We start from the raw sequence: 42,059 nt of genomic DNA, 5'->3' as shown, positions 1-42,059 counted from the left end.
GAGTTTGTCTACCAAGGGAAAACGGGTCTGATGTTGTTTCTCCCCTTCAACTTTCCCTCAATTCTGCTCGTCTACCGGCACCAGGCGGTAGATACGGGCCGGCTGCTCTACGGCTACATACACATAGCCATCCGGACCCATGCGCACATCCCGCAGGCGGCCCAGGTTTTTCAGCAGCTGCTCTTCACCCGCTACGGTGGCTCCCTGCAGGCGGCTGCGGTTCAGGTATTTGTAGCGCAGCGAGCCCGACAACAGGTTGCCCTCCCAGCCCTTGTAGCGGTTTCCGGTTACAAACGCCATGCCCGAGGGGGCAATGGAAGGGGTCCACTGCTTCAGGGGCTGCAGCATGCCCTCCTGCTCGGTTTTGTCGGTGAGGATGGTGCCATCATAGTTGATGCCATACGAGATGGCCGGCCAGCCATAGTTGGCGCCCGCCTGCACCCGGTTGATCTCATCGCCGCCCCGGGGGCCATGCTCATGCGACCAGAGCTCGCCCGTTTGCGGATGAAAAGCCAGGCCCTGCGGGTTGCGGTGCCCGTAGGAATAAATGGAGGCCTGCGCGCCGGAGCGGCCGGCAAAGGGATTGTCAGGGGGAATGCTGCCATCGTCTCGGATGCGGTGGATCTTGCCGGGATGCTTCGCCAGATCCTGCGGATAGCGCTCCTGATGCCTGCCCCGGTCGCCCACCGAAAAGTAGAGCAGCCCATCGGGCCCAAAGGCCATGCGGGAGCCGTAGTGATGGCGGGTGGTTTCCCAGGGCTGGGCTTCAAAAATGGTTTGAGGCTGTTTTAGGGCAGTGCCCTCCAGCCGGGCCCGCATGATGGCGGTGGTCGACTTGGTTTCGCCCCCTTCCCGCTTCTGGGCCGAGTACGAGAGGTACACCAGCTGGTTTTGGTTAAAGTTAGGGTGCAGCACCACATCCAGCAGACCGCCCTGCCCCTGCGCCAGCACCTGCGGAGCGCCGCTCACTTTTTCAAGACGTCCCTCGGGACTTAAGCGGTACAGCGCACCCCCTATTTCGGTGATCAGCATGCCGCCATCGGGCAAAAAGGCCATGCCCCAGGGTACCTGGCCAAAATCGGAAGCCACCTCTTCCAAGCGCAGCTTCAGGGTCTCGGTCTGGAGGGTGGTGCCTTCCAGGCTTTGAGGCGTTTCTGAAAAGGAATACTGGGCTACCTGCTGCATGCCATCTCGGATATACCCTACCAGCTGCTTGATCTCCTCATCGGAAAAGGTTTGGGCAAAACCTGGCATGCCTGCATCGGGATGTCCCTCTTTGATGGAGGCAAAAATTGCATCTGCGCTTTCGCCCCAGCGCCACTTACGGTCGGCAAAGGTGGTAGCATTATCACCATGGCAGCCCGAGCAATAGGTACCAAAGTTGGCAATGGCCTTTTTGCGGCCGAGATCCTGCAGGCGCTCCTCCTCTTCTGTGGAGACCGTGCTGGCCAGTTGGTCGTTGCCGGTATCGGGTGTGCCCGTGCCACCGGAATTGCAGCCGCTAAAAAACAGGGCCCCCAGCCATAGGGGCAGCAGAAAAAAAACGTTTGTCATAGCAGGATAAGCCAGTTTTGTGGGAGTAAGTTATAAAATTAGTCCAAATAGCGGCCAGCCCGGACCTTCCTTTTTCCCACTTTTATAGTACTGAGGAGCTCCCGGCGCCCCCCCTTATGCCTCCGGCAAATGATCAGGGTGAGCACTGAGCAGGACCCGGTACTCCCTGTTTGTAAAGTGTTAGACTGGAATTGAGCAGAATTCGCTGCACCCACCACCTCCTTCATATCCAATTTGCTACAGGAACCGTACAACTGATGGAGGATTAGAAACCCCCTCTGCTTTTTTATCATTCATGAACGATCATCTCCATGGCCGCACCAGCTAAGTCTGGCATAGGCCGGAAACTGTTAAAAGTTGCAGGTATTGCGGGTATGAGTCTGCTGGGCCTACTGCTGATCGGCACCCTGTTGCTGATGACCGTGCTGGAGCCGTATGCCGGGCGTTACCTGAAAGATCAGGTGGCCGAGGGTACGAAGGGCTCTACCAGCTTGAGTTTGAGGATATCAGCATCAACCTGCTCAGCACCACCCTGCAGCTTAGCAAGCTGCACCTCCGCCCGGATTCCAGCGTGCACCAAAGCCGGCTGAAAGCGGGCAGCGCCAGCGCTATGCTCGTTGAGATCAGGAGTCCGGAACTGGAAGTGGGGCAGATCAACCTGCTGGATCTGCTCTTTCGCAAGCGGCTGACAATCCGCACCCTGCAGCTCAACAGCCCCACCATCACCCTGCTGCAGGACAGCAGGGCGCAGCAGGAAGCATCTACCGACACCAAGCAGAGCAATCCCCTACCCTCCTTCCTGGAGAGTGTGCACATTGCAGACCTCCACATTCCCGATGCTACCATCCGGCACATTAGCCGTAACGAACGCCCGCTTCCCCAAAACCTGCTGCCCCAGCTCAGCCTACGGGTTCTGGAGCTGGAGCTGAAGGAGCTGGACCAGCCAGACTACACCCGCATGTTTGCCGCAGACGATGTGCACCTCAGCTTTTCCAACTACGCCTACCAGTCGCCCGATGGGGTATACAGCGGCCATATCGGGCAGTTCAGCTACTCCTCCAAACAGGGCGCGCTAGCCATAGACGATATCCTGCTTAGGGGCGATAACAGCGCCAATCTGGCCCGTGGCCCTGAAGAGGCTAGCCCCCTGATCGTGGACCTGAGCGCCCCCCGCCTGCGCATCAGCGGCATGGATCTGCTGGAAGCCTACACGAAAAAGGAGCTGCTGGTAGAGGAAATCAGCCTGGAGGGCCTGGCCCTGCAGCTGCTGGAAAATCCCCAGCTGTCCGCCACCTCAGCTGAAGCGCCAACACCGGACCGTCTGTGGGCGTCCGTATCCCCCTGGCTGCGGGTGCTGGATATTGGCGAGTTCCGGCTGCAACAGGCCAGCCTGAAGCTCAGTAGCCAGCTGGGAGGCGAGGCAGTACCCCTGCATACGCTCAGGCAGCTGGATATTGCCCTGCAGGGCATCCACCTTGATTCCGCCAGCCTTTTTGCCCCCAGGGAGAAGGTTCCGCTTGCCGGTTTTCGCCTGGCAGCCCGGGACTATGCCTACCAGCACCCCCTTAGCCCCTACCAGGTGTCGGCTGGCCGGCTGACCCTCTCCAGCCAGGAGCAGCAGCTTCAGCTAGACTCCCTGCGGGTGCTGGGCGATTGGCAAAAGAATAGGTCTCTAATACAGCAGCAGCAGGCCCGCTCCATGCTCCTTAGCCTTGATGTGCCCCACCTGCTTATGAGCGAGCTGGACCTGATCAGCGCCTTTCAGCAGTCCCGCCTGGCTATTGGCCGCCTTGCACTCACCAACCCCTCCCTTGACCTGATGGAGGACCCGTCAGTGCCGCCATCAGACCCCGCTACCAGCTCCGAGCAGCTATACAGAACCCTATCGCCCTACCTCACCGAGCTGCAGGTAGCCGAAATAGACCTGCAGAACCTTTTCTTTACCCAGCACCACAAAGCCGGCAGCGGAGCCGTTACGCAGGTGCAGCGGCTGGACCGGGGCAGTCTGCAGCTGCAGGGCCTCCGGCTTGATTCGTCCTTTCTGTTTTCAGACAGGCCTGGGCTCCCCCTGCAGGCGCTGCGCCTGGCGGCAGATGGCTACCGCTACCGCACGCCCGATAGTGTGCAGACCTTCCGGCTGGAGCAGTTGCGCTACGCCAGCAGCGAGCAGGTGTTACATGCCCGCAGCATCAGCATACGCAGCAACCAGCGCGCCAATGCCCGCCAACAAACCCAGGGCGATGCACAACCCACGCTTGTTGACCTAAGGGCCAGGCGCTTTCAGCTTACCGGCCTGGATGTGATCACCTCCCTGAACACCGGCCGGCTGGCCGTTGACCAGATCATTCTCAGCCAGCCGGACCTGGCCCTGCTGAAAGACCGGGATGCCGGCTCCGGCGAGCAGGACCAACGCCCGGATGAAAGCCTTGACTTGCTATTTTCCATCTTCAACACCATTAGTGTTAAGGCCATCCACCTGCAGGAGGGTTCCTTTGCTTTTCGGGAAAAGCGCAAGAATGTGGTGCGCACCCAGCGTCTTGAGGAGCTCTCGGCCACCCTCACCGGCCTGCAGCTGAGTCCGGAAATCCTCAACAGGCTGGATGAACAAGCCCCCCTGCAGGAGATCCGCTTTGCGGCCAGTGACTACACCTATCGCTCGCCCGACAGCCTCTACACCATCCGGCTGGATAGCCTGCAGTATTCCAGCCTGCAGCAGCAGCTTACAGCCCGCAGCTTTACGCTGGGCTTTGATCAGGAGATCCATGCGCAGCGCAAGGCCCGGTCCCTGGCCGATGCCCCCCGCAACCTGTTTGATGTAGAAGCCAGCAAGCTCCTCATCAGCGGGTTTGATATAGTACAGGCGTATAACAGCGGCCGCTACCAGATAGAGGACATGCTGCTGAGCGCCCCCCAGCTTCGCATAGTACAGGACCGCACTGTACTGCGCCGCCAGCAGGCAGTAGCGAATGCAGCTGCGGGTGGCGCGGATGCGAAAAATAAGCAGGAGCCCCCGGCCGGGCAGGCCTCGGAGCAAGACAGCACCGCCAGCGAAACCCTGGAACAGCTGGCGGAGTATGTAGAAACCTTTCGGGTAGGGCGGCTTCGGGTAGAGGACGGAAGCCTGGATTTTCAGATCCTGGAAGATACCTTGCAGCGCAGCCAGCAGATCGAGCATCTATCCCTGGTGCTGGACCAATTGCGGCTGGTATCCCTAAGCTCCTCTGATCCCCTTGAAATGTTTACCCTTGATGATCTGGGCCTGCTGATCCGGAACTATCGCCTGCTTACGGCCGACAGTCTGTACCAGCTTCACATTGGCGAGATCCGCAGCTCGCTGGGCAGCCAGTCGCTTACCCTTGATAGCCTGCAGGTAGTACCGCTCTATGGGGAGGATGAATTTCAGGAAAAGCTGGAGTATTCTACCGACCGCATCCAGCTGGCCATTCCATCCATTGGCCTGGCAGGCATTGACCTGGATGCGCTCTATAATGATCAGGAGCTCCTGGCCCGCAGGTTGCAGATCAATTCCCCAAAGGCGCGTTTGTACCGGGACAACCGTCTGGAGCGCGATCCCGAGCGCCGCCCCCCTACCCTGCAAAAAATGCTGCGGGATATTCCCTTTAGGGTAGTTATTGACAGTCTGCAGGTGCAGGATGCCCTTATTCGCTATGCAGAGGTAGCCCCCACAGGAGTAGAACCCGGTGTTCTTAGCCTGGAAAACACCCGGCTTGCCTTTCAGAATGTTACCAACGACTCGCTCCGGATCCGGCAAAACAACAGCATGGACGTACAGGGAGAAAGCCTGTTGATGGGTGAGAGCAGGCTTCAGGTAGATTTTGTGTTTTATCTGGACCATCCCCTGGACCGCTATACCTACCAGGGCAGCCTGGAGCCCATGCCCTTTAGGGCCTTTAACCCCCTGTTTAAAAACCTGATGTTTATAAAACTGGAGAGGGGTAACATTCGCCAGGCAAACTTTCGGGTGGATGCCAATGTGAATAGTGCCCAGGGCAACATGCGCTTTCTCTACCAGAATTTAAAGATGCAGCTGCTGGATAAGGAAGATCCGGACGATCCAGGCTTCAAACTGCAGGCTGCCAGCTGGTTGCTGAACAATCTGGTGATCAAATCCAACAATCCGGGCCATTTTGGCAACTTCAGGCCCGGCGAGATAGAAGCCGAGCGGGACCACCAGAAATCTGTTTTCAACCACATGAGCGGTGCCATGATCAGCGGCATGACCTCCAGCCTGATGCCCACCATTATCGAAAAACTGGTCAACAGCCTGGTAGGATTGCCCTGAGCACTGCCAAAACTGTTCCTCAACCAAAGCTGGGATAATGAGCCGAAGGCTGCTCAGTCTGCCACCGTTGGGTCATCCACATCCCGCACCATCAGGGTAAGCAAGCCGCCCACAATCATGGCGCAGCCCCCCAGCACCAGGGCCAGTACGGCTTCTCCGCCAAAGAAATTGTCGGTTACATAGTCCAGGATAGACCCGGCCACAATCTGCGGGATCACAATAAAGAAGTTGAACACCCCCATATAATAGCCCATGCGTTTGGCCGGCAGGGCGCCCGCCAATATGGAATAGGGAATGGACAGGATACTGGCCCAGGCAATACCCACCCCCACCATGGACACCAGCAGCATGTTGGGGTCCTGGATAAAGTAAATGGAAATAAGGCCCAATCCACCCAGGATCAGGCAGACCATATGGGTTACTTTGCGGCTCAGCGAGCGGGCAATAAAGGGAAGACTCAGCGCTACCAGGGCCGATACCCCGTTGTACACCGCAAAGCAGACCCCTACCCAGTCGGCGCCTTCATTATAGAGGGCGGAGGTAGGATCGGTAGTGCCATATACATGGCTGGTAAGGGCGCTGGTAGTGTAGATCCACATGGAGAAAAGCGCAAACCAGGAGAAAAAATTGCACCACGGCCAGCTGCAGCATGGTTTTGGGCATGGAAAAGATGCCCATAACGGTTTCCTTTACCCCATCCAGAAAGCCTTTGCTTCGATTTTCGGCCTCAAACTCCTCCAGATCTTCGGGCGGATACTCTTTGGTGCGCAGCACCGTCCAGAGCACTGCCGAGAAGAACACCACGCCGCCTACATAAAACGACCATTTTACCGAATCGGGGATCATGCCCTCCGGGGCGGTATTGGCGATGCCAAACCAGTTGGTGAAGATGTAGGGAAGCAGGGAGGCCACCACCGCTCCTACACCAATAAAAAACGTCTGTGTGGCAAAACCCATGGTACGCTGGCTGCTGGGCAGCAGATCGCCCACCAGTGCCCTGAAGGGCTCCATGGAAATATTAATGGAAGTATCCAGGATCCAGAGCATGCCCACAGCCATCCACAAGACCGAAGCATTGGGCATGATCAGCAGGGCAAGGGACGCCATAATGGCCCCAATCAGAAAAAAGGGCCTGCGCCTGCCCAGGGTAGGGTGCCAGGTGCGGTCGCTCATGTACCCGATGATGGGCTGTACCAGCAGGCCCGTAACAGGAGCAGCCAGCCAGTAGAGGGCTATTTCAGTACCGCCCAGGGTCTCAAAGATGCGGCTTACGTTGGCATTTTGCAGGGCAAAACCAAACTGGATGCCCAAAAAGCCAAAACTCATGTTCCAGACCTGCCAAAAGCTTAATCTGGGCTTGGGGGGTGCTATTACGGGCGCTATTGCCGGAGCTCCGCTTCCTTTTGTGGGCTGTGCCATATTGCTACGCTGCTAGAGTCGTTTACTATCTCCTAAATTACTTGCAATCCTTTGCATAGCAAGAAAAAAGGGGATATTGTTTATGGCAAGCCTGAAGAATTTACTCGCTGCATTAGTCCCTGGCTATCCCCTCTTGCTCCAGTGCGTGCGCTGGCTAAAACGGGAGCGGCTCGCTTAGCGCAGGGATCTTTTCCAGAAAGGCCCTGTGCAGCTGGTCTTTGATGCGGCTGCCGGAGCGGTTCTCGATCTTTCGCCCGTCAATCTCCACCACCGGCGTAAGCTCGCCCATGGTACCGCAGCAAAAGACCTCGTCGGCATTGTAAAATTCGGTCAGCGACAGGTTGCGCTCCACTACCTCCAGGCCCAGCTCCCGGCCCAGCGCAATCACCAGCCCGCGGGTAATGCCGTGCAGGCAGGCATCGGCATGGGGGGTGTAGAGCTGGCCTTTCTGTACCATAAAGAGGTTGGTATCATTCAGCTCCGCCACAAAGCCCCTGTCGTCCAGCATCAGGCCGGCATCGGCGCCGGCCACATTGGCCTGTATCTTGGCCAGAATGTTGTTGAGCAGGTTGTTGTGATGGATTTTGCTGTCCAGATAGCGGGGCGAATTGCGCTGTATGCCAGAGGTGATCACCCGGATGCCCCGTTCATTGTCATAGACCAGCGGTTTCCACTCGGCCAGCACAATCAGGGTGGTTCCCCTGGTATTCAGGCGGGGGTCCATGCCCGAGGTGACCTTTTCGCCCCGGGTCAGCGTCAGGCGAATGTGGGTCTCATCCCGCATGCCATTGGCCTGCAGGGTGGCAAAAATGGCCTGTTTGATCTCCTCCAGAGGGGGCACCTCGGCAAAAGCCAGCGCTTTGGCCGAATGCTGCAGGCGCTCCAGATGCTGGCTAAGGCAGAAAATACCCCCCTTGTAGACCCGCAGGCCTTCCCAGACGGCATCGCCCCCCTGTACCACGCTGTCAAAGACCGACACTCGGGCCTGCTGCCGGGGGCATAGCCCATTTACCCATACCTGAATCTCCGCATTTTTAGGATTGTACTGTTGTAGCATTGCTATCGGGGGTTAACGCAAATTGGGTAAGATGTTCATAAAAGGGCAGCACCTCCTCCAGCAGGGGTTGGTACCGGTCCGGAAAATCAGTAAGGGGTCCCGGGGGCGGGCCAAAGCCCCTGCTTTTGTGCACCCCGGCATACCAGTAGGGGGCCCATATCCCATCTTCGGGCCGGGGGCCCGGGGGCCACTGCAGCATGGCGGGCTCAAAGGGAATGGACAGGGCCGCACATAGCTTGCGCAGCACCTGTTGGGGATCCTCCAGCAGCAGATCGGAATTGAGCACCACCGGCGCATGCCCCTTCTGCCGCAGGTCATCAAACAGTTCGCAGGCCTGGCGGAGGCCAATTTCTGCTTCGTCCAGCTGCGGCACAACCCGGGCAAAAGACGCAATGAGCCGGGCGGGGTCTCGGATCAGAAACACATTCTGTAGCTGCGCATAAAAGGAAAAATCGAAGCCCTGCAGGTGCTTGGCCATATTTTTAAAAAACACCACCGGCCGGGGGTAGTCGCCAAAGATCACCTCCCGGATCACCTGCTGCGGATCGGCCGCCTGGCTGGCCAGCACGGCCTCCCGGCCCGGGTGCTCCAGACCGGTATGCAGAAGGTAATGGGCATAGAAAGGCTCATCTACCACTACCATATCTGGGCGTTGCGCAAAGGAGTACATCAGAGCGGTCGACAGGTTTCTGGGGCCGGAGATCAGGTGAATGCGCTTCATGACAAGAGACAGGTCAGCAAATGTAATAATTGTATAAAAAAAGAAATCTTTTCAGGCAAACAAATTAAACAAAAATATAACAAAACAAATCCATTGCATTTCAAATGCTGGCAAGACTGATTTGCTAACGGCTTACTATCAGATATTTACTTATTTTTTTTCAAAAAAAGTACTAACCGTCTATTTTATAGCAATAACAAATTATAATTAATTAAAGATTAATTAAAATACATACCCACGTAAGATCCTGCCAAATTTTTGATCTATATTCAGAATCATATCCAAATTTTAATCTACTAATTCCAATTGAATGAAGACACTTTTACGTGGCCTGGCACCGCTATGTCTTGTAGTGGCGCTACTTACAGGAGTTTGCCCTGTCTATGCTCAAAACGGACAACGGCCTGAAGGCCGGGGAGTACCCAAGGCTGTGCTGGATCAGCTCAAAACAAAAAAAAGGAGCTTGATGTAACTGACGCCGACCTGGCCGAACTCGAAATCAGCAGCCAAAGCGAATCGAAGAAGAGCGGGGTTACGCACTATTACCTGCAGCAGTACCACCAGGGCATCGAGATCAGGGGCGCCATTACCACGGTTAATACTACTAAAGAAGGTAAGGTCCTGAATGTTGGCAACCGTTTTCATAAGGAAATCGGCAAGAAAGCCAAAACCAGTAAGCCGGGACTAAGCGCAGCTGATGCGGTAGCTGCTACAGCCGCCCACCTGAATCTTTCCCTTTCAGAATCCCTCAGTCAGCGGGAAAAGAAAAACACCAAAAACCAGGAAGTGTTGTTCTCAACCGGCGGCATTTCGCTGGAGCCGATCCCCGCCAAACTGGTCTACCTGCCGATGCCCGATGGCAGCCTGGCGCTGGCCTGGGAGGTGGCGATCTATACCCTGGATGCGCAACATTACTGGGTAGTTCAGGTAGATGCTTCTACCGGCAAGGTACTGGGCGAAGAAAATCGTGTGGTGCACTGCCAGTTTGACAACCAGGGCCTTGACCTTGAAGGCAAGACCATGCATGCCCTCCACAAACACGCGGCAGCAGAACAGCTGCTGGTTGGGCAACTGGAACTGCCCATCCCCTTTGCGGCTGAAGCCGAAGCAATGAGCACCAACACCGGCAGCTATAGGGTATTTCCAATGCCAATCGAAAGCCCCAACCATGGCAGCCGCAGCCTGCTCAGTGGCGCAGCCGATGCATCGGCCTCCCCTCAGGGCTGGCACTATACCCCCTTTGGCGTAGACACCCGCACCCGCGGCAACAATGTGTTTGCTTACGAAGATCCCAACAACAATGGCAGCTTTGACAACCACAGCCCCGATGGCGGCGCCTCCCTGCTGTTTGATTATCCCCTGGACCTTACTCAGCAGCCTGTAGCCTACCGTGATGCGGCCATCACCAACCTTTTTTACTGGAACAATATTACCCATGACGTATGGTACCAGTATGGCTTTGATGAGGCCGGCGGCAACTTTCAGTACGACAACTTTGGCCGGGGTGGCAAACAGAACGACCCTGTACTGGCCGAAGCGCAGGATAGCCGAAACATATCTGCCACACGCAATAATGCCAACTTCCTGACCCGCGCCGATGGCCAAACCTCCCGCATGCAGATGTACCTCTGGAGCGGCCTGCCCGATCAGGATCTCTTTCGGGTAACTAGTCCGGGTGCTATCGCCGGCAGCTATCCTGCTATTGAAGCCGCCTTCAGCAAACCCCTTACCCCAGAAGCTGTAACAGGCAGTCTGGTACTGCTGAACGATGGTCTTCAAAATCCGGAAGGATGCACCGCGCCTACCAATGCTGCGGAACTGGCTGGCCAGATTGCCGTGGTATACCGCGGCACCTGCGGCTTTGCCGATAAAGTACAGCAGGCCCAGATAGCCGGCGCCATAGCCGTGGTGGTGATCAACAATGCCCCCGGAGCCCCCATCACCATGGGTGGTGCGCCCACCAACCCAAGTCCGGCCATTACAATACCAGCCGTCATGATCAGCCAGGAAAGCGGACAGCTTATCCGGGCACAGCTGGATGCGGGAGTAGCAGTAGAAATTGCCCTGAAAAATGATGGCTCCGGCCCCGAGGTGGACGGCGACTTTGATAATGGCATCATTGTGCATGAGTACGGCCATGGCATATCCATTCGTCTGACCGGCGGCCCCGATAATGTAGGCTGCCTGCCCAGCGCCTACCGTTATTCTGATGGGGTAGTTCGCCCAACTGAACAGATGGGCGAAGGCTGGAGCGACTGGTTTGCGCTGATGATGACCATGACTAAAGCCGATACCCGCGAAAAAGTACGCGGCATCGGCACCTATGCCAGCCTGCAGCCAACCGACGGCAGAGGCATCCGCCCGGCCCCCTACTCCACCGACTTTGCCGTAAATAACTTCACGTATGGGGCCACCAATAACGAAGCCCTATCGGCTCCCCATGGTGTAGGCTTTGTATGGGCTACCATGTTGTGGGACATGACCTGGGACCTGATCGATCAGTATGGCTTTGATCCCGACCTGTATAGGGGCAAAGGCGGCAATAACATGGCCATGCAGCTGGTAATTGACGGCCTGAAGCTGCAGCCCTGTGAGCCTGGCTTTGTAAACGGCCGGGATGCCATCCTGCTGGCCGACCGCATCAACTATGGCGGCGCCAACCAGGAACTGATCTGGAAAGCCTTTGCCCGCAGAGGCCTGGGTGCAAATGCCGATCAGGGGTTAAGCCGCCTGAGAATTGACCAAACTGAAAATTTTGACCTGCCAGCGGCCTATCTGTGCACCGAGCCACTTAGCATTACCGCAGTGCCCACATCAGAGGTCTATACCGGTGGTGTACCCACCACCCTTTACCTGGGCTATGGACCACAAAGCGTAACGCTGCAGGCCAATGGTGATGCTACCAACCAGTACAGCTGGTCGCCGGCTACCGGCCTGAGCGATGTAACCAGTGCCAACCCGGTATTTACACCCACTGCCGAGGGAAGCTATACCTTTACGGTACAGGCGGTAAATGCCGATCAGTGCACCAAATACGCCACCATTACCATTGAAGTGATTGATGTGCGCTGCGGTGCCAACAATGAGCGCATTTGGGTATGCCACAGTGGCAAAGGGATGTGTGTGGATACACCTACCGACGTAGCCCAGCACCTGGCCCATGGTGATCAGCTGGGGGCCTGCGGCACTGGCTCAGAGCCTGTGCAGGTACTTACGCTGGATGCCATGCCAAACCCCTTCAATACCCAGACGACCATTAAATTCAGCATGCAGCTGGCCAGTAACTACACGCTGGAACTGCGCAACTCCAATGGCACCCTGGTGGGCATTGTTGCCCAGGGCACAAGTGCGGCCGGTCAGGAACATACTGTTGTGCTCAGCAGGGGTTCCCTGAAAAATGGCATTTACCTGCTTCGCCTGATAACCGATCAGGAGGTAGCCACGCTCCGCATCATGGTTAGCAAATAAGCTATCCTGCATCCGGAGAAGAATCATTCCACTTTGTGAGGAATGCTTTCATCCCCTACAAAAGAGGCCTCAGGATTACTCTGAGGCCTCTTTCTGTTTTAAGTCATTTAGGTACCGGTTTTTCAAGAGCCTAGCCACAACTATGCCCACAACTATGAGAACTGCCCCTACAGTATATAATAGATGTAGCTGGCATAGATGAGTACAAAAACGGATATTCCTGCATAGGCCGGCGCAATCGCATCCGGCAGGGAAGCCACTGGCCTCAGCCCAGGGCCGGTCAATAGCCTGCCAGCTCGTATTCCCCCTTGTTTAGAAGGAGTAGCTGAGCGGAAGCGCTTACAGGCATCACCCTACCGGCCAGTCCCTTTCAGATAATCCATTTCCAGCAGTACATGTATGACCGGCGGATGGCCTCCTTACAGGAGTAATGCCGCACCAGCCTTGCTCCTTGGTGAAAGGAAGGGCTCGCTTTTTGCTGTTCCAAAAGAACATGCCCGCCCCATAACTTACATCCCCTGCCGCCTACCTGGTTTGTGAAATCCGGCTCCGCTTAGTACCTTCCTGAGCTTGATCCTGCACCTGCCGCAGGTGCTGCTCCTTTACTTCACGCCTTGGTTCACCCCTATGGTAACATATAAACGAAAACCCTGGACATCGCTCGGCCTTGTTGTGCTTGGCATCTTGTTTCTGCTGGATGTGGCCAGGGATACAGACCTTAGCCTGCTGTACGATGGTGTTAAGCTGTTGGTGGGAGTGGTCCAGATCGGCATTGGCAGCTGGGGGCTGCTAACCCCACTTGTATCCTTGCGTGGTAGCCAGCTCACCATTTACGAATCTGCCTTCAGTAGCCGAACGATTGACCTGTCAAGAACCGAACTGGTGGTGGAAGGGAACTACCTGCTGTTTTCTGGCGAAACGGAGCAGTATACATTTCCCTTCAGCCAGCTGCAGAAATCCAGGCGATCAGACTTTCTGCTCAGCATACGGCTACAGGCCCTGAAACTGGCCTAGCCCAGCCCCTCTCTCAGTATACCTGCAACTATAATCCCTCAGGGAGTAGCCATCTGAAGCATTGAGCACTCCTTTCAACACCAGCGTATCTTACACAGCCGGATCCGCTCCCGATATCCTGGCACAAAAAAAGACCCGATCATTTCTGAGCGGGTCTTTATAGTCATTTGCACCCTGGGGCTTCTCAATTTACTAATCTACTGGCCTTTTTTGGCCCACATATCCCGCAGGCCTACGGTGCGGTTAAAGATGATCTTATCCGCCGTAGAATCCTTATCCAGTGTAAAGTAGCCTTTGCGCAGAAACTGGTAGCGCTCGTCCAGCCCGGCAGTCTTCAGGGCCGGCTCGGCCCAGGCGGTAGGGATCACCTGCAGCGAATCGGGGTTGAGGTGCTCTTTAAAATCACCCTCAGCCTCGCTCACATCTTCCAGCGTAAACAGGCGGTCGTACAGCCGTACCTCTATGGGAAGCGCCTGGCCGGCACTTACCCAGTGCAGGGTGCCTTTTACATTGATGCCGGAGGTGTCTTCTCCGCTCTTGCTTTCTGGGATGTAGGTGCAATGTACCTCCAGAATAGTGCCTTGCGCATCCTTTACCACATCCTCGCATTTGATGATGTAGGCATGCTTGAGGCGCACCATCTGGCCCGGCGCCAGGCGGAAGTACTTCTTGGGCGCATTCTCCATAAAGTCTTCCTGCTCAATGTAGAGCTCCCGGCTAAAGGGAATCTCCCGGCTGCCGCTGTTGGGGTCTTCGGGATTTTCCTCACCCGTAAGCATTTCTACCTTGCCTTCGGGATAGTTGGTAATTACTACCTTAAGAGGGTCCAGCACCACCATGCGGCGCAGGGCGGTCTTGTTGAGGTCTTCCCGTACACAGAATTCCAGCAGGCCTACGTCGATGAGGTTCTCGCGCTTGGCCACCCCAATGCGGTCGCAGAAATCACGGATGCTCTCCGGCGTATAGCCGCGTCGGCGCAGGCCACTGATGGTAGGCATGCGCGGATCGTCCCAGCCGCTTACATGCTTTTCGTTGACCAGCTGCAGCAGCTTGCGCTTGCTCATAACAGTATACGTCATGTTCAGGCGGGCAAACTCATACTGGCGGGAGGGAAATAGTTCCAGCTTTTCGATAAACCAGTCGTACAGCTCCCGGTGGGGGATAAACTCCAGCGTACACACGCTGTGGGTGATGTGTTCGATGGCATCGCTCTGCCCGTGGGCAAAGTCATACATGGGGTAGATGCACCAGGCATCGCCGGTGCGGTGGTGGTGGGCATGCTTGATGCGGTACATCAGCGGATCGCGCATGTGCATATTTGGGTGCGCCATGTCAATCTTTGCCCGCAGCACCTTGGCGCCATCGGGGTATTTGCCTGTGCGCATCTCCTCGAAGATGCGCAGGTTTTCTTCCACACTTCTGCTGCGGTAGGGGCTGTTGGTGCCGGGGCGGGTGGGGGTGCCTTTCTGGGCGGCAATCTCCTCAGCTGTACTGTCATCTACATAGGCCAGCCCTTTTTCAATCAGTTTTATGGCAAAGGCATAGAGCTGATCAAAGTAATCAGAAGCGTACAGCTCGTTTTCCCACTGAAAGCCCAGCCAGCGCACATCCTGCTTGATGCTTTCCACATACTGTGTTTCTTCTGTTACGGGATTGGTATCATCAAAGCGCAGGTTGGTATAGCCGCCAAACTCCTGGGCAAGGCCAAAGTTCAGGCAGATGCTTTTGGCATGGCCAATGTGCAGGTAGCCGTTGGGCTCGGGCGGAAAGCGGGTTACCAGACTTTTGTACTTGCCGGCTTCAAGGTCTTTGGCTACAATCTCTTCGAGAAAGTTGGGCCCTTTGGTATCACTCATGGTTTGATAAGCTCTAGCGGTCATTTCGGCTGCGCAGGCATGGGTGCGCAGGCGCAGTTTTTTTAGGACAGCTGCAAATTTACTAATTTTACTGCGCTCCACTATAGGCTTGCTGCCAGATCTTTGGCTTTTTACAGGAAGTATGCCAGCCCACAGGCCCGCAGCAGGTGTAAAACAGTCCGGAGGCCCTGCCTGTTGGAGGTATGGGAATGGCCTGCTTCCCGATTCTGAATTTTAGCGCATCTTTGCAGGGCTTAACCCCCTTTGCTCATGGCCTACCCGCCGGAAATACGTACCGTACAGGTAACCCGCTATGTAACCCCCCTGCGGGAGGGCGGCTCGCTGCCGGCCATTGTAGAGGCCGACGATGCCTTTATGTATGTGCTGAAGTTCCGCGGGGCCGGACAGGGGGTAAAGGCCCTTATTGCCGAGCTGATTGCCGGCGAGCTGGCCCGGCTGCTGGGCTTTCGGGTGCCGGAGATTGTGTTTGCAGAGCTTGATGAGAGCTTTGGCCGCACCGAGCCCGATGAGGAGATCCAGGACCTGCTGCGCGCCAGCGAGGGCCTGAACCTGGCCCTGCACTACCTGAGCCGGGCCATTACCTTTGATGCCCTGGTAAATGTGCCCAGTGCCCGCCTGGCGTCGCAGATTGTCTGGTTCGATTGCCTGATCACCAATGTAGACCGCACCGCCCGCAATACCAACATGCTCATGTGGAACAGGGAGCTGTGGCTCATTGACCACGGGGCGGCTTTCTACTTTCATCATGCCTGGCAAAACCCTGCCGAGCAGGCCCGGCGCCCCTTTGTGCAGGTGAAAGACCATGTGCTGCTGCCCCTGGCCAGTGAGCTGGACGCGGTAGATGCCGAATTCCGCGCCCTGCTGACACCCGACAAGATCCGCACTGTAGTGGCCCTGATCCCGGACCAGTGGCTGCTGGGCGATGCCCCCTTTGCCAGCGTGGCGGAGCACCGCCAGGCCTATGCCGATTTTCTGGAAACCCGCATTGCTCATTCCCAGCTATTCATTACCGAAGCCCACCATGCAAGACAAGCACGTATTTGAGTATGCCGTTATTCGGGTAGTGCCCTGTGTAGAGCGGGAAGAATTCCTGAATGTGGGGGTGATCCTCTACTGTGCCGCCCGGGGTTTTCTGAAGACCAGCTACCAGCTGAACGAGCAGCGCCTGCTGGCCCTGTGCCCGGAGCTGGACCTGGATGAGCTGCAGCAGCGCCTGGAAACCTTTGGCAGGATCTGCAGAGGCAAAGCCGAAGGCGGCGCCATTGGCCAGCTACCCCCTGCCTCGCGCTTTCGCTGGCTTACCGCCACCCGCAGCACCATTGTGCAAACCTCGCCGGTACACCCCGGCCTGTGCCAGGATCCGCAGGAAACCCTCAACCGCCTGCATGCCCAGCTGGTACCGTAGCTTCTCTCTTCGCACTGCGCACCAGGCCATGACCAGAAAACTCGCCTATCTATCCATCCTGGCCGCTGCCGTCCTGTGGGGCATTATCGGCTTATTTATTACCCGCCTGTATGCCCTGGGCTTTAGCCCCACGCAGGTAGTGGCACTGCGCCTGCTTACGGCTGCTTTTTTGCTGGCGGGCTATACCCTTTGGCACAACCGGCAGCTCTTTCGCATTCGGCTCAGCGATCTCAGGTACTTTATTGGCACGGGCCTTTTTAGTGTGGTGCTGTTTAACTGGTGCATGTTTACCGCCATACGGGAAACCTCCATCTCAGTAGCGACCATTCTGCTCTATACCGCCCCGGCCTTTGTGACCGTACTGTCGCGCCTGCTGTTTGGGGAGCCCCTGACGGGCCGCAAGCTGCTGGCGCTGCTGGCTACCCTGCTCGGCTGTGCGCTGGTGGTGGGCTTTTTGCCCTGGGGAGGCGGGCAGCTAAGCGGCTATGGCATTTTGCTGGGGTTGGGTTCGGGCCTGTTTTATGCGCTGTACAGCATTTTTGGCAAATGGGCGCTGCAGCGCCACCAGCCCCTTACGGTTACGGTCTATACCTTTGTGTTGGCGGCCCTGGCCATTACCCCCTTTAGCGGACTGGACAGCGCTGCCCCCCCTGCTGCTGGATGCCACTGCCTGCTGGCTGATCCTGGGCCTGGGCTTTCTATCCACCATGCTGGCCTTTTTACTCTACACCCGCGGGCTGCAGGTGGTGGAATCGAGCCGGGCGGCTATCCTGGCCACCCTGGAGCCGGTGGTAGCGGCCCTTACAAGCATTCTGCTTTTTGGCGAAACCCTCAGCAGCTGGCAGTTTGCCGGCATTGGGCTGGTGCTGGCGGCTGTGCTGCTGGTACAGAAGCGGGGACCAGCGCACAAGGGGGTGCGCATTGCCGGTACTGCCTCTGAAAAATAATCTTTGCGCCCTACAAGAAGGAGGTTAAAGGAAAAAACATGCGTCATCCCGAATTTTAAGGATATATCATTTTAATAAAAACAGCCTTTGGATATCTCTAGAGGCTGTTTTTACTATCTAGCGGCGTCATACTAAGTTAGCAGGAGAGGAAGCGGGGGGGGGGCGCCCCGTAGCGGAAGAATCGGACGGCTGCGGCCGACCGTGGCCGCGCGGCGGTCCGATTCTCTTCGATCGCAATGACTGGGCCTGTAGAAGCAAAGAACGGCTTTGGTCACATCCAAAGCCGTTCTTTGCTTATTTTTCAGCTGTTTAAAATTCGGGATGACGCATGTTTATAGTCCCCTACATATTGGCTATCAGGTAAACTAGTTACTCCACTACCCGCTGCAGGCTTCCTTCGATATCCCGGCCCTGCACATTGAAGGCCAGGTAAAGGGTATCGCCTACTATGCGGCCGGCATAGGGAATGCTCATGCCCCGGAAGGTAATGGTAAAGCTAAGCTCGTTTCCGCTGATCTTGCCATCGGCGATGGGCTGCGCACCCATGGGGGTCTCAACTGTGCCGCTAAGCGTTTCGCCCTCGGCCTGCAGGTTCAGCGTTAGCTGCATCTGGCCCAGGCTGCCCTGCCAGCGGCCGTTGGGGTTGACTTCGGCAACGGCTGCGCTATCTGCGGCTGGCCCGGGTGCAGAGGGTTGTACCGGACGGGCAAACTGTGGCGCAGCGCCTGTTCTGGGCGCGCCGCCCTGAGGGGCCGCTGCAGGCGAGCCTGCATCCTGCATGCCTTCACCACCGCTCTTCATATCATCATTGTTGATGGATTTGCGCCGTCTGCGGGGGCCATCCATGCTCATTTTGCCCAGGCGGTAGCTAACGTTCACCTTAAAGTTGAGGTTGTGCATCACATTGGTGCTCTGCTGGCTGAAAGAAGGGGAGTTTACTTCATTTTGGATGCGGATGGTTCTGCCCAGGAAGTTCTCGGCCCCAAAGCCAATGGTGCCTCTTTTTTCATGAAACTCTTTGCGCAGGTTGAGGCTGTAGATGCCAAAGCCCCCCTGGTAGCCCTGCAGCTGCACCTGGCCGCTGCGGTAGAAGCCAAAGCCCTGCAGCCCCCAGCCCTTGCCCAGGCTGTAATTACCAAAGGCGCGCAGGTTAACTACCCAGCCGCTGTTGGCAGCCCGCTGGTCGGGGTCGGCCACATTGTTGGCCAGATCGGCATAGTAGAAATCTGTGCCGCCATTCAGGGTCAGTTTTTTGCCAAACAGGCTGCTGCCGCCAAACAGACTGGCCCCATAGGCGCTCTCCTGCCCTATGTTAAAGAAGGAGGTCTCCAGCGCACCATCCTCAGCCCGGTTACGCACCGTCTGGATGGAGTTGTTGGTGCTGCGCACATAGGTGGTCAGGTTGAGCGAGGTGGTTTTAAAGTAGGTGCTGTAGCCCAGCTCAAAGTTGTTGGTAAACTCGGGGTCCAGCTCGGGATTACCCACCCGGCGAATGGTGGGATCCGGGTTTTGGGCATTGGGGTTCAGGAACTGCAGCGAGGGGCGCTGAATGCGGCGGTTGTAGGCCAGCTTAATGGCGCTGCCTCCCTTAAAGCTCTTGGAAAGGTTTACGCTGGGCACCAGTACCCCATAGGGGTCCAGGATCACCTCCCGGTCACTATTCTCAAAATTGGCCGTAATGGTGGTGTATTCATAGCGGGTACCGGCCTTCAGGCTGTACTTACTGGCTGTAGTTACGGTATAGGACAGGTAACCGGCCGAGATGTTCTGATCATAATTGAACACATTGCTCAGGTTGGTGCCTTCCTTCAGCACAAAGGGATCAGTACCCTGGGCGGCAAAGGTCTGGTAATCGCTGGTTACCTGGCGCAGGATCTGCTTGGCGCCCACTTCCAGCATCTGCATTTTGCCCAGGGGCGTCTGGTAATCCAGCTGAACGGTCGATTCCTGGTTAAAGCTTTCGTTGCTGTTCTTCTGGCGCTCGGCGATGCTTTGTGCATCCGGATTGAAGATGGCAAAGAACAGATCGTTGTTGCGGTTGTTGCGGCTAAACTGGGTGAGCAGGCTTAGCTCCTGCTGCGGTTTGCTAAAGCTGCGGGTGTAATTAAAGTTCACATCTACCGTACCGGAATTGTCGCTGGTCTCTACATTCCGCAGCTCGCTGCTAAACAGCTCGCCATTCCAGAAGCGCTCCGACAGCAGGCTATTCTGGCGGTTGCTGCCATTGCGCAGGCCGTATTGCACAGAGGCGTTGAGGTAGTTCTTTTCGTTGATATCATAATCCCAGCCAAGGGTGTAGCGGCCAAACATCATCCGGTTGTCGGTGGTGGCCGACTGGCGGATCAGCTGTTCATCCTCTCCCCTGCGGGTGGTAAGTGCATTCTCAAAGCTGCCGGGCATGTTGTAGCCGGCCCGGCCAAAGCCGCCCAGCGAGAAGCCCATTTTGCCAGTGCGGTAGCTGCCATTGAGGCCCAGGTTGGAGCCCCGCAGGCCTATGCCCGTATCAATGTTGAGGGTACCCCCCTGCAGGGTGTTCTTTTTGGTAATGATGTTGATGATACCCGCGGAGCCTTCGGCATCGTACTTGGCCGAGGGGGAGGTGATCACTTCTACCGATTTGATCATGTCGGCCGGAATCTGCTTGAGGGCATCGGCCACACTGCCCGCCGTAATGGTGGAAGGGCGGTTGTTGATGAGCACGCGGATATTTCCACTGCCGCGCATGGATACATTTCCATCCAGGTCTACCGACAGCATAGGCACCTTGCGCAGCACATCGGTGGCATCGCCGCCGCGGTTGGAGGCATCGTCTTCGGCATTGTACACGGTGCGGTCTACCCGCTCCTCAATCATGGGGCGCTGCCCCTCTATGGTTACGGCATTGAGCACCTCCTCGCTTTCGCTGAGCAGGATCTCGCCCAGCTCAATGCGCTTATCGCCCACCACTACCTTTTCAAGGGTCTTGGTCTGGTAGCCGATAAAGGAAAACTGCAGGCGGTACTCGCCGTGGGTGATCTTCTCCAGGCTAAACTTGCCGGCATCGTCGGCAATGGTGCCATCTACGGGTTTGCCGCTCAGCGGGTCGATCAGGGCAATGGTGGTATAGGGGATGGGCTGTTTGCTGGCCGCATCAACTATCGTTCCGCTGATCTTTCCATTGTCTTTTTCAGATACAACAGCCCATATTCCTACATTTGGGGAATGGGCAAAAGCAGGGGCCGCCACTACCCGAGCAGAAGGGGCCAGCGGGCTCAGGCCTGCCAGCAGCAACAGTGAGAGTACTTTATTCGTCATGAGGGGTGCATTACAAAGGAAGTGCAAATCAACCTTCTTTCAGACGAATAAAAAAGCCATGAGCCCCGGCAAACTGCTATACATCAGCGATAATCTTACATGGGGACCCGGAAATTACACCAGCGGTTTAAAACAGGTATGAGCAGCAGCGCACTGCACGCAACAGCCGGGGGGAGATGCTATTTTCTGAAGTAGACCGTAAAGGTGCTGCCTTCATCCAGCCGGCTTTCTACCTCAATTTTTCCGCCGGCATTTTCCAGCATTTTCTTGACCATGTACAAGCCTATGCCGGAGCCTTCTACATGATCGTGCAGGCGGCTGAACATGCCAAAAAGCTTGGACTGGTCGGTAAAGCGCATGCCCAGGCCATTGTCGCGTACAGTAATGATCACCCACTGCCCGGTTTCGGCACACCCCAGGCGAAGCAGGGGGCTGCGCTCCGGAGAGCGGTATTTGAGCGCATTAGACAGCAGGTTGTAGATCACACTTCGCAGGTTTTTTTCGGAGAAGTTAATGGGCGGACAGTCGGCTATCTGCAGCTCAACCTGGGCGCCCGCCTCTTCAATCAGGGGCTGCAGGTCTTTGAGCACATCCTGCACCACACTGCCTAAGGTAACGGGCGCCTGCAGCTGGTTGCTTTCCTTTTGCAGCTTTACCACCTCGGTGAGGTTAATAATGGTGCGCTTAAAACGTTCTACAGACTCCTGCATAAGGCCTGTTACCTGAGCAACCTGCGCCGAAAGGGGGCCTTCCTTGGTGAGCGAGCGTTCCATCAGCCGCAGCAGCCCCTCGATGTTGGATATGGGGGCTTTCAGGTCATGCGAGGCGGCGTAAATAAAATTGTCCAGGTCGCTGTTGGTGCGGGTGAGCTGCTGGTTGGTCCTGAGCAGATCTTCATTGGCAGTGGCCAGCTCCAGGGCAAGGGCCTGGGCCTGCTGTTCGCTGGCTTCCACCGCCTGCTGGGCTTCTGTCTGTTCGGTAATGTCCAGCACCAGGGTGTAGAAGCCTGCTACCTCCCCCATTTGCATATCGGGTACATAGTTGGTGCGGATGTATTTTGTGAACCCCTCCCGGTAGGGCATTTTGGCCTCAAAGGCCAGTTCCTCTCCGGCCAGTGCCCGGTTAATGTACTGCTTTACGCCGCTGTAGGCTTTTTCGCCCACCACCTCCCGCACGGGCCGGCCCAGCAGCTGCTCGGGATCCTGATTGAACCAGGCTTTATAGGCTTTATTGGCAAAGCGGTATTTTTCTTCCTTATCCAGGTAGCCGATAAGCACCGGCAGCGAATCGGTCAGGAGCTTCAGCTGGCGGGCGCTGGCTTCTACGGCTTTGCGGGCTGCGGCCTCAGTAGTTACCTCAAAGGCAAAGACCAGCACCCCATCGATCTGCCCCTGCTCATTGATGCGGGCCTGCTGGATAAAGGTAAAGTAGCGGTCTACCAGCTGCCCGCTATCGGGGTGTACAAAGGGTATAAGCAGGGCATTTTCCTGATGGGTAATACCCGTTTCATATACCTTGCGGAAGGTGGCGTAGGCCAGATTGTGCTCAATTTCGGGCAGGGCTTCCAGGATGGGCCTGCCCAGCAGCCTGCGCTCGGGAAACAGCTGCTGGTAGCCGGGGTTTACCAGCTCATAGACCAGCTGAGGGCCGCTCAGGATGCAAATGGCGGCAGGGGCCTGCATAAAGAGCCGCTCCAGGCGGCGGCGCTGCCGCTCGGCCTCGGCCTGTGCCCGGCTGAGGTCTTCGGTGCGCTGGGCCACCCGGGTCTCCAGTTGCCGGTTGAGTTCCCGTACTTCCTTGTGGCTATCTTCCAGCAATTTACGGGCCTGCACCTGGGCGGTCACCTCATAGGCAAACACCAGCACGCCGTCTATTTCTCCATCCAGATTGCGGGTGGCCTGGTAAATAAAATCATAATAGTTCTGCCCTAATTCGCCGTTGTTGGCATGGTCCAGCTGCACCATCATTTCATGGGCCTGAAAGGGCTGCCCGGTCTGGTACACCTGATCCAGCAGATCAAAAATGGGTTGCCCCTCCAGCTCGGGCATGGCCTCGGCAATGGGTTTGCCCATAATGGGACGGTCGCCCACCAGCTGCTGATAGGCGGGATTGACCAGTTTAAAGACATGCTCCGGCCCTTCAAAGATGCAGATGAGCGCCGGCGTTTGCATGTAAATGTTGTAGAGCTGACGAATCTGAAGGTTTAATTCAGCCCGAAGGCTTGCATCCGCTACTCCACTTTCCGAGGGGCCTGTCTTTTTCTGGCTGCTATCGGCAGCCAGGGGCACATCATTAAAATTCACCACCAGCAGGTCGCCGCAGCGTTTGGCCGAAAGCTGAAAAAGATTATCCAGCCCATCATTTTGGTAATGTACCTCCATGCGCTCGGCCCCGCCCGACATAAACACCCGGCGGTAAAAATCAAGCACCCCATTGTGCTGCAGATGCGGAAAGCGGCTAATGATGGTAAAACCGGGCCGCTCCGGGACTCCTATGATGCGCTGCCCTTCCGGGTTTGCATACTCAATGATAAAATCAGCCACTACATCCGTTTCTGCTTCGAGCAGGGGACGCAGAATAAGTATGCCATTAAGCGCTACCTCGTACAGGGTCTTCAGAATTTCTTCAGCAGATAATGAGGGGGTAACGGGGGGGACTGCAGGGGGCGCAGCCGATTCAGACTTCTCCAAAATGCGAACTGTGTAAAAAATAAATATAGTAAGAACATTGGAATAAAATAGTGCAAAGCCGCGCTAAGCTGAACGCCCTCTGCAAAATTACCCTGGCTCCGCAACTTGTAAACCATCCCGCACCTGGAAATAGCCATTTAGGAAACCAAGCTGCCGGCATCTGTAATGCTACTGCCTTCTTCAGTTCTTTCAGGGAAAGAAATGGCCCTTATTGTTGCTTCTGCGCATGCAGCTACCGGTTAGCGCTGTTCGGGAGGGGTCGCCAGGCTGGAGGCCTGCTGCAGCCCCCTGGCAATTTCTGGCAAAATGCCCAGGCGCTGGTAAATGGGCACCACCAACCTGCGCAGCTTCCTTAAATTTAAGGCAAAGGGAATAATGCTCAGGGCGCACAGCAGGCCACAGGCCGCCAGCGTTATGCTAACCCCTATGTACTCAGCCACGGTGCCGGCCAGCATGCTTCCAAAGGGGGCCATGCCCATAAAGGCCATGCTGTAGAGGCTCATGACCCGGCCCCGTTTGTCATCTTCCACAATGGTCTGCAGCAGGGTATTGCAGGAGGCCATGGTCACAATCATGCCAAAGCCGCTCACCAGCATGCACAGCAGGGAGATCAGCAGCACCTCGGAAAAAGAGAAGGCAATCAGCCCCAGCCCAAAGGTAAGCATGGTAAAGATCATGATGCGGCCCAGGCCCAGCACCGATTTGCGCTGGGCCAGAAACAGTGCCCCCATGAGCGCCCCTATGCCCGAAGCCCCCATCAGGTAGCCCAGCGTATTGGCGCCCCCATGCAGGATATCCCGGGCAAAGACCGGCATCATCACACTAAAGGGCATGCCAAACAGGCTCAGCAGCGCCACAATAAGGATCAGTGCCCGGATGGGGGGAAAGCCAAAGGCATAGCCTACCCCCTCGGTAAGCGACTGCCACACCCTGTGCTCCTGCACCACCCGCACATAGGGCTTCAGGCGCATGAGCAGCAGCGAGGCCAGCACCGTCAGGTAGCTGAGGGCATTGATCAGAAAGCAGACCCCCTCCCCCACCCATGCAATGAGTATGCCCGCAATGGAGGGCCCCACCAGGCGGGCCAGGTTAAACATGGAGGAGTTAAGGGCAATGGCATTGCTGATATCCTCCCGCTTATCCACCATCTGGATCACAAAAGCCTGCCGGGTAGCAATATCATAGGCATTGATAATCCCCAGCACCGCACTGAGCGCCAGCACATGCCAGATCTGGATGGTCTCCGTCAGCACCAGCGCTGCCAGGGTAGCGGCCTGCAGCATGGAGAGCGTCTGGGTAAGCAGCAGGATCTTGTGGCGGTTAAAGCGGTCGGCAATTACCCCGGCAAAAGGGCTGAGCAGAAAGGTGGGCACCTGGCTGCAGAAAGTAACCGCCCCCAGCAGAAAAACCGAATCCGTCAGGCGGTAGACCAGCCAGCTAAGGGCAATCTGCTGCATCCAGGTACCGATCAGGGAAATGCCCTGGCCCACAAAAAAGAGCCGGTAGTTGCGGTACTGCAAGGCCCGGAACATCCCCCCTAGTCTGCTTTCCTTACTGGCTGCTGTCATTGGCTACGGCTGGTCTTGGCAAAAGACTCAGCTTTTCCAACGAAAGCAGCCGGCTGGAGGTTGGTGGTTTTTACAGGAATACCGACCTGCCCCTTTGAATCTCCCCATTTCGCTGGTGAGAGCGTTCCTCTTCGCTGGTGCGAGCGTCCCGCTCGTATCCTCATTCAGTGGGAAGTACGAGCGGAACGCTCGCACCAGCGGGGACGCTCGCACCAGCAGTGCACCTGCTGCACCTTTTAGATAAGGGGGTAAAAAATAACCGCCCCGGCACTGGCCAGGGCGGTTAAAGGATATAAAAGACCAAGGATAAGTTCCGCTCGTAGCCCATCCAGTTTGGAAAATACGCATGAAACCCCTGCATCAGCACAGGCAGTATGAAAAGGGTAAACTCCTCCTATTTTGCCTTGAAAGACTTGATAAACTCCCGGGTAAAGTCCGAAAGCACCAATGTACCGCTAATGCCGGCCCGCTCTACCAGCAGCTGGTCCCAGTGCTCGGTGCCCTGCCAGAATACGCGCTTCATGGCCGTAAGGGCCTCGGGGCTGTAGCCGGCCAGGCGCGTGGCAAAGGCATGCAGGGCCGCATCCATCTCCCCGGCATTGTCAAACACTTCGGCATAGAGTCCCCTTTCTTTGGCCCATTCGGCCGACTGGAATTCGGCTGCATCCAGCGACAGTTGGGAGAAGGCCGCCAGGCCAATCTTGCGTTCTACAGCCGGGCCCACCACAAAAGGGCCAATGCCCAGGGCCAGCTCGCTGAGCTTTACGGCCGCATGTTTGGTGGCAAAGCAGTAGTCGGTGGAGGCCGCTACCCCTACCCCGCCGCCAATAGCCTTGCCCTGCACCCGGCCCAGGATCATGCGGGGGGACGTGCGGCAGGCGTTGATCACCTTGGCAAAGCCGGAGAAAAAGGCCAGGCCCTGCTCTTTGGTTTCTATGGCCATGAGCTCGTCAAAGCTGGCGCCGGCACAGAAGGTACGCTCGCCTTCGCTCTTCAGGATAATGACTTTAATGGCCGGGTCGGTGCCGGCAGCCCTGATGGTTTCGGCCAGCTCCTGCAGCAAGGCGCCGGGCAGGGAGTTGTGCGAGGGGTGAAAAAAGCTGATGGTGGCAATCCCTTTTGCATCAAGGCTCAGGTTTACGCTGCCCTCGGCGAGGGTATTGGAGGTGCTCATTTGAGTACGATTTGTTATGATTCGTCGTGTAAATTAACGCAAAAAGTAAAGCAACTAATAGGAATAGCTACAGTAACGTACGAAATCCCCCTTGGCGAAGGGGCTGGGGGGATTGAAATAGTTTTAGATTTCTCATGCAGCTTTTACCAGATCTTATCGATACGGACAACAGTAAGTAGCTAAAGTCTTAGTTTAAAAATTGTCAATCCCCCTCCCCCCTTCGTCAAGGGGGATTCGTTCGGCATAGCAACTCTTGTTCTCATGATCCTCCTTAGCCAGGAGAGTTACCCCTGGTTTTTCATTTTTACCATGGTGAGGATGGTGGCAATGGCTACGGTTTCGCCGGTTTCGTCGGTAACGTCTACCAGCCATTTTACAATGCCTTTGGCCACATCGTCCTCGCTGCGCTTTTCCTGGCTTACCTTTTCCTTGCAGCTCAGCTGCACACCAATGGTCATGCCCGGATACACCGGTTTGGTAAAGCGGCACTCTTCCAGGCCGTAGTTGAGCAGCACCGGCCCCTTCTTTGGATGTACAAACATGCCAGCCGCCTTGGAGAGGATGTAGTAGCCATGCGCCACCCGCCCCTCAAAGAGCGTACCCTCCAGCGAGGTGGCATCTACGTGGGCGTAGAAGTGATCGCCCGACACATTGGCAAAGTTGGCAATGTCGGCCTCGGTTACGGTGTGGCGGTGGGTGGTGTAGGTTTCGCCGATCTCGAGCTCCTCGAAGTACTTCTGGAAGGGGTGCTTGTCGTGCTCGATCTGCCGGGCCCCCTTCTGGTACACGCCGGTAATGGCCGTAACCATGCTGGGCGATCCCTGTATGGCCACCCGCTGCATAAAGTGCTTTACGCCGCGCTTGCCCCCCATCTCTTCACCCCCGCCGGCCCGGCCCGGACCACCGTGGATGAGCATGGGCATAGGCGAGCCATGGCCGGTGCTTTCCTTGGCACACTCCCGGTTGAGCACCAGAATGCGCCCGTGGTGGGTAGCGGCACCCATGGCAAATTCCTGGGCAATCTGTGCATCAAAGGTAGCAATGGAGCTTACCAGCGAGCCCTTGCCCATTTTGGTGATCTCAATGGCTTCCTCCAGCGTTTTGTAGGGCATCAGCGTAGCCACAGGGCCAAAGGCTTCCACCTCGTGTGTATCGGTGCAGCGGAAGGGGTCCTGGTTGAGCATGACGATGGGTGAGATAAAGGCCCCCTTTTCAGCATCGGCGCCAATCAGCTCTACCCTGTCCATATCCCCATAAATGATGGGGGTCTGCCTGGCCAGTTCGGTCAGTTGCCCGCGCAGCTTCTGCAGCTGCTCCCGGCCTACCAGCGAGCCCATGCGCACCCCTTCGGCCTGGGGGTTGCCGATGGCGGTTTTGGCCAGCTCCCGGCCCAGGGCAATCTGTACATCTTCCAGCAGCTTTTCGGGCACCAGTGCCCGGCGTATGGCGGTACATTTCTGCCCGGCTTTGGAGGTGATCTCCTTGCGGATTTCCTTGATGAAGAGGTCAAATTCCGGCGTACCGGGTACGGCATCCTCGCCCAGCACCGAGCTATTGAGCGAGTCGGCTTCCATGGTAAAGGGTACCGCCTCCTGGATCAGGCGCGGATGGGCCTTGAGCTTGCGCCCGGTAGCGGCCGATCCGGTAAAGGTCACCACATCCTGAAAGGTCACATGGTCCAGAATGCCCTCGCCGGTGCCGGTCACCAGCTGCAGGGCACCCTCGGGCAGAATGTTGGATTCGATGATGCGGCGCACTACGGCCTCGGTAAGGAAGGCCGTAATGGGGGCCGGCTTTACAATGGCCGGCATGCCTGCCAGCAGGTTTACGGCAATTTTCTCCAGCATGCCCCAGACGGGGAAGTTGTAGGCATTGATGTGGATGGCTACCCCTTCTTTGGGCACCAGAATGTGGTGCCCCATAAAGGTACCCCCTTTGGAGAGGCCAATGGGTTCGTCTTCCACATCAAAGGGTTTGTCGGGAAATTTACGGCGCAGCGAGGCATAAGCGAAGAGGTTGCCGATACCCCCCTCGATGTCCACCCAGCTGTCGGCCCGGGTGGCGCCGGTGCGGTAGCTGAGGGTATAGAATTCTTCCTTATGCTCCAGCAGGTGAAAGGCCAGCTTCTTGAGCATCAGGCCGCGTTGCTGAAAGGTCATTTTGCGCAGGGCGGGGTTGCCTGTACGGCGGGCCCAGTGCATCATGGCTTCAAAATCAAGCCCGCCGCTGTAGGCGGTAAAAATGGGCTCGCCGGTTACCGCATCCAGGATCTGGCTTTCGGTGCCCGAGCCGGGCACCCACTGGCCCATGGCGTAATTTTGTACTACTGCGCTCATATGATGATGTGTTTTTTCGTATGCTGGTTCTAGTTTTTGCCCCCCTTTCAGCTCTGTTGTAGCCGGTGACTAGCGGGCGTTAAATGGGCCTGGAGGTACGGTAGCTGGTTCCCTTAAACAGGGCCACCAGTACCCCCTGCTGGTTGGTGATCCGAATCTGGTAGACCCCCACTTTGTTTTTCAGGTTCAGCTCCTGCGCTTCTACCGTCAGCACATCCCCTGCCCGGCCGGCCTCCAGATACTCCATGCTGGTGCTCAGGGCCACGCTCAGGCGGCCATGGCTGTTGCAGGCAAAGGCAAAGGCGCTGTCGGCCGCCGAGTAGCTAACGCCCCCATGCAGGGTACCAAAGCCGTTGAGCATCTCCTCCCGCACCCGAAAGTGCAGGCGGCAGTAGCCCTCGCCCACCGCCTCTACTTCCAGCCCCAGCCATCGGCTAAAGGTATCTTTGGCCAGCATGCGTTCCAGCACGGCCTGCGGGGTGGTAGGGGGAATGTGGGTCTGATCGGCCATTGGAAATGGAGTACTTATGGGTAAGGTATGGCTATTCTCCCCGAAAGCGGGGGCTGCGTTTTTCCACAAAGGCCTGCACCCCTTCCCTAAAGTCAGCGGTCTGGCCGGCCCTATTCTGGTAGCGCGATTCCTGCTGCAGCTGCTCCTCCAGCGAGAGATCGAAGCTGCTGTTGAGCAGGGCTTTGGTATAGGCCAGCCCTTTGGTAGGCATTTGTGACAGGCGCTGCACCAGGCTGGCCACCTCGCCCTCAAAGGCCTCATCGGGAATGGCCCTGTAGATCATGCCCATCTGCTGGGCTTCTTTGGCCGGTACTTTATCGCCTAACAGCATCAGGGCGCTGGCACGCTGCAGGCCTATGAGGCGGGGCAGCATAAAGGTGCCGCCGCTATCGGGGATCAGCCCTATTTTGCTAAAGGCCTGGATAAAGGAAGCCGATTCTTTGGCTACCACCACATCACAGGCCAGGGCCAGGTTGGCGCCGGCACCGGCCGCTACCCCATTAACGGCCGCTACCACCGGTTTTTCCAACTGCCGCAGCAGCAGGATGAGGGGGTTGTAGTGCTCATCCACAATCTGGGAGATCTCCATGGCCCCTTCGGCGGTGGCTTCGGCCAGGTCCTGCCCGGCGCAGAAGGCCTTGCCGGCCCCGGTGAGCAGCACGGCCCGCACCTGGGCATTTTGCTGCACCTCTTTGAGGGCCTGTTGCAGGGCCAGGGCCATTTCCCGGTTAAAGCTGTTATAGACCTCGGGCCGGTTAAGGGTAAGGGTAGCTACGCCATCGGCCAGGGAGTAGGTAATGTAGGTACTGGTGTTCATGATATGGGGTCGGCACTAAAAAAAGCCAGTCAGCTGGCAATGCAGCTGCTAAAAAACAGCATCCGGGGCTCAGAAGCAAACCGATAGAGCACTTATTGCGGGTAGGTCTCAGAAATAGCACCTTCCAGCGGCTACAAGCTGCGAATGAAGTAGGCAGGGGGCTCAGACAGAATCAGGCCATAAAATGATGGTCATGGCAGCCCGTGCCTACGACCTTAAGAAGTGTCTCACCTTCTGCTCCGGCACCGGGCTGCAGCGGCCGACCGACGCTGGATCGTACGGAAAAACAGCGGCTCTGGTAGCCCCCAGACCGGCTGTGGCAGCTCTTTTTTAGCTGTTTTGAATGAAAATATACTTCGAAAGAGGTAATTACCGGCGAGTGGTGTTAGCTGGAGGAGGATTAGCTTATTTTTCAGGGGTTGTGCAACAGCTACTGTTGTTGGGCTCTGGCTATTTTATTTAATCTACCAGAGAAGCTTAATGCTTTGATATTTATGAAAATTACCATCCTTAGAGATGATAACTAATTTTTCATATTTAGCTTGAGCGATAATGATCCAGTCAAAAGGATCTCTATGCTGATCCTCAAGGTCCATAGTCTCCAGAATATGCTCGAAAGCTATCGGTAGTAATTCAATATTATTCTTTGCCAGGTGTGTAGATAATTCCTGAAGGTCAAACTGTAGGCCCAGCTTGCCAATTTTAATCTTAACAGCAATCTCCCATAGCGAGGCAATACTATTGAAGCACCTGTTCTGCGGATCAGCAATGGCCTTCCTAGCTTTTGACGAAAGATGTTCATCTCCATTCAAGAAACAAAGGAGTGCATAGGTGTCAAGCAGGTAGGATTTATCCACTACATGTAATCCTTAAAGTCCTCGATTGGATCATCAAAGTCCTCTGCCATCTTTATTTTACCCTTCAAGCTCCCGAATGTTCTGGGCTTTTTGCTGGGTCCTTTTTTGTTCTTTGTCTGCAGAAACTCAACAAAGTCAAGCACTTCCCTTTTTAGATGTTCAGGGAGTGAATTGATCTTGTTATATAGACTTACATTGTTCATATACCAATTTAACTATATATTCTATTCCCCGGTTCTACGAAGCTGTTATTTTGCTTGAGCCCAACTACTGGAATAACGCACCAGGTGCGTTATTTTTTACTATGATTATAGGTCCAACATACGCATTGGTTTAACAAAAACCAAACCCTACCTATCAGGAGGATCGGCAGGCAATTTACACCCTCCTGAACCTTGCTTCACAGGCTGCCAGCACAAAAAAATAGCCCCTGAAAAACTCAGGGACTACCTTTCTTACTTTCTGGGGCTTCTTCGCCGGGATAAAGGAGGCCTTTCGCCTGTCTCAAAGGATCAGTGTCGGTTGCGCTCGTCCTGCTCATCCCCGCCAAACCAATGGCGGACCCGGTTGGCGACCCGGTCTGCGGCCCGGTCCAGAAAGCCCTGTTCTTCCTCCCGATCGCTGCTGCGGCCCGAACGGGATTCGGCATTGCCATAATTTCTATAATCGTAGGCCGGATCGCCGGTGTAGAATTTCCGCTGGCCAGACAGACTGCGGTTCTGGCTTTGGTCGCTGTCTGGGGTGCGGTTCCAGTCCCGGTTGCTGCTGCGTTCCTGCCCCGAGGGGTCGGGATGGCGGGTGCTGCCGTACCCCTTCCCGTAGCGGCCGCCCCAATGGCTGGAGGTGGCATCCGGGCCGGAATCGATATAACGGCGCGTGTCTATCCCACTATTGCCCTGCATGGACGAGCCATACCGGGCCGAGCCTCTCCGATCATCCGCATCCCAGCGGTAGCGATTATCGCCCTGCTGGCTGTATCCAGCTGGCCTATCGCTGCGCCTGTCGTCATAGCCGTAGGGCTGCCTGTCCGGCCTGCTGTAGCGCTCCTCGCCCCCGCTGCGGCTGGGCATGCCACTGCCCCGGCTGAAATCGCGGCCCCATTCCCGGTCCTGGCCTTCTGCTGACCTGCCGCCGTCCCACCGGCTACTCCGGTTAGCATCTCCCTGGTAGCCGCTTTGGCGGGCATCGTACATGTTGCCGGAGGGGGTACGTTCGCCATAGGAGGTATCGCTATCAAAGCGGCCGCCCCTGAAGAGCGCATTATAGGTGGCGCTGCCCTGCTGCTGCTCATAGCGGCGGTTCTGCTGGCGCTGATCCTGCCACCTCTGCTCCTCCTGCATCCGGCTGCCGGGCCTCCTCTCCGAGCCGTAGTCTCCCCTGTAAGACTGCTGGGAGTAGCCCTGGCCTCCGGAATAGCGGCTTTCGCCCTGGGGCCGGCCGCCCTGGCAAGGGGCGCCGCTCTCCTGCCCCTCCCTGTAAAAGCTTTGGTAGCGTTCACTGTCATAGAGCCCCCCCTCAAAGCCCGGCATGCTGCGCTTGCTTGCGGACTGGCTGTCCTGATCCGGGCGCCCCTGGTAGGCATTCCGGTACCGGCTGTCCTGCTCCTCTCTGTAGTTCTGCACTGGGGTCTGCTTTGGATTGAAAAATCGGGCATCCCCGCCTGAAGAGTGGCTACTCCCCCAGCCCCGGTGCTGCTCGCCCGCTGGACGCTCCGTACCATAGTGGTGCTCCTGGCTGTAGGGCTGTCTGCCCGCTCCGATGGCCGGATGCTGGCGCTGCTGCCCCTCAGGCGCATTGCGGTTTCCTTCTAGCCCATGGCGCTTCAGGCTCTCGGGGCTTTTGTCCCAGTGATGGGGGTGGTGGTGGCCCTGCGTACCCCAATTGCCCTCCTTGGCCGGCCCTGACTGAGGGCCGACACTGCCAGATTTCAGGGGGGAGTGTTGCTGATGGTGCTGATAATTTGCCATAAAAATTGTAAGGGTTTGATGTCCGAAAAATTTCAGCTTCAGCCTTTCTGCTCGCTGCTTCCTGCATAGGGCGTTTTGCCCAAATTTACTCAAGCTGAAGGCTTTAGTATAACAGAAGGGGTTGAGGATGGTTTTGATAACCCCTTTGCAGAAGACAGGAGGATTTGGGGATGATACTGGTCTGCTGCCAGTAGCCTTGCCTGCAGCAGGCCAGAAGTATGGCTAGGAAAAAAATAGAAAAAGAAGGCGGACTATTTTTTATGCAGGTGCATTTTAAGCTCTACGATGGCGCAGTCCAGGGCTTCCTGTATGCGGCGATTGGCCCGGTGCAGCTCCCTTTCGGCAGCGGTGGCCAGCAGGGCGCGGCTGCTGCGGATATGCTCCGCCAGCTGATCGGCTTCCAGCATCTGCAGGGTCATTTTGATCTTATGCGCCAGCGCTGCAATTTTATCGGTATCTCTAGTGAGAATAGCCTCGGCAAAACCCTTTTTATAGTCCTCGAAATGGGTAATCGTTAGCAAAATCAGCTTAATCAATGATTCCTGATTATCCCGGGTAATCTGCTTGTACTGCCGTAAGGAGATGGCTCCTCCATCGGCAGGCTCATCTTGTGGCGCAGCAGCAGAGGGCTGTGGCTCGGTGGCGGGGGGCTGCTGAGCAATGGGTTTCAGCACTGCATAGTGCGCAATGAGCCTGTGGAGTTCTTCGGGCCGAAAGGGCTTGCCCAGCAGTTCGGTAATGCCGGCTTCTACAATGCGCTGCTTGTAATCAAATTTGGCCGAGGCTGTAAAGGCAATGATGGGCAGCCGGGCATAGCGCCCGCCGGGCAGCGCCCGGATAGCGGCTGCCGCCTGGTAGCCATCCATCACCGGCATTTGCAGGTCCATCAGCACCAGATCATACTCCTTCTGTGTCGCCAGAGCTACGGCCTGCTGTCCATCAGCCACCACATCATACTGCACCCCCCATTCGTCCAGGTATTCGCTAACCACCAGCACGTTGATCTCATTGTCTTCGGCCAGCAGCAGGCGTACCTGTTGCAGAGATGGGGTACTGGCTTGGGCCGGATCTGCGCCCTGCTCTGCCTGTAGGCGTGTGGCGGCCTCGGCCAGGCCAATGGGCAGCTCCAGGGTAAAGAAAAATGCGGCCCCCTCTCCTGGCTGGCTGCGCAGCGAGAGTTTGCTGCCAAAGAGCTGCAGCAGGCGCTGGCAGATGGGCAGTCCCAGGCCTGTGCCCCCGTATTTTACGTTGATCTCGGGGCTGGCCTGGGTGAATTCCTCAAAAATACGCTCGTGTTGTTCCTTTGGTATACCTATGCCCGAATCGCTTACCTGCACCTGCAGGCGTGCCATAGCCGCAGTCTGCTCCAGCACCTGCACCTGCAGGCGCACCCAGCCCCGCTCGGTAAATTTTATGGCATTGCCCAGCAGGTTGGTTAGGACCTGGCCCAGCTTTACAGAGTCGCCATACACAAAGCGGGGCAGTTGCGGATCCAGGCTAATGCCCAGCTGCAGGCCTTTTTCGTCGGCCTTGTACTGAAAGCCGCTCAGGATGCTGTGCAGCAGCAGCGGCAGGTTAAAGTGCCGCTCTTCCAGCACCATTCGGCCCGATTCTATCTTGCTGAAATCCAGAATGTCGTTGATAAGGTTCAGCAGGTTTTCGGACGAGAACTTGAGCACCTCCACAAAATGCGCCTGCTTTTGGGAAAGGGGCGTTTTGTGCAGCAGATCGGCTATGCCGATGATGGCATTCATGGGGGTGCGGAACTCGTGGCTTACCGTAGAAAGAAAGGCGGCCTTTACCTTGGCGGCTTCTTCGGCTTTTTTCTTGGCCTGCAGCAGTTCCCGCTCGTACTTTCGGCGATCGGTGATGTTAAAAACCGTAATGCGGTTGAGCAGCGGGGCTCCTTCCGTATCTTTTAGCTGTATGCTGTTGAGCAGCACCGGCAGTACCCCTCCCTGGCGTAGCTGCAGGTCGTAGGTCAGCTCGTTTACAAAGCCCTGCATCTTTAGCAGGGGGGCATGGTGCGTCTCATAAAAGATCCGGCCGCCGATGGCAAAAAAATCCTGCAGCTTTTTTTCATACAGCACCTCCTGCCGCTCCCAGCCCAGCCAGCCGAGCAGGGTGCTGTTGATCTTCACAATCAGGCCATTGGGCAGGGTAGACAGATAGCCACAGGGTGCTCGTTCATAGAGATCCTCTGCGCTCTCCTGTATCAGAGCAGCGCTTAGCTGGCTGTCAATATCCTCCCGGTTAAGCTTCAATTCAGGTGCAGAAAAGGTTGAATGGCGGCTATGGTTTCTTCAGGGGCACTCAGGTGCGGACAATGGCCGGCGGTTTCCAGCACCACCAGGGTACTATTCGCCACTTTTTCAGCCACGTAAGCGCCTACTTCCAGGGGAGCAATCACATCTTCGGAGCATTGCAGCACCAGCGTTGGCAGGGTAAGCTTCAGCAGATCCTCCCGGTTATCGGAAAAAAAGGTTACCTGCGCAAATTGCCTGGCAATCTCGGGATTGGTTCTGCAAAAACTGTTGGTAAGCTCTTCGCCCAGCGCGGGCTGATCCGGGCGGCCCATGATCACAGGTGCCATTACGCTGGACCAGCCCAAATAGTTACTCTCCAGGGAGTCAATAAGGGAGTCGATGTCTGCTCTGGAAAAACCGCCCACATATTCCCCCTGGTTGATGTAGCAGGGCGAGGGCCCTACCATGATCAGTTTCTCAAACACCTCCGGCTGTTTAATGGCCGCCAGTGCCCCAATCATGGCGCTCACCGAGTGGCCTACAAAAATGGCCTTGCGGATGTTCAGCGCCCTGCAGATCTCCAGCACATCCTCGGCATAGCCCTGCAGGTTGCTATACCGCTCAGGGGTATAGGCGGTACTATCGGACTGGCCGTGGCCCAGGTAATCAAAGAGCACCAGCTTAAAATGCTTTTCAAAGGCAGGGGTTATAAACCGCCACATGTTCTGATCACACCCAAACCCGTGGGCAAAAAGCATGTACTGCTGGCCCTGTCCAGAAATCTGAACATTAAAACGCTTCCGAACATCCGTCATAAAAAAAAGGGGGAAGAAGGTAAAAAAGGAAGTAGGCCTGCGTAAATGTACATGTTTTATAAAAAAATACCCGAAATATCTCCACAAAAAAGCCTCAGCAAGAACTACTCCTGCAGCAGCCCAGCTAGCGTGTAGCGCTACCTGCTCTCCCTGGCTCCAGCGGTTACTGCCAGGCAATGCAAGGTCCGGGAGGGGCACATGTTATCTGCTGCTTCTGACGTAAGGGTAAATGCTCACAAAAAATTCCCGCATAGCTGTTACTACTTCAGTTTTGATGCCGCTACCCCACATCCGCAAACTGCTGCCCGGGCAGGCAGAGACCACCTCTCCATAGGCCTGAGCTGACGTGGTATGAACGTACAAAGCCCCCTTGCCCACGTCTAAAGCACTGGAAATGCCCGCAAAAACAGGAGCCCGGACAATTTTGTATATTGAGCACAAGTTGTTGTATGAGCACTAAAGAGAATACCCCATGGAAATAGGCATTTGCACCTTTGCCGATGTAGGCACCCACCCCCAGACCGGGGAAACCATAGGCCCCCACCAGCGCCTGCGCAACCTGATGGAAGAAATGGCGCTGGCCGACCAGCTGGGCCTGGATGTGTTTGCAGTGGGCGAGCATCACCGGCCCGATTATGCCGTTTCCTCCCCGGCCACTGTGCTGGCCGCCGCCGCCGAGCGCACCCAAAACATCCGCCTCTCCAGTGGGGTAACCGTACTTAGCTCCGATGATCCGGTGCGGGTATTTCAGCAGTTTGCTACTGTAGACCTGCTGTCGGGTGGGCGGGCCGAGGTGATGGCCGGCCGGGGCTCCTTCATAGAATCGTTTCCCCTCTTTGGGCAGGACCTCCAGGACTATGATGCACTTTTCTCGGAGAAGCTGCGCATGCTGGTGGAGCTCAATAAAGGGGAAACCATCAGCTGGAAGGGCACGCACACCCAGAGCATTCAGAACCGCGGCGTGTACCCCCGCCCCCATCAGCCGACCCTCCCCATCTGGGTAGCGGTAGGGGGCACTCCTGAATCGGTGGTGCGGGCCGCCGAGCTGGGCCTGCCCGTTATGCTGGCCATCATAGGCGGACAACCTGCCCGCTTTGCCCCCTTTGCCCAGCTCTACCGGCAGGTGTATGAAAAGGCCGGCCACCCCATGGACAGGCTGCAGTTTGGCCTTAACTCGCATACCTATATAGCCGATAGCAAGCAGCAGGCACTGGATGAGTTCTTCCCCCCTTATGCCGAGGTGATGAGCCGCATTGGCAGGGAGCGGGGCTGGCCCCCCATGAGCCGGCCACAGTTTGATGCAGCAGCAGGCCCCGAGGGCGCGCTGCTGGTCGGCAGCCCCCAGCAGGTGATCGAAAAAATTCTCTGGGAACATGAGCTCTTTGGCCATACCCGCTTTCTGGCCCAGATGAGCATAGGCGCCCTGCCCCACCGGCAGGCCATGCGGGCCATAGAACTGCTGGGCACCAAAGTAGCCCCGGAGGTAAAGAAACACCTGGCCAAAAAAGAGGTAAAGAGTGCTTAGGAACCACGGTTCCGCTAGCGCTGTCCGAGGCCCTAACCATGCCCTAGCCTGCCTGCCAGGGGGCTAATGAAAGGGAACTGCAAGACCCCTCGTGTATTAGACTAATTTTGAATGAATTAACAATAACATAGATTTTCTCTATAGATCGATAAGGATATTTTGGGCCTTCTGAATTTGGTTCCAGGGCCGGAAATGGGTAATTTCAAGGGCAATAGTTATTGTTTATAACACCTGTTGACATAACCATTTTTATCATCCACACCATGGAACACAAACCAGATAGACATGTAGCCCCCAATACTCCCGTATGGGACACCAACGAATCCAGACGGTGTCCGTTCATGGACGGTGCAGTAAAATTTACGGCGGGCAGTGGCAGATCAAACCGCGATTGGTGGCCAAATTTACTCAACCTCAAGATCCTTCATCAGCACTCCTCCCTCTCCAATCCCATGGGCGAGGACTTCGACTATGCCCGGGAGTTCAAGAGCCTCGATCTGCAGGCGGTAAAAGAAGATCTCTTTAAGTTGATGACCGATTCGCAGGAGTGGTGGCCGGCCGACTACGGGCACTACGGCCCCCTTTTTATCCGCATGGCCTGGCACAGCGCCGGTACCTACCGCATTGCCGACGGGCGCGGAGGCGCAAGCTCCGGCTCGCAGCGCTTTGCTCCGCTGAACAGCTGGCCCGACAATGCCAACCTGGACAAGGCGCGCCTGCTGCTCTGGCCCATCAAGCAAAAGTGGGGGAACAAGATCTCCTGGGCCGACCTGATGATCCTGGCCGGCAACTGTGCGCTGGAGTCCATGGGCCTGAAACCCTTTGGCTTTGGCGGCGGCCGGGAAGATGTGTGGGAACCCGAAGAAGACATCTACTGGGGCTCTGAAGGCGAATGGCTGGGCAATAAAGAGCGCCATGCCGGGGGCAAGCTTGAAAATCCGCTGGCAGCCTCACACATGGGCCTCATCTATGTAAACCCCGAAGGCCCCAACGGCAACCCCGACCCCCTGGAGGCCGCCCAGCACATCCGCGAAACCTTTGGCCGTATGGCCATGAACGATTATGAGACCGTAGCCCTGATTGCCGGTGGCCATACCTTTGGCAAGACCCACGGCGCGGCCGACCCCCGCGACTATGTAGGGGTAGAGCCTGCCGGCGCCGGCATAGAAGAAATGGGCCTTGGCTGGCGCAACAGCTACGGTAGCGGCAACGCGGCCTATACCATTACCAGTGGCCTTGAAGGCGCCTGGACCACCACCCCCATTCAGTGGAGCAACAACTTCTTTGAGAACCTCTTTGGCTTTGAGTGGGAACTCACCAAAAGCCCGGCTGGTGCCCACCAGTGGAAGCCCAAGGGCGGCGCCGGCGAAGGTACCGTACCCGATGCCCACGACCCGCAGAAAAAGCATGCCCCCTTTATGCTTACCACCGACCTGGCCCTGCGCGTAGATCCCGCCTATGAAAAGATCTCCCGCCGCTTCCTGGAAAACCCAGATGAATTTGCCGATGCCTTTGCACGGGCCTGGTACAAGCTCACCCACCGGGACATGGGGCCGGTAGTACGCTACCTGGGGCCTGAGGTACCACAGGAAGAACTGATCTGGCAGGATCCCATCCCGGAAATTACCTATGAGCTGATCAGCGATGCGGATATCCGCTCCCTGAAAAAAACCATTCTGGACTCCGGTCTTTCGGTTTCCCAGCTGGTAAGCACCGCCTGGGCCTCGGCCTCTACCTTCCGCAATTCCGACAAGCGCGGCGGCGCCAATGGGGGTCGTCTTCGCCTGGCGCCCCAGCGGCACTGGGAGGTAAACAATCCTTCTGAGCTGCAGAAGGTGCTGAGCACCTATGAGCGCATTCAGCAGGACTTCAATGGCGCCCAAAGCGGCAACAAGCAGGTATCCATTGCCGACCTCATTGTACTGGGCGGATGTGCCGCCGTTGAGCAGGCCGCCAAAAATGCCGGCTATGAGGTAGCAGTACCCTTCTACCCCGGCCGTGCCGATGCCTCTCAGGAGCAAACCGATGTAGATGCTTTTGCTATTCTGGAACCCAATGCCGATGGCTTCCGCAACTACTACCGCAACCGGGACGACATCTCGGCTTCGGCAGAGGTAATGCTGGTAGACCGCGCACAGCTGATGAGCCTGACCGCCCCTGAGCTAACGGCCCTGGTAGGGGGCATGCGCGTGCTGGGCACCAACTATGATGGCTCCAAACGCGGCCTATTCACCCAGCAGCCCGGCAAGCTCACAAATGACTTCTTTGTAAACCTGCTCGACATGGGCACTACCTGGAAGGCCACCTCTGAGGCTGATTATGAATTTGAAGGCCGTGATCGCAAAACAGGCGAACTTAAGTGGACAGCCACCCGGGTAGACCTGATCTTCGGTTCAAATTCTGAGCTGCGGGCCATTGCAGAGGTCTATGCCTGCCAGGATGGCAAGGAGAAGTTTGTAAAAGACTTTGTAAAGGCCTGGACCAAGGTGATGAACCTGGACCGTTTTGATCTTCAGCAACTCAAGGTACGAAACAACTAAGCGATACTGCTTAGGAGCATCTCCTACCTACACAAAAAGGGCACCCGCATCTGGGGTGCCCTTTTTCATTTGGCATGTCTGTACTACTTTGCCTTGCTACCAAAACCCTGCCGGCAGCCGCTACAGATGGTAATCGCCGGCCGACTCGGGCTGGTAGAGGACTTTTTCAATCCTGAACCTGTTTTTGCCGCTCCGGCCGGCCCATAGAAATTCATCGCCCTGCGAGTAGCCAAAGATGGCAGCCCCCAGCGGGCTAAAGATCGAGATTTTGAAGCGGGCGGCATCTACCGCATCGGGGTAGACCAGCTCTACGGCCATGGCCCTGCCCAGGGAGAGGTTTTTTACCTCTACCCGGGAGTTCATGGTGACCACCGTGGGGGGTACCTTTTTGGCGGTAAGGGTTTTGGCGGTTCCTAATTTTTCTTCCAGCAGCTTTATGTTGTCCCTGAGCTCGGCATAGGACTGTTGCACCGGAAAGAGCTTGCTCAGCCTTTTTTTATCCAGGCTGTTGACGATGAGTGTTTGTACCTCTTTCATGATAAAAAGATTTAGAATAGATCGTATGTAAAAGACAAGGTAAGGGGGTGATTTCCGGCTGTGCTAAAAACCTATGCGTTGCCTGCTGCGGCAAGGCTGGTGTAGCAGCTGGTAAGAATCCGATAAAACAGGGTATAAGGGGGCTTTGAGTAGAAAAACTGGTTTTCTACTCTACAGAAATAAAAGCTTTCTGCGGAAGGGCGTGCGTATCCTGTAGGGAAGAAAAAATGGGCATACCTACCCCCTGTGGGGAATAGGTACAAGATACGTAGATTTTGGGATTTAAAAAATCGCTGGCTGCGCCTTAAACAGGCTGCTTCTGCCAGCTACCTCACCCGCGCTGCCACATCTACATTTTTTTTTGATGTCTACTGCCGGCCAGTATCCCCTACTTTTTGTTTAGGTAGTTAACAGGCAACTGCTAACTTTACCTGAACAAAAAAGCCCTTCCGCTCCTTTAGCCTTTAGCCGGGCTGTATCAGCAGGAAAGCCGGCAGGCACCGCTTATGTGTTGTCCAAGCCGGCAGCAACAGCTAGGAGCAGAAGCGCCAGGGTTCACCCCTGCTTGGCTGCCCGGGCAGGCCCTAGGTATTTCAGAGGAGTGTAGCCAGGAGGTTCAGTACCAGGCTGGCTGCCCGGGCAGTCTGCCAGCGATTCGGGCTGCCGGGCAAGCCTGCCAGAATTGGCTTAATGAAAGACAATGTTTAACCTTTAGTACAAAAACGTCGGCAAGGTTTCAACTCTTAAAGTCTCTGGTTATCTTGCCAGATCCTACATCAATGATTTTCTACTACTTACTCTTATCATGGCCATAAGCAGTGAAGCACCAGATAGCGGATCATTCTCCAATACGGATCATGCACAAACAAGTACATCCAGCAGCATGCCGCTACAGGAGAGCGAGGCTACCTTTCAGCTGCTTGTGAACAGTGTTAAGGATTATGCCATTTTTATGCTGGACAGCCAGGGCTATATCCGCACCTGGAATACCGGCGCCCAGCGCCTGAAGGGCTATACCAAAGCGGAAATTATCAATACGCATTTTTCCATTTTTTATCCGCAGGAGGCCCGGCAGCGCAACCATCCTGCAGCCATCCTGGAAACCGCCGCCCGGGAAGGCCGCTTTGAGGAAGAAGGCTGGCGCCTGCGCAAGGATGGTACCCCCTTCTGGGCCAGCGTGGTGATCTCGGCAGTGTATGATGAGAAAAAACAGCTGATCGGCTTCTCCAAGGTTACCCGGGACCTAAGCGAGCGCAAAAGCCTGCAGGACAAACTCCTGAAAGCCCATGAAGAGCTGCAGGAGAGCGAAGAGCGCTCCCGTCTGCTGATTGCCAGCGTTAAGGACTATGCCATCTTTATGCTTACGCCCCAGGGGTACATTGCCTCCTGGAACGAAGGGGCCAAACGAATTAAGGGC

At 56.4% G+C, this 42,059-nt stretch carries 28 protein-coding genes and 1 pseudogene; 10 read left to right on the top strand and 19 right to left on the bottom strand.

Annotation, left to right across the window (positions count from 1 at the left end):
- Positions 1–57: 57 nt before the first annotated feature.
- Complete coding sequence (locus tag ADICEAN_RS07680) at positions 58–1,554, bottom strand: PQQ-dependent sugar dehydrogenase (protein WP_009194999.1); 1,497 nt, start codon at positions 1,552–1,554, stop codon at positions 58–60.
- A gap of 610 nt (positions 1,555–2,164) precedes the next feature.
- Here ADICEAN_RS07680 and ADICEAN_RS07670 point away from each other — a divergent pair.
- A complete protein-coding gene (locus tag ADICEAN_RS07670; protein ID WP_009194998.1) occupies positions 2,165–5,857 on the top strand; it encodes an AsmA family protein in 3,693 nt (1,230 codons plus the stop codon).
- A gap of 53 nt (positions 5,858–5,910) precedes the next feature.
- Here the strand turns inward: ADICEAN_RS07670 and ADICEAN_RS23705 are convergent, their stop codons facing one another.
- The 4 genes from ADICEAN_RS23705 to ADICEAN_RS07655 form a co-directional block, all read right to left on the bottom strand.
- Positions 5,911–6,456: an MFS transporter gene (locus ADICEAN_RS23705; protein WP_316928513.1), complete on the bottom strand. Its 546-nt coding sequence runs from the start codon at positions 6,454–6,456 to the stop codon at positions 5,911–5,913.
- Positions 6,383–7,276, bottom strand: a complete 894-nt coding sequence (locus tag ADICEAN_RS23700; RefSeq protein WP_316928512.1) for an MFS transporter — start codon at positions 7,274–7,276, stop codon at positions 6,383–6,385. Before ADICEAN_RS23700 ends, ADICEAN_RS23705 begins: the two co-directional genes overlap by 74 nt.
- A gap of 154 nt (positions 7,277–7,430) precedes the next feature.
- Entirely contained in the window at positions 7,431–8,333 is a 903-nt protein-coding gene (locus ADICEAN_RS07660; RefSeq protein WP_009194995.1) for an aminotransferase class IV, read from the bottom strand.
- Positions 8,311–9,054: a sulfotransferase-like domain-containing protein gene (locus ADICEAN_RS07655; protein ID WP_009194994.1), complete on the bottom strand. Its 744-nt coding sequence runs from the start codon at positions 9,052–9,054 to the stop codon at positions 8,311–8,313. The genes ADICEAN_RS07660 and ADICEAN_RS07655 overlap by 23 nt, the downstream gene beginning before the upstream one ends.
- A gap of 483 nt (positions 9,055–9,537) precedes the next feature.
- On the opposite strand from ADICEAN_RS07655, the gene ADICEAN_RS07650 reads away from it, so the two are divergent.
- Positions 9,538–12,522: a T9SS-dependent M36 family metallopeptidase gene (locus tag ADICEAN_RS07650; protein WP_316928514.1), complete on the top strand. Its 2,985-nt coding sequence runs from the start codon at positions 9,538–9,540 to the stop codon at positions 12,520–12,522.
- 627 nt (positions 12,523–13,149) lie between these two features.
- Positions 13,150–13,536: a hypothetical protein gene (locus ADICEAN_RS07645; protein ID WP_009194991.1), complete on the top strand. Its 387-nt coding sequence runs from the start codon at positions 13,150–13,152 to the stop codon at positions 13,534–13,536.
- 197 nt (positions 13,537–13,733) lie between these two features.
- On the opposite strand, the gene ADICEAN_RS07640 is transcribed toward ADICEAN_RS07645, so the two are convergent.
- Entirely contained in the window at positions 13,734–15,392 is a 1,659-nt protein-coding gene (locus ADICEAN_RS07640; RefSeq protein WP_040396516.1) for a glutamine--tRNA ligase/YqeY domain fusion protein, read from the bottom strand.
- Between the two features lie 270 nt (positions 15,393–15,662).
- Between ADICEAN_RS07640 and ADICEAN_RS07635 the strand changes: the two genes are divergently transcribed.
- The 4 genes and pseudogenes from ADICEAN_RS07635 (at position 15,663) to ADICEAN_RS23860 (ending at position 17,765) form a co-directional block, all read left to right on the top strand.
- Complete coding sequence (locus ADICEAN_RS07635) at positions 15,663–16,457, top strand: HipA family kinase (RefSeq protein WP_009194989.1); 795 nt, start codon at positions 15,663–15,665, stop codon at positions 16,455–16,457.
- A complete protein-coding gene (locus ADICEAN_RS07630) occupies positions 16,435–16,818 on the top strand; it encodes a DUF3037 domain-containing protein (RefSeq protein WP_009194988.1) in 384 nt (127 codons plus the stop codon). The genes ADICEAN_RS07635 and ADICEAN_RS07630 overlap by 23 nt, the downstream gene beginning before the upstream one ends.
- A pseudogene (locus tag ADICEAN_RS07625) lies at positions 16,799–17,434 on the top strand (DMT family transporter); the annotation flags it as partial. The gene ADICEAN_RS07630 and the pseudogene ADICEAN_RS07625, both read left to right, overlap by 20 nt.
- Positions 17,340–17,765 carry a DMT family transporter gene (locus ADICEAN_RS23860; RefSeq protein WP_394330746.1) on the top strand — a complete coding sequence of 142 codons (426 nt, stop codon included), beginning with the start codon at positions 17,340–17,342 and terminating at the stop codon, positions 17,763–17,765. The pseudogene ADICEAN_RS07625 and the gene ADICEAN_RS23860, both read left to right, overlap by 95 nt.
- 369 nt (positions 17,766–18,134) lie before the next feature.
- On the opposite strand, the gene ADICEAN_RS07620 is transcribed toward ADICEAN_RS23860, so the two are convergent.
- The 12 genes from ADICEAN_RS07620 to ADICEAN_RS07555 all read right to left on the bottom strand — a co-directional run bounded on the left by ADICEAN_RS07620 (position 18,135) and on the right by ADICEAN_RS07555 (position 36,040).
- A complete protein-coding gene (locus ADICEAN_RS07620; RefSeq protein ID WP_009194986.1) occupies positions 18,135–21,059 on the bottom strand; it encodes a TonB-dependent receptor domain-containing protein in 2,925 nt (974 codons plus the stop codon).
- A 179-nt stretch (positions 21,060–21,238) separates the two neighbouring features.
- Positions 21,239–23,749 carry a PAS domain-containing sensor histidine kinase gene (locus tag ADICEAN_RS07615; RefSeq protein WP_009194985.1) on the bottom strand — a complete coding sequence of 837 codons (2,511 nt, stop codon included), beginning with the start codon at positions 23,747–23,749 and terminating at the stop codon, positions 21,239–21,241.
- Positions 23,750–23,988: 239 nt separating this feature from the next.
- Positions 23,989–25,317, bottom strand: coding sequence for an MFS transporter (locus ADICEAN_RS07610; RefSeq protein ID WP_009194984.1), 1,329 nt, complete (start codon positions 25,315–25,317; stop codon positions 23,989–23,991).
- 394 nt (positions 25,318–25,711) lie between these two features.
- Positions 25,712–26,491 carry an enoyl-CoA hydratase/isomerase family protein gene (locus tag ADICEAN_RS07605; RefSeq protein WP_009194983.1) on the bottom strand — a complete coding sequence of 260 codons (780 nt, stop codon included), beginning with the start codon at positions 26,489–26,491 and terminating at the stop codon, positions 25,712–25,714.
- Between the two features lie 284 nt (positions 26,492–26,775).
- Positions 26,776–28,827, bottom strand: a complete 2,052-nt coding sequence (gene paaZ / locus ADICEAN_RS07600; RefSeq protein WP_009194982.1) for a phenylacetic acid degradation bifunctional protein PaaZ — start codon at positions 28,825–28,827, stop codon at positions 26,776–26,778.
- A gap of 79 nt (positions 28,828–28,906) precedes the next feature.
- Complete coding sequence (gene paaI, locus ADICEAN_RS07595) at positions 28,907–29,338, bottom strand: hydroxyphenylacetyl-CoA thioesterase PaaI (RefSeq protein ID WP_009194981.1); 432 nt, start codon at positions 29,336–29,338, stop codon at positions 28,907–28,909.
- Between the two features lie 31 nt (positions 29,339–29,369).
- Positions 29,370–30,155, bottom strand: coding sequence for an enoyl-CoA hydratase-related protein (locus tag ADICEAN_RS07590; RefSeq protein WP_009194980.1), 786 nt, complete (start codon positions 30,153–30,155; stop codon positions 29,370–29,372).
- A gap of 464 nt (positions 30,156–30,619) precedes the next feature.
- A complete protein-coding gene (locus tag ADICEAN_RS07585; RefSeq protein WP_009194979.1) occupies positions 30,620–31,012 on the bottom strand; it encodes a type II toxin-antitoxin system VapC family toxin in 393 nt (130 codons plus the stop codon).
- On the bottom strand, positions 31,012–31,215 hold the full coding sequence (vapB, locus tag ADICEAN_RS07580) for a type II toxin-antitoxin system VapB family antitoxin (protein WP_009194978.1): 204 nt from the start codon (positions 31,213–31,215) through the stop codon (positions 31,012–31,014). The genes ADICEAN_RS07585 and vapB overlap by 1 nt, the downstream gene beginning before the upstream one ends.
- Before the next feature lie 309 nt (positions 31,216–31,524).
- The gene (locus ADICEAN_RS21040; RefSeq protein ID WP_009194977.1) at positions 31,525–32,979 is read right to left on the bottom strand and encodes a hypothetical protein; all 1,455 of its coding nucleotides are present in this window, start codon (positions 32,977–32,979) and stop codon (positions 31,525–31,527) included.
- Positions 32,980–33,230: 251 nt separating this feature from the next.
- Positions 33,231–35,243: a PAS domain-containing hybrid sensor histidine kinase/response regulator gene (locus ADICEAN_RS07560; RefSeq protein ID WP_009194976.1), complete on the bottom strand. Its 2,013-nt coding sequence runs from the start codon at positions 35,241–35,243 to the stop codon at positions 33,231–33,233.
- Positions 35,240–36,040, bottom strand: coding sequence for an alpha/beta fold hydrolase (locus tag ADICEAN_RS07555; protein WP_009194975.1), 801 nt, complete (start codon positions 36,038–36,040; stop codon positions 35,240–35,242). The genes ADICEAN_RS07560 and ADICEAN_RS07555 overlap by 4 nt, the downstream gene beginning before the upstream one ends.
- A gap of 472 nt (positions 36,041–36,512) precedes the next feature.
- Here ADICEAN_RS07555 and ADICEAN_RS07550 point away from each other — a divergent pair, with 472 nt between their 5' ends.
- Together ADICEAN_RS07550 and katG are read left to right on the top strand one after the other, a co-directional pair.
- On the top strand, positions 36,513–37,565 hold the full coding sequence (locus ADICEAN_RS07550) for an LLM class flavin-dependent oxidoreductase (RefSeq protein ID WP_009194974.1): 1,053 nt from the start codon (positions 36,513–36,515) through the stop codon (positions 37,563–37,565).
- Positions 37,566–37,828: 263 nt separating this feature from the next.
- Positions 37,829–40,105, top strand: a complete 2,277-nt coding sequence (gene katG, locus ADICEAN_RS07545) for a catalase/peroxidase HPI (RefSeq protein ID WP_009194973.1) — start codon at positions 37,829–37,831, stop codon at positions 40,103–40,105.
- A 120-nt stretch (positions 40,106–40,225) separates the two neighbouring features.
- Here the strand turns inward: katG and rnk are convergent, their stop codons facing one another.
- Positions 40,226–40,642 carry a nucleoside diphosphate kinase regulator gene (rnk, locus tag ADICEAN_RS07540; RefSeq protein ID WP_009194972.1) on the bottom strand — a complete coding sequence of 139 codons (417 nt, stop codon included), beginning with the start codon at positions 40,640–40,642 and terminating at the stop codon, positions 40,226–40,228.
- An 805-nt stretch (positions 40,643–41,447) separates the two neighbouring features.
- Here rnk and ADICEAN_RS07535 point away from each other — a divergent pair.
- Positions 41,448–42,059 (top strand): PAS domain-containing protein (locus tag ADICEAN_RS07535; protein WP_201766021.1); only part of this gene is annotated, 612 nt, incomplete at its 3' end.

Source organism: Cesiribacter andamanensis AMV16, assembly GCF_000348925.1.
In the GTDB taxonomy this organism is placed as follows: Bacteria; Bacteroidota; Bacteroidia; order Cytophagales; family Cyclobacteriaceae; genus Cesiribacter; species Cesiribacter andamanensis.
Note: the sequence above shows the minus strand (reverse complement) of the source record. Positions and strands in the feature narration are given on the sequence as shown.

What these genes read in the sequence shown, in the direction of transcription:
- ADICEAN_RS07680 (WP_009194999.1), bottom strand. Translation starts at nt 1,554, where the DNA reads ATGACAAACGTTTTTTTTCTGCTGCCCCTATGGCTGGGGGCCCTGTTT.
- ADICEAN_RS07670 (WP_009194998.1), top strand. Translation starts at nt 2,165, where the DNA reads ATGCTCGTTGAGATCAGGAGTCCGGAACTGGAAGTGGGGCAGATCAAC.
- ADICEAN_RS23705 (WP_316928513.1), bottom strand. Translation starts at nt 6,456, where the DNA reads ATGTGGATCTACACTACCAGCGCCCTTACCAGCCATGTATATGGCACT.
- ADICEAN_RS23700 (WP_316928512.1), bottom strand. Translation starts at nt 7,276, where the DNA reads ATGGCACAGCCCACAAAAGGAAGCGGAGCTCCGGCAATAGCGCCCGTA.
- ADICEAN_RS07660 (WP_009194995.1), bottom strand. Translation starts at nt 8,333, where the DNA reads ATGCTACAACAGTACAATCCTAAAAATGCGGAGATTCAGGTATGGGTA.
- ADICEAN_RS07655 (WP_009194994.1), bottom strand. Translation starts at nt 9,054, where the DNA reads ATGAAGCGCATTCACCTGATCTCCGGCCCCAGAAACCTGTCGACCGCT.
- ADICEAN_RS07645 (WP_009194991.1), top strand. Translation starts at nt 13,150, where the DNA reads ATGGTAACATATAAACGAAAACCCTGGACATCGCTCGGCCTTGTTGTG.
- ADICEAN_RS07640 (WP_040396516.1), bottom strand. Translation starts at nt 15,392, where the DNA reads ATGAGTGATACCAAAGGGCCCAACTTTCTCGAAGAGATTGTAGCCAAA.
- ADICEAN_RS07635 (WP_009194989.1), top strand. Translation starts at nt 15,663, where the DNA reads ATGGCCTACCCGCCGGAAATACGTACCGTACAGGTAACCCGCTATGTA.
- ADICEAN_RS07630 (WP_009194988.1), top strand. Translation starts at nt 16,435, where the DNA reads ATGCAAGACAAGCACGTATTTGAGTATGCCGTTATTCGGGTAGTGCCC.
- ADICEAN_RS23860 (WP_394330746.1), top strand. Translation starts at nt 17,340, where the DNA reads ATGCGCTGTACAGCATTTTTGGCAAATGGGCGCTGCAGCGCCACCAGC.
- ADICEAN_RS07620 (WP_009194986.1), bottom strand. Translation starts at nt 21,059, where the DNA reads ATGACGAATAAAGTACTCTCACTGTTGCTGCTGGCAGGCCTGAGCCCG.
- ADICEAN_RS07610 (WP_009194984.1), bottom strand. Translation starts at nt 25,317, where the DNA reads ATGACAGCAGCCAGTAAGGAAAGCAGACTAGGGGGGATGTTCCGGGCC.
- ADICEAN_RS07605 (WP_009194983.1), bottom strand. Translation starts at nt 26,491, where the DNA reads ATGAGCACCTCCAATACCCTCGCCGAGGGCAGCGTAAACCTGAGCCTT.
- paaZ (WP_009194982.1), bottom strand. Translation starts at nt 28,827, where the DNA reads ATGAGCGCAGTAGTACAAAATTACGCCATGGGCCAGTGGGTGCCCGGC.
- paaI (WP_009194981.1), bottom strand. Translation starts at nt 29,338, where the DNA reads ATGGCCGATCAGACCCACATTCCCCCTACCACCCCGCAGGCCGTGCTG.
- ADICEAN_RS07590 (WP_009194980.1), bottom strand. Translation starts at nt 30,155, where the DNA reads ATGAACACCAGTACCTACATTACCTACTCCCTGGCCGATGGCGTAGCT.
- vapB (WP_009194978.1), bottom strand. Translation starts at nt 31,215, where the DNA reads ATGAACAATGTAAGTCTATATAACAAGATCAATTCACTCCCTGAACAT.
- ADICEAN_RS21040 (WP_009194977.1), bottom strand. Translation starts at nt 32,979, where the DNA reads ATGGCAAATTATCAGCACCATCAGCAACACTCCCCCCTGAAATCTGGC.
- ADICEAN_RS07555 (WP_009194975.1), bottom strand. Translation starts at nt 36,040, where the DNA reads ATGACGGATGTTCGGAAGCGTTTTAATGTTCAGATTTCTGGACAGGGC.
- ADICEAN_RS07550 (WP_009194974.1), top strand. Translation starts at nt 36,513, where the DNA reads ATGGAAATAGGCATTTGCACCTTTGCCGATGTAGGCACCCACCCCCAG.
- katG (WP_009194973.1), top strand. Translation starts at nt 37,829, where the DNA reads ATGGAACACAAACCAGATAGACATGTAGCCCCCAATACTCCCGTATGG.
- rnk (WP_009194972.1), bottom strand. Translation starts at nt 40,642, where the DNA reads ATGAAAGAGGTACAAACACTCATCGTCAACAGCCTGGATAAAAAAAGG.